The sequence below is a fragment of the Flavobacterium johnsoniae genome, from assembly GCF_030388325.1.
Taxonomy (GTDB): domain Bacteria; phylum Bacteroidota; class Bacteroidia; order Flavobacteriales; family Flavobacteriaceae; genus Flavobacterium; species Flavobacterium johnsoniae_C.
Map to the genome: position 1 here is coordinate 4,325,363 of NZ_CP103794.1, position 57,671 is coordinate 4,383,033.

Annotated in this window: 34 protein-coding genes (2 of these 34 running past the window's edge); 1 reads left to right on the forward strand and 33 read right to left on the reverse strand. The window is 34.0% G+C overall.

Annotated features, from left to right (window positions below; translation table 11 throughout):
- The 29 genes from NYQ10_RS18405 to NYQ10_RS18545 form a co-directional block, all read right to left on the reverse strand.
- Positions 1 to 2,465 carry the 5' portion of an efflux RND transporter permease subunit gene (locus NYQ10_RS18405; RefSeq protein ID WP_289877682.1) on the reverse strand. The gene continues 691 nt to the left of window position 1, outside the view, so the window shows 2,465 of its 3,156 coding nt (coding positions 1–2,465); it begins with the start codon at positions 2,463 to 2,465; its stop codon lies off the left edge, out of view.
- 33 nt (positions 2,466 to 2,498) lie between these two features.
- Positions 2,499 to 3,632: an efflux RND transporter periplasmic adaptor subunit gene (locus NYQ10_RS18410; protein ID WP_289877683.1), complete on the reverse strand. Its 1,134-nt coding sequence runs from the start codon at positions 3,630 to 3,632 to the stop codon at positions 2,499 to 2,501.
- A 445-nt stretch (positions 3,633 to 4,077) separates the two neighbouring features.
- Positions 4,078 to 4,833, reverse strand: coding sequence for a LytR/AlgR family response regulator transcription factor (locus NYQ10_RS18415; protein ID WP_289877684.1), 756 nt, complete (start codon positions 4,831 to 4,833; stop codon positions 4,078 to 4,080).
- 5 nt (positions 4,834 to 4,838) lie between these two features.
- A complete protein-coding gene (locus NYQ10_RS18420) occupies positions 4,839 to 5,621 on the reverse strand; it encodes a sensor histidine kinase (protein WP_289877685.1) in 783 nt (260 codons plus the stop codon).
- Positions 5,622 to 5,966: 345 nt separating this feature from the next.
- Complete coding sequence (locus NYQ10_RS18425; protein WP_289877686.1) at positions 5,967 to 7,013, reverse strand: beta-ketoacyl-ACP synthase III; 1,047 nt, start codon at positions 7,011 to 7,013, stop codon at positions 5,967 to 5,969.
- Between the two features lie 611 nt (positions 7,014 to 7,624).
- The gene (locus NYQ10_RS18430; protein ID WP_289877687.1) at positions 7,625 to 8,458 is read right to left on the reverse strand and encodes a universal stress protein; all 834 of its coding nucleotides are present in this window, start codon (positions 8,456 to 8,458) and stop codon (positions 7,625 to 7,627) included.
- Between the two features lie 124 nt (positions 8,459 to 8,582).
- Positions 8,583 to 9,716 carry an aldose epimerase family protein gene (locus tag NYQ10_RS18435; RefSeq protein WP_289877688.1) on the reverse strand — a complete coding sequence of 378 codons (1,134 nt, stop codon included), beginning with the start codon at positions 9,714 to 9,716 and terminating at the stop codon, positions 8,583 to 8,585.
- Positions 9,717 to 9,746: 30 nt separating this feature from the next.
- The gene (locus tag NYQ10_RS18440; protein WP_289877689.1) at positions 9,747 to 10,889 is read right to left on the reverse strand and encodes a glycoside hydrolase family 76 protein; all 1,143 of its coding nucleotides are present in this window, start codon (positions 10,887 to 10,889) and stop codon (positions 9,747 to 9,749) included.
- A gap of 38 nt (positions 10,890 to 10,927) precedes the next feature.
- Positions 10,928 to 12,253, reverse strand: coding sequence for a sugar porter family MFS transporter (locus tag NYQ10_RS18445; RefSeq protein WP_289877690.1), 1,326 nt, complete (start codon positions 12,251 to 12,253; stop codon positions 10,928 to 10,930).
- A gap of 12 nt (positions 12,254 to 12,265) precedes the next feature.
- Positions 12,266 to 14,965: a glycoside hydrolase family 78 protein gene (locus tag NYQ10_RS18450; protein WP_289877691.1), complete on the reverse strand. Its 2,700-nt coding sequence runs from the start codon at positions 14,963 to 14,965 to the stop codon at positions 12,266 to 12,268.
- A 33-nt stretch (positions 14,966 to 14,998) separates the two neighbouring features.
- A complete protein-coding gene (locus tag NYQ10_RS18455; RefSeq protein WP_289877692.1) occupies positions 14,999 to 16,960 on the reverse strand; it encodes a glycoside hydrolase family 97 protein in 1,962 nt (653 codons plus the stop codon).
- Positions 16,961 to 17,021: 61 nt separating this feature from the next.
- Entirely contained in the window at positions 17,022 to 19,199 is a 2,178-nt protein-coding gene (locus tag NYQ10_RS18460) for a GH92 family glycosyl hydrolase (protein ID WP_289877693.1), read from the reverse strand.
- Between the two features lie 29 nt (positions 19,200 to 19,228).
- Complete coding sequence (locus tag NYQ10_RS18465) at positions 19,229 to 20,662, reverse strand: glycoside hydrolase family 125 protein (protein ID WP_289877694.1); 1,434 nt, start codon at positions 20,660 to 20,662, stop codon at positions 19,229 to 19,231.
- A gap of 48 nt (positions 20,663 to 20,710) precedes the next feature.
- Positions 20,711 to 23,002: a GH92 family glycosyl hydrolase gene (locus NYQ10_RS18470; RefSeq protein WP_289877695.1), complete on the reverse strand. Its 2,292-nt coding sequence runs from the start codon at positions 23,000 to 23,002 to the stop codon at positions 20,711 to 20,713.
- A gap of 7 nt (positions 23,003 to 23,009) precedes the next feature.
- Positions 23,010 to 24,818: a glycoside hydrolase family 2 protein gene (locus NYQ10_RS18475; RefSeq protein ID WP_289877696.1), complete on the reverse strand. Its 1,809-nt coding sequence runs from the start codon at positions 24,816 to 24,818 to the stop codon at positions 23,010 to 23,012.
- A 100-nt stretch (positions 24,819 to 24,918) separates the two neighbouring features.
- Complete coding sequence (locus NYQ10_RS18480) at positions 24,919 to 26,103, reverse strand: glycoside hydrolase family 76 protein (RefSeq protein ID WP_289877697.1); 1,185 nt, start codon at positions 26,101 to 26,103, stop codon at positions 24,919 to 24,921.
- Between the two features lie 61 nt (positions 26,104 to 26,164).
- On the reverse strand, positions 26,165 to 27,292 hold the full coding sequence (locus NYQ10_RS18485; RefSeq protein WP_289877698.1) for a SusE domain-containing protein: 1,128 nt from the start codon (positions 27,290 to 27,292) through the stop codon (positions 26,165 to 26,167).
- Between the two features lie 27 nt (positions 27,293 to 27,319).
- Positions 27,320 to 28,945 (reverse strand): RagB/SusD family nutrient uptake outer membrane protein, encoded by a 1,626-nt coding sequence (locus tag NYQ10_RS18490; protein ID WP_289877699.1) that lies wholly within the window; start codon positions 28,943 to 28,945, stop codon positions 27,320 to 27,322.
- Between the two features lie 11 nt (positions 28,946 to 28,956).
- Positions 28,957 to 32,061 carry a SusC/RagA family TonB-linked outer membrane protein gene (locus NYQ10_RS18495; protein WP_289877700.1) on the reverse strand — a complete coding sequence of 1,035 codons (3,105 nt, stop codon included), beginning with the start codon at positions 32,059 to 32,061 and terminating at the stop codon, positions 28,957 to 28,959.
- A 650-nt stretch (positions 32,062 to 32,711) separates the two neighbouring features.
- A complete protein-coding gene (locus tag NYQ10_RS18500) occupies positions 32,712 to 33,743 on the reverse strand; it encodes a LacI family DNA-binding transcriptional regulator (protein WP_289877701.1) in 1,032 nt (343 codons plus the stop codon).
- Between the two features lie 60 nt (positions 33,744 to 33,803).
- Complete coding sequence (locus NYQ10_RS18505; RefSeq protein ID WP_289877702.1) at positions 33,804 to 34,745, reverse strand: ROK family protein; 942 nt, start codon at positions 34,743 to 34,745, stop codon at positions 33,804 to 33,806.
- Positions 34,746 to 34,981: 236 nt separating this feature from the next.
- Complete coding sequence (locus tag NYQ10_RS18510; protein ID WP_289877703.1) at positions 34,982 to 35,674, reverse strand: SGNH/GDSL hydrolase family protein; 693 nt, start codon at positions 35,672 to 35,674, stop codon at positions 34,982 to 34,984.
- Positions 35,675 to 35,975: 301 nt separating this feature from the next.
- Positions 35,976 to 36,872, reverse strand: coding sequence for a carbohydrate kinase family protein (locus NYQ10_RS18515; protein WP_289877704.1), 897 nt, complete (start codon positions 36,870 to 36,872; stop codon positions 35,976 to 35,978).
- Between the two features lie 38 nt (positions 36,873 to 36,910).
- On the reverse strand, positions 36,911 to 38,602 hold the full coding sequence (locus NYQ10_RS18520) for a RagB/SusD family nutrient uptake outer membrane protein (protein ID WP_289877705.1): 1,692 nt from the start codon (positions 38,600 to 38,602) through the stop codon (positions 36,911 to 36,913).
- A 20-nt stretch (positions 38,603 to 38,622) separates the two neighbouring features.
- Positions 38,623 to 41,727 (reverse strand): SusC/RagA family TonB-linked outer membrane protein, encoded by a 3,105-nt coding sequence (locus tag NYQ10_RS18525; RefSeq protein WP_289877707.1) that lies wholly within the window; start codon positions 41,725 to 41,727, stop codon positions 38,623 to 38,625.
- 3 nt (positions 41,728 to 41,730) lie between these two features.
- On the reverse strand, positions 41,731 to 43,347 hold the full coding sequence (locus NYQ10_RS18530; RefSeq protein WP_289877708.1) for a glycoside hydrolase family 32 protein: 1,617 nt from the start codon (positions 43,345 to 43,347) through the stop codon (positions 41,731 to 41,733).
- Positions 43,348 to 43,506: 159 nt separating this feature from the next.
- Positions 43,507 to 45,120 (reverse strand): glycoside hydrolase family 32 protein, encoded by a 1,614-nt coding sequence (locus NYQ10_RS18535; protein ID WP_289877709.1) that lies wholly within the window; start codon positions 45,118 to 45,120, stop codon positions 43,507 to 43,509.
- Entirely contained in the window at positions 45,083 to 46,441 is a 1,359-nt protein-coding gene (locus tag NYQ10_RS18540) for a sugar porter family MFS transporter (protein ID WP_289877710.1), read from the reverse strand. Before NYQ10_RS18540 ends, NYQ10_RS18535 begins: the two co-directional genes overlap by 38 nt.
- A gap of 228 nt (positions 46,442 to 46,669) precedes the next feature.
- Entirely contained in the window at positions 46,670 to 49,408 is a 2,739-nt protein-coding gene (locus NYQ10_RS18545; protein WP_289877711.1) for a substrate-binding domain-containing protein, read from the reverse strand.
- A gap of 276 nt (positions 49,409 to 49,684) precedes the next feature.
- On the opposite strand from NYQ10_RS18545, the gene NYQ10_RS18550 reads away from it, so the two are divergent.
- On the forward strand, positions 49,685 to 51,085 hold the full coding sequence (locus NYQ10_RS18550) for an alkaline phosphatase (RefSeq protein WP_289877712.1): 1,401 nt from the start codon (positions 49,685 to 49,687) through the stop codon (positions 51,083 to 51,085).
- A gap of 219 nt (positions 51,086 to 51,304) precedes the next feature.
- Here NYQ10_RS18550 and NYQ10_RS18555 read toward each other — a convergent pair whose 3' ends face one another.
- The 4 genes from NYQ10_RS18555 to NYQ10_RS18570 form a co-directional block, all read right to left on the reverse strand.
- A complete protein-coding gene (locus tag NYQ10_RS18555) occupies positions 51,305 to 53,083 on the reverse strand; it encodes a mechanosensitive ion channel family protein (protein WP_289877713.1) in 1,779 nt (592 codons plus the stop codon).
- A 435-nt stretch (positions 53,084 to 53,518) separates the two neighbouring features.
- Positions 53,519 to 55,312, reverse strand: a complete 1,794-nt coding sequence (locus tag NYQ10_RS18560) for an alkaline phosphatase (protein ID WP_289877714.1) — start codon at positions 55,310 to 55,312, stop codon at positions 53,519 to 53,521.
- A 267-nt stretch (positions 55,313 to 55,579) separates the two neighbouring features.
- Positions 55,580 to 57,322 (reverse strand): RagB/SusD family nutrient uptake outer membrane protein, encoded by a 1,743-nt coding sequence (locus NYQ10_RS18565; RefSeq protein ID WP_289877715.1) that lies wholly within the window; start codon positions 57,320 to 57,322, stop codon positions 55,580 to 55,582.
- A 14-nt stretch (positions 57,323 to 57,336) separates the two neighbouring features.
- Positions 57,337 to 57,671, reverse strand: the 3' portion of a protein-coding gene (locus tag NYQ10_RS18570) for a SusC/RagA family TonB-linked outer membrane protein (RefSeq protein ID WP_289877717.1). 2,635 nt of this gene lie beyond the right edge of the window; 335 of the gene's 2,970 nt are visible here — the last part of the coding sequence; the start codon falls outside the window, past its right edge; its stop codon occupies positions 57,337 to 57,339.

Consider the following 57,671-nt stretch of genomic DNA (forward strand, 5'->3'; position numbering starts at 1 on the left):
TTGTAACGATTTACCGATTCTGGTCCATATACTTTATGGAATTTCACAATCGATTTTACTGGAACCATTTGCATCTCAGCATTTCTTACGAAAATTTCATTAAAGGCATCTTCGTCCATTCTAAAAATTCCATCGGCTTTTACATTCACTCTGTAAAATTTACCAAATCTCGAAAAGTCAGCAGATTGATCTCCTGCAAAATACGTTTGGATATTTCCTAAAAGTTCCTTGATATTTACACCCATTTGACGCGCTTTGTCTTCGTCAACTTCTAATTCTAATTGCGGATAATCTGCCCTAAAAGTCGTGTAAGCATATTGTACTCCAGGTTGTTGCATAATCTGAGCGATAACTTTGTCAGACATTGCTTTTAAAGTTTCTGGACTTCTCGCCATTCTATCCTGCAAAACAATTTCTGCACCACTTGTTACACCAAAACCTTCAACTGGAGGCATTCTGAAAACCATAATCTGACCTTCTTTAATTTTAGCCAGTTTTCCGTTTACCTCATTCATAATTTCGTCAATATCCTTAACTGCTCCTCTTTCTTTTTTAGGTTTTAATTTGATAAATCCTAAACCGTAAGCAGGGCTGGCACTATTACTCAAAATATTAAATCCTGTAATACTCGTATTAACATCAATAGCTTCTACAGAACCTAATTCTTTTTCCATTTTTTGAATTACCGCAGTTGTACGATCCAAAGCCGTTCCTGGTGGCATTGATAAACTGTATACCATGAAACCATCATCTTCTAACGGAACGAAACTTTTTGGTGTCGACATCATCATATAAACAGCAATTGCCGTAATTCCGGCAACTAATCCAGCTGCAATCCATTTTCTTCCAATTAAAAAACGAACACCTTTGATATATCTTCCCGTTAAATTTTCGAAACTGCTATTAAATCCAACAAAAAAACGTTCTTTAAAAGTCGTTTTATGTTCGTTATTTCCATGTTTATCTCCGTGATTTTTTAACAAAAGTGCGCATAACGCAGGCGTTAAAGTCAAGGCATTTACAGCCGAAATGATAATCGCAATTGCCAATGTATAAGCGAATTGTTTATAGAAAATTCCTGAAGATCCTGTCATAAATCCAATCGGAATAAAAACCGCAGACATAACCAAAGTAATTGAGATAACTGCTCCGGTAATTTCTGCCATCGCGCTATGTGTAGCTTCTTTAGCTGTAATTTCTGAATCTTCTTCCATTTTACTGTGAACGGCTTCTACAACCACAATCGCATCATCGACCACAATTCCGATTGCTAAAACCAAAGCAAAAAGTGTCAGGATATTAACCGTAAATCCGAAAACCAACAGAAAGAAAAACGTTCCGACAATTGCCACAGGAACCGCAATCGCCGGAATAATCGTCGAGCGAATGTCTTGCAGGAAGATAAATACTACGATAAATACCAGAATAAAAGCTTCAAACAAAGTCGATTTTACCTGTCCTGTCGCTTCATCCAATCTTTCTTTGGTACTCATTACATTAACGTATTTTATACCTGGAGGAAAAGATTTAGATAATCTTTCTACTTCCTTATTGATTCCGATTTCAATATCATTGGCGTTTGAACCCGAAGTTTGTAAAATTGCCATTGTAACGGCATTTTTACTGTTCGATTTATTATCACCGCTGTACGAAATAGAACCAAATTCTACTCGTGCAACGTCTTTTAATCTTAAAACATTGCTTCCGTTATTTTTAACTACAATATTTTCATATTGTTCTGGTTTGTTCTTTTTTCCTTTGTAACGAATTACATATTCTAAAGCCGCTGAAGATTCTTCTCCTAATTTTCCAGGAGCCGATTCTAAACTCTGCTCTGCAATTGCCTGTGTAACATCTGAAGGTACTAAACCAGCATTTGCCATTTTACGCGGATCAAGCCAAACTCGCATCGAATAATCTTTCTGACCAAAAATTTGAACCTGCCCAACACCGGGAACACGTTTCATTTGAGGTACAAGATTTATATTGGCATAATTCTGCAAAAACAACTCGTCATACTTAGCATTATCTTCTGTATATAAATTGAAGATAACAATCATACTATTTTGTTGTTTTGAAGTCGTAAGCCCCATACGAACTACTTCTTGAGGTAATTTTGGAGTTGCCTGCTGTACTCTGTTTTGAACGTTTACAGCAGCCTGATCTGGATCGACTCCTTGCTTAAAAATTACGCTGATAGAAAAAGATCCGTCGTTACTGGCAGTAGATTTTATATACTGCATATTTTCAACTCCGTTAATCTGTTCTTCTAATGGCGTTACCACCGAACGAATAACGGTTTCACTATTTCCTCCAGGATATGAACCACTTACCATAACGGTTGGAGGCGAAATATCTGGGAATCTCGTTACAGATAATCTCGTAAGACCTATAATCCCCAAGATAACCAATACAATGGAAATGACTGTAGCCAAAACTGGCCTGTCTATTATTTTCTTTAACATGGAAAATGTTATTTTTTATATTAAATCAAAAAATTATTTGCTGCTAAGATTTTTTGCAGCCGTTTTTGGAACAACTTCCATACTATCATAAAGTACATCGATAGAATTAAGCGCAACTTTGTCGCCTGATTTCAAACCTGATTTTACGTAATAATTCGCTCCAGAATTTCCTGCAATTTCAATTGGAACCATTGCTACTTTATTGCCTTCTTTCAAAACAAAAACAAAAAATTTATCCTGAATATCTTTTACACTCGCCATCGGAATTGTAATAACAGAAGACAAATTCTTGTTCAATACAATTCTAGCAGAACCTCCAGAACGCAATTCTTTTTTAGGATTTGGAAAAATAGCTTTTAGAGCAATTGTTCCTGTAGCGCGATCTATATTTCCACTGGCAACTTCTAGTTTTCCTTTTTGATCATATTCGCTGTCGTCTGCCATAATCAAACTCACCGATTTATCTGATTTTGAATCTTTTGAAAAAGCCAGATAATCGGCTTCTGTTAGAGAGAAATACACAAACACGTTATTAATTTCTGAAAGCGTTGTTAATGGAACAGCGTCGTTTGGCGTAACTAAATTTCCAATACGATTTGGAATACGGCTAATATAGCCGCTTACAGGAGCTTTAATCAAAGAGAAATCGGCATTTAACTGAGATGATCCTAAAGCGGCTTTAGCCTGTGCTACTTGTGCAGTTGCAGCTTCATAATTTGCTTGTGCAGTTTTTAACTGCATGTCAGAAAAAACTTTTCCTTCAACCAAAGGTTTAATTTTCTCGACTTCTAGTTTTGCATTTGCTTGATTTGCTAATGCATTTTTATAAGCCGCACGACTGTTGTTTACCTGTTCTGCATAAACATCGCCTTTTATTTTAAAAAGAGATTGCCCTTTGCTTACATAATCTCCTTCTTTTACATAAATCGCTTCCAGATAACCTGAAACTTGCGCTTTTATATCAACGTTTACAGTACCTTCAACAGTACCTGGATATTTTTTTTCGATATCTCCAGATGCCGAACTTGTCTGAAGAAAGTCAACTTCTGGTTTAGGAGGTGCCATTTGCGCATCTCCACTCTTTCCGCATGAAGAAAGCGAGAGGATTATTAATAAAACCGCAATCATACCAATTGCTTGATTATTCTTAAAAAACTGTTTTGTCATTTTACTTTTCATTTTAAATGAATTACCTCAAATTTGGCAGCAAAATAACAGCTGAAAAGAGCTTTTTTAAGGAAGAAAGTTACCCAAACGGCATTTTTTGACACTGAAACGGAGGTTTGGAATTATGCCGCTAAGGCGCTAAGGCGCAAAGTTTTTTTAAGAATATGAAAAGGAATCTCGCAAAGATGCAGAGTCGCAAAGTTTTCTTTTTTGCCAAAGATTAAAGAATTTGTTTCTCTCTCAGATTTAGTAGATTTATGACACATTATTTGTCATCCTGGCGAAGGATCACACCAGAAACTCTACAAAGATTTACTGTAGATTGCAGAGCTACTTACGAAGATTTCTCGATCCTCGAAATGACAAATATTATCGCAAAATGTAATAAAAAAAACTTAGCGCCTTAGCGCCTTCGTGGCAAAACAAAAACCTTAGCATCTTAAAATCAGCGATCCATCCACTGTTTAAACAAAGGCGTTTTTTCTCGGCTAATAATTACTTCGCGTTCGGGATCTCGTTTTAATTGGATTTTCAGTTTTGCGTTGAAGTAGTTCGCAATAGATTTGATGCTTTCGGCGCGAATAAAAAATTGGCGATTAGCTCGAAAAAAGATATTCGGATCTAATTCTTGCTCTAATTCTTCCATTGTTTGCGGAATCGAGATAATTACACCCGATTTAAGAAATAAATTACTGGTTTTAAATTCAGAGTAAATAAAGTCAATTTCTGAAACATCAACGCTTTTGTAACCGTCGCGATACGTAACTAAAAAACGCATTCTAAATACTGGTTTCTGAATAAGTTCTTTTAAAATTCCAGTAATATTGGTATAACTAGTTTCGTTTTTATTTAATGATTTAAATTTTGTTAAAGCATGTTCCAATTCGTTTTTTTCGATTGGTTTCATCAAATAATCGATGCTGTTTACCTTAAATGCTCGAATTGCATATTCGTCATAAGCGGTAGTAAAAATTACAGGACAAGAGATATTCACTTCATCAAAAATGGCAAAACTCAATCCGTCAGCCAAACGAATATCCATAGTAATTAAATCTGGAGTAGGATTTGAATTTAACCATGTTACCGTATCTACAACGGTGTCAATAATGCCTAAAATTTCACAATTTGGTTCTAGCTCTTCAAGCAGTCTTTTTAAGCGGCTTGCATTGATACTTTCATCTTCTACAATTAAAATTTTCATAACTCTTAAATTAATGGAAGACGCACCTCATAATAACCGTTTGATTCACTAAAACTCGGCATTTTTTGAGATAAGATTTTATAACGGAATTCAATATTTTTATTTCCAATTCCAGTTGAAATCAGACTTTTTCCAGCAGTTTGCTGCAATTTATTTCTAACAATAATATCACCTGAATCGGATAAAATAGATATTGTAAGCGGATTTGCCAAAGTTGCCGTATTGTGCTTTACAGCATTTTCTACCAGTAATTGCAGTGTTAATGGCGGCAAATGAAGCGAAAATGCAGAAGAATCAATCTCAATTTTCAAATCAATTTTTTCACCAAGGCGTTTCTTCAATAAATAGAAATAAGCGTTTAAAAACTCTATTTCTTCTTTTACCGTGATTGTATCTTTATTCGAATTTGAAATCATATAACGATATACTCTCGTTATATTTTCTAAAAAAGAAGCCGCTTCTTTTTGGTCTTCATAAATCAATTCTGTAAGTGTACTGAAATTGTTGAACACAAAATGCGGATCCAATTGCATTTTTAAAGATTCTAATTTAGAACGCGTAACCGCTTCCTGAAGTTCTGAAGCTTTAATTTTTAATTCGGCAGTTTCAATAGCGTTTAAACGCCATCTGTTTAGCAGAAATATTCCAGTATGAATAGCGCTGATGAAAAGCGAAATAATGGCAGCCATAATTTTAGACTGCCAAATCGTAACCAAGTCATTTTCTTCTAATGCTGTGCAAGGATATAGATAATCCCAAAGCCAAGAAAAAAAGTAGTTTAAGAGCATGTTTCCGGCAATTAGGCAAATAAACTGTGCTATCGCCCTAAAAACCGGATTTTGTTCCCAACTTATGTAATAATTTAATTTCCTGCCTACAAAAAGTGTCAGTTCGGTAAGTATGGCACAATATAGGAGAATGATAAAGATATCGAAGCTTTGATCTAAATCGAGCAAACTTTCTTCTTTAAAATTTCTATACGGATTCAGAAAATAATACGAAGATAAGTACACCAAAAAAACAGCCGGAATTACGATAACTCTGTAATATTTATAGAAAAAATTCTTTCCCGACCTTTTATTTTGGTTTCTTAACCCCATTTATTTATTTTAAATAGAACATTTTGGCATTGCTTAATGCGCTACCAAAACATTCTCTTTTTCTGTATTTGCTATTTTTTGTTCTACAGATTTCTTTTCGCGCATAACTCCCCATTTTAAACAAGTTGCACCCCAAGAAAACCCTGCACCAAAAGTAGTAATCAGTACATTTTGACCTTCTTTAAAATCGTCTTTAAAGTCCCATAAACATAAAGGAACTGTTGCAGATGTTGTATTTCCGTAACGGTCAATATTTACTTTAACTTTATCAAAATCAATATTTAAACTTTCGCTTACAGCGGTAATAATTCTCAGATTTGCTTGATGCGGAACTACCCAGTCAATTTTATCTGATTCTAAACCATTTTTTACCAAAGCATCTTGCGAAACCTGACTCATTGCAGAAACTGCTCTTTTAAATACAAAAGCACCGTCTTGTTTTAAATAATGTGTTCTGTGCAAAAGACTCTGCATAGAAGTTGGATTTCTAGAACCTCCAGCTGGTACAGCAAGAGAAGAAACTCCGCTTCCGTCTGTTTTTAAAATTGTTTTCATTAATCCGTAGTCAGATTCTGTTTTTTCTAATAAAACAGCTCCTGCTCCATCTCCGAAAAGAATACAAGTATTACGGTCTTCATAATCTACGATCGAACTCATTTTATCTGCTCCAACGATGATTAACTTTTTGTAGCGTCCGCTTTCGATCATGTTTGCTCCCATTTCTAGAGCATATAAAAAACCGCTGCAAGCCGCATTCATGTCAATTCCAAAAGCATTTGTAAGTCCGCTTTTTTCGCAGACAATACTTGCCGTTGGTGCTAAAATGTGATCTGGTGTTGCTGTTGCTACAAGCAAAGCTTCAATTTCACCACGATCAACATTATAATTTTCTATAAGATTTTCAATTGCAGCCGCGGCAAGATCAGATGTTGCCGTTTCATCGTCTGCAATTCTACGTTCTCTAATTCCAGTTCTTTTGATGATCCATTCTTCTGATGTATCTACAGTTTCTGAAATCTTTTTATTGGTTAGGATAGATGGCGGTACGAAACCACCTATTGCTGTAATTACTGCGCTCATTTGTTTTTGTTTTTTTTTAAGCTTTGTACTCTTATTACCCAATGCTTAACACTTTCATTATTCTTTTGAAAGTTCTTCGGAATAATAATCAAAAAAATCCCTTAGAACAGACATCGAAAACAATAATAGTTATCGTAAAAAGTTCATTTAATCTTTTGACATTAACCTTTTTGAGAAAAATTTAAAACCTGAACAAACCAAAATATTATAAAAAGTCCCAATTCAAATGAATTAAAAATCTACACAAAGTATTTTCTCGGTATTCCTTGGTATAAACCTTTAATTGATTTTATTTTAAAATCTTATAATGTCTCTTCAGTTTGTAGGTAATTCTCAATTACAGCCGTTATCATTTTAATAAAAAAACAATCTGCATTAAGTTTTAGAGCGTCACAAAATTAATTTAAAAAAATCTGAAACAAGCAGGTAATTATAAATAATTAACAAAACTGCTTAAAATGTTAAACTATAATTTCAATATCCGACAACAAGCATCAAAAAATTATAGAATTCCTAAAATCAAAAATATTTCCTTTATGATTTCTTTTACTAAAACTTCTTCAAAAAAACCTTGTATTTTTTATATCTCTTTTCTAAAATCACGTCAATTTTTAATAATTCGGAAATGACAACAAAGGTATATCCAAACCTGCAGCCAAAATTCTGGTCTTACTTCTATGAACTAGAGAATCCCAAAAACCATACTTTTGAGGCACCATAATTAACAAATCTGCTTCGTAATTTTTAATTTCCTTTCTAATTTCGTCTATAACTGCGTTAGATCTTACTGTTTTATAAAGATATTTGACATCTTCAAACTCTTTTTCAATATTAGAATTCATTAAAATTCTGTGCTGTTCTTCTTTTAAATCATCCAACTTTTCGTCTACACTAAAAAATTCGATTTCAGCGCCAAAATCTCCAAGAGCATTTTTAATCCAGCTGAACCTTTTTATTGCAGAAAAACTCAAACTATCGCATGCATATAATACCTTTTTTATACTTAGAAAACGTGCCTTTTCGGGAACTGCCAATACAGGCACATGCAGGTTTTTTATTGCCGATGTTGTAGAATTTCCTAATAATTCCTGTTCAAAAGAACGTTCTGCCATTCCCATTACTACTACATCTGCTTTTGTATTTTCAATAATTTTAGGAAGTTCATCTTCTAAAAACGAATACGTACAAATCGATTCTGTTTGAATCTTGAACATTTCAGCCGTTTGTTGGGCCAAAACTTCTAATCTTGAAATTGCTTTTTCGATTTGTTTCTGCATGGCATCGGCAGTAATATGCGAATTTGCACTGTGAACGCTCAAGGAAAATGAATTAAATAAAATAAGTTTTGCTCCTGTAGCTTTTGCAAGTCCCGCAGCATATGTAACGGCATTGTTTGCAATCGCTGAAAAATTGGTTGCAGCAATTATAGTAAGTGGTGACGTCATAAAATTGTCATTAAGCATTAATCCAGCAAAATTCCCGAATTAATCGCTAAAAGGCATTTTAAAATCACCGAAGTAACATTATTTACTTCTCAACCGTAAATTATAGTTTCTGAAAAAAAGTGGCTTATTTTCGAACGAGAAATTTATAAATGGTTTGAGAAGTAAAAATTTCATTAGGACGCAAAACTGTATTTGGAAAAGCAGGCGTATTGATCGAGTTTGGATAATGCATTGTTTCTAGGCAAAATGCACCATTTTTTGTGTAAGGAACGTTGTCGCGTCCTTTCACTTTTTCGCTCAGCCAGTTTCCAGAATAAAATACAACACCCGGCTCCGTTGTGTAAACTTCCAATTCACGACCGCTTAAAGGTTCGTAAGCTTTTGCCGCTAAAGCTAATTTACCCGTTTGGTTTCTCAGAACAAATGTGACATCATATCCATTTGTGTATTGCTGAACTTTTTCTATCTCTTTCCCAATCGTTTTAGGAGAAGTAAAATCAAAAGGCGTTTGTTTTACATTCAGGATTTTTCCCGTAGGCAAACTGCCATCTTTAAACTCCAAAAACTGATCGGCAAAAACGGTTAATTCTGTGTTTAATGCTTTCGTTTCTTTTCCGCCTGAAAGATTAAAATAAGTATGATTAGTTAGAACTAATGGCGTTGCTTTATCTGTAGTTGCTTTATAATCAATAACCAAATCATTATTTTTTTTGAGTGTAAACGTTACCGAAACGGACAAATTACCCGGAAAACCTTCCTCTCCGTCTTTGCTTAAATACGTCATTTCGACTGCAGGTTCATTCTTTTTTGAAATTTCTCTGGCTTTCCAAACACGTTTATCAAAACCATTAACACCGCCATGAATATCTGACGAAAGTGTAAATTCTTTTCCATCAAGTGTGAATTTCTTATCTGATATGCGATTCGCAACACGACCAACCGTCGAACCCATCAACGAGTTGTCATTACTTGCATATTGCGAAAGCGAATCGAAACCAAGTACGACACTGCTCATTTTTCCATCTTTATCTGGTACGACAATATTTGTAATTGCCGCTCCATAAGTAATTAATTGAACCTGCATTCCAGTTTTATTCTGTAACGTGTATTGAAAAACATCTTCTCCGCTAACTTGTCCGATCATTTCTTTTTTGATGGATACTTTTTTAGCCGAATTTTTGTTTTGAGCCCATATATTTTCAGTTAAGCTGAATAACATTAAAAATGACAAGCTTATACTTAATTGAAATTTGTTCATGATTTTAAATTTTGTTTTATACTTCTAACATTATTTCAATTTTGACAAATCGTATTGTTCTTCAAGATGTGCAAATCGAGCCAGAATTTCGAGCATTCCGCCATGTTCTACTAAATTGTATTCGACATTATTAGCTTCAAATAATCCTTTTGAATTTTTATTTTCTTTAATAGCATTATCTAAACATTTTTTAAATCCTGAAATGTATTTTAAGTCTTTATTATGTTTTAAAAGATGCATATAACCACGAAGTAAAACAGCATTAAACCAATAACCGTCTCTAAATTTTCCACTTTTATAAAAATACTCTAAAGAACTGTCTGCCATTTTATTTGCCTTTTCAAGATACTTTTTATCTCCCGTCAATTCGAATAAATAAACACTCGACTGCAGCATAGTTCCTGTATTATAAGAGAATACGGTTTCTCCAATAGTTTCATCTTTAACCTTTATATTATCGTAAAATAAACCTGTAGGAGTTTGTAGTTTTTGAGTTGTCCAATCGTAAATCTTAATCGCATTTTCAAGGTATTTTTTGTCCTTTGTGGCTTTGTACATTTTTAAGGCAACAATAATTCCAGGTCCGTTTGAGCACGTATTTTTCGTTTCAAAATCATTTTCTCTCCAATACAATCCGCCTCCAAGCGCATTGTCTGATGCCGTCATCATGAAATCATACATTGACTTTCCTAAATCGAAATAAGATTTCTTGCCCGTTCTTTCGTAAATATCCAAAGCCGTTATTCCAATCCATTGGTTGTCATCATAATATCGCTGACCTTTGCTCAATTTTACAATATACTCACCATAACCCGGTTTAGGTAGCGAAGGATCATAATAAGGCTGCATACTATTGAAAATGCCATCGACTAAGTTCGCCTTTTTGTCTACTTTTTCAATTTCGTTAGAAGCTTCAAACATCGCACAAAGCGCCCACAACCAACTGTATTCTCTTTTATGCCCAAATTTTGTTTCTCTTTTTGCCGGATCTAAATCCACGAAATAATAACCGGAAGCCTTATCATGAAAATTACTTTCAATCGCTACATTCAGACTTTCCATTTCCTTTTTATAAAAATCGTTTTTTGACTTTTCATTTCTTTTTATAAATGAAAAACTCGAGAACAATACTATTGTTGCAAAAAGTAGAATACTTCCTTTTCTTTTATTCATAATCTAATTATTTATATTATATATTTTTTTTAATGGAATTAATCTTGTTTGAATATGGTGCTCTGAAGTTCTTCCAACGATTTTCCTTTTGTCTCAGGCATCATAAAAAGTACAAAAAGCAATTGCAGAACCATCATTAAAGTAAAAATAAGAAAAACAACTCCTGCTCCAATTGTTGAAAATAAAAACGGAATCATAGACGGAATAATTGCGGCCAAAACCCAATGCGTTGATGAACCAAATGCCTGACCGCTTGCTCGCAAATGATTTGGGAAAATTTCTGAAATAAAAACCCAAATTACAGCTCCTTGTCCAATGGCGTGTGAAGCAATAAATAAAAATAAGAAAAGCGGAACTTGTATGCCTTGCCATTTTAAGAAAAAAGCAAGAGATACCAATCCTAAAGAAATAATATAACCAATTGATCCTATAATCATTAAAACTTTTCTTCCTAGAACATCAATTAGAAAAACCCCAATAAGTGTAAATATTAAATTGGTAATTCCGATTCCGACGCTACTCATTAAAGCCGCACTTTCTTCTAATCCTGCTTCGGCAAAAATTCTTGGTGCGTAATATAAAAAGGCATTTATTCCAGAAAACTGATTGAACAAAGCAATTAAAAATGCCAACAAAAGCGGAAATCTATATTTTTTCAGAAAGATGGTTTCTTTTTTTTCCTCTTCATTTTCATTTCCTGAAAAATGCATTTCTTTCATTAAATCTTCAATTTTTGCAGTTGGATCTATTTTCTTTAAAACCGATTCTGCTTCTGCAAATTTGGATTGCGATATTAGCCATCTTGGACTTTCTGGTATTGTAAAAACAATTAATGTGTAAAAAAATGCAGGAAAAGCCATTATTCCAAGCATCCATCGCCAAGCATTTTCTCCGGCATCTTTTAGTAAGTAATTAGAAAGAAAAGCCATTAAAATCCCTAAAACGATATTAAATTGATATAAAGAAACCAATCTGCCTCGATCTTTTGCTGGAGAAATTTCAGAAACATACGCGGGAGCTGCAATAGTCGAAGCGCCAATTCCTAATCCGCCTAGAAAACGGAAAAAAGCAAAAATCCATGGATTGTCTGCTAATGACGAACCAATCGCAGAAGCTAGAAACAAAATTCCTATCCAAATCAATGTTTTCTTTCTACCAAGTTTATTGGTTGGAATTCCTCCAAAAATTGCACCAGCGACAGTTCCCCATAACGCCATTGCCATTACCACAGCACCGTGAAATGCATCTGAACTATGCCATAATTCCTGTAGTTTTTTGTCTGCGCCCGAAATAACTACGGTATCAAAACCAAATAAAAAGCCTGCCAATGCGGCCGTAATTGCCCATAATACTATTTTATTCATAATAATGATTATTTAGTTTTTAATTCTAAATGAATATTTTCCTGATTTTAGCTGAATCACCTGATACAATCCCTCATCACTTATTTTTATATCTTTTGAATTACAAGAAAAAGTGCTGTTTTTTTCTAAATATAAACTAGCATTTGAGTTTGGCGGCACAACTACTTTGTATACTATTTTATTTCTTTTTCGTTTCCAGTTCGAGACAATTTTACCATAAGGCGATTCATGTTCTGATTCAAAATACTCGAGTCCGTTTACAAAATTTGGTTTTAAAATAATGTGCTTAAAACCCGGTGCATTTTCATCTGGAAAAATTCCGCCCAAACCTTTGTACATCCACGCTCCAATTTCTCCAAACATAATATGATTCATTGAAGCATCATTTTTCTCGACGTGCAACGGCCAGTTTTCGTATAAAGTTGTAGCTCCGTTTTTGATCCAATAACCCCAAGACGGAAAATCTTCTTGAGAAGCAATTTTATATGCTGCATAGGCATAACCATTTTCGCTTAAGGCGTTGAGTAAAGCTTTTGTTCCAAGTAAACCAACATCTAAATGGAAATTAGTTTCTTGCACTTTTTTATATAAATTTTCGGCTACTTTTTGTTTGAATTCATCAGGAACCAATCCCCAATACAATGAACCCGATAATTCGGTTTGTGTTCCGCTCGCATACAAGTTTGTTGACGGATTAAAAAACTGCTGATTGAATGCTTTTTTAATCTTTTCTGCTAATTTAAAATAGTGTTCAGCATCATTTGTTTTACCTAATAGTTTGGCCGTTTTAGCCAAAATCAATGCATCTGCATAATAATACATTGTAGAAGTAAGCGGTTTTGAACTTTGAGTTTTAACAGGAACCCAATCGCCTAATCCCCAATCTGTAATACCCGTTGGATATTTCTGATCGATCAAATCCACATACTTTTTTATGTTGGGATACATTATATTGAGCAAACTGCTATCTCCATAAAACTCATATATTTTCCACGGAATAATAGCAATCGAACTTGTCCAGTCAGGACCAGTTGCAAATTCATATCCAAAAGCTCCAGGATTCGGAACAATATTAGAAATTCCGCCGTCTGGCTGTTGCTCATCCTGATGATCTGCAAGCCATTTCTCGTAAATAGTAATGCCGTCAAAATTATATAAACCCGTTTCGACGTTGATTTGTGCATCTCCCGTCCATCCGTTTTTTTCACGTTGCGGACAATCAGTCGGATAACCAAATAAATTGGCTAGATAACTGCTGTTTGTGGCTTCCCAAATTTTATTAAAAACTGGATTTGAAGTTTTAATTTTTCCAACAGCAGGAACGTCGCTATGCATTTCTAGAGCCAAAACAGAATCTTCATCTAATCTAAAAGGCTTACTTGAAGTTACTTCTACAAATTGAAAACCTTTATAATTAAACTTTGGAGAAAAGGTTTCAACGCCATTTCCCTTTGCAATAAAAATATCCGTCTGAAAAGGATCTGAATTATCAGTCGGACGATAATGCAAGTCAATATTAGAAAGATCTAACATTCCGTTTGGATACAAACGTTCTGCGTGTTTTATTCTGAAAATTGTTCCTGCAACTGCATTTTTTATAGAAAAACGAACTGTTCCTGCAATATTTCTAGGAAAAGTAAAAACCGTTAAAGTATCATTTACTCGATTAATTTTAGTTGGTTTTAATTGAGCAGTTACGCGAATAGGATGCAATTGTTGCGAAACCAAATTGGATGATGGCGCTTTTACAACTATTGATTGTTTCCAATTATTATCATCAAAATCGGGTTTATTCCAATTGATTATTTCTCTCTGCGCATCATAATGTTCGCCTGTGTAAATGCTGTTAAAAATTACGGGACTATCTGCTGTTTTCCATGTTTCATCTGTTGTTATCGTTTCGGTTGTATTATCAGAATAAGTAATTCTAATGTTTACCAAACAACGCGGACGATTTCTCCAAATCGCTTTATCAAACTTCCAAACGGCCGTCGATTGATGGTTGTACCAGCCGTTTCCTAACAAAATTCCGAAAGCATTTTTTCCCTTTTGCAATTGTGTTGTTATGTCTAAAGTTGCATATAAGTTTCGGCTGTCAAATTTTGTAATCATTGGATCTAGCAGTCGATTTCCAACTTTTTTTCCATTCACATAAAATTCATACAATCCCGCTGCTGTAACATAGGCACGAGCTGATTTTATAGTTTTTGCTGTAGAAATTTCTTTTCTGAAATAAGGCGCTGGTTTGTAATTCATATCATGAGAATCTGAAATCCAACTTCCCTTGCAATCATTAGATTGCAACATTGCGGTTTCAAAACGTTGAATTTTTGAAACTTGCATTTTCTCATTTTGATCCCAAACTTTTACTCTCCAGAAATAAGTGGTAAAAGATTGAAGAGATTCTCCTCTATATGAAACTAAAATGTCTGATGAAATTACTTTTCCGGTATTCCAAACCGTTGCTTTTTCTTTACTTAAAGCAATTGAATCTGTAGCAATTTCTATTTGATATGCGGTTTGACAACTATTCTTTTTATTCCCCTCTAATTGCCAAGAAAGTCTTGGTTCTCGAACATCAATTCCTAACGGATTTACCAAATGTTCGCATTTAAGATTTACTGGATTTTGCGCATAACCACTGAAACTCATTAACAGAAAAAGTAAAAACAGCTGCTTTATTTTTGCATTATTTTGATTCTGTATAATCATTAGATTTTCTTTTTTTAAGCATTGTCTTTAATTTTAAATTTCTTCTAAAACTGCAGCCCAACCTCCATTTCTAACCATTTTGATTTCGATACTTTCACCCGATTTTATCTCGAAATTCTTTTTTCTGTAATCCATAGCCTGATATCCTGCATTTATTCCGTCTTCGAATGAAGTCACTTTATAGGATTTTCCATTCTTTAAAAAATTAAGATTCAGTTTGAATGTTCGTTCTTTTTCGGCATCGTTTGTAATTCCTCCAATAAACCATTTTGAACCTTTTCTTTTGGCTACAATTGCGTATTGTCCAGTTTTGGCTTCTAAAGCAACTGTTTCATCCCAAGTTGTGGGAACAGAAGTAATGAATTCTGTACATTCTTTTTCACGATAGTAAAGGGTTGGATTATCGGCAAGCATTTGTAAACCGCTTTCGAAAACCACAAAAAGTGCCATTTGATAAGCTCGAGTTCCGATACTTGCAGAATTAGGACGTTCTGATCTGTATACTTCTGGCTGCATGCTGATCATCGCTCCTGGCGTGTAATCCATCGGGCCAACGGCGTTTCGCATAAAAGGAAAATACACACTATTGTCTGGTTTACAGCCGTCCATTTGTTCCATTCCTCTTACACCTTCGTAAGAAAGTAAATTCGGATATTTATATTCTAAACCAGAAGGCTTGAAAGCGCCATGAAAATCTACAAATATTTGATTTTTAGCCGCTTCTTTAACAACTTTTTCATAATAATTAACCATTACCTGATCGCTTCTATCCATAAAATCAATTTTTACACCAGCTATTCCCCAGTCTTTAAAAGTTTTAAAAAGTTCCATGTTTTTGTCGACCGTAAGCCAAGTCAGCCATAAAACAATGCCGACATTTTTTTCTTTTCCATAACGAATAAGTTCATGAACGTCTACGTCTGGATTTGGCGAATATGGATCTGTTGTGCTTTTTGCCCAACCTTCATCCATAATAATATATTTGATTCCGAATTTTGATGCAAAATCAATGTAATATTTGTACGTATTAAGATTGTAACCTGAAACAAAATTAACATCTGGACCATAAGGAGTTGCGCCGTTCCACCATTCCCAACTCGCTTGTCCGGGTTTAATCCATGAAGTATCTTTTATTTCGCTTTTTGGAGCTAATTTTAATGTCATGGTATTCTGAATAAGCTCTTTGTCGTTTTTGGTAATGACAAAATAACGCCAAGGAAAATTTCGTGTTCCAGAAGTTTTGGCAATATAATCTGCTTCTTTTAAAACCTTTAAACTTCTGTCGCCATCGGGTCCGAAATCCAAAGGCGTTTTAGGAAATGTTGATTCTGCGCCTTTTCCAGTTCCTTTTAAAAACATTCCCGGATAATCAGACAAATCAGATTCGCTGATGAGTATTTTATATTGTTTTTTAGAATCAACTAAAATAGGAAGTGTAGACATTTTAGATGAAGAATTCCATTCGCTTGAATTTATATGTGAATATTCTTCTTCGCTTGAGGTTTTAAAATTTCCTGTTTGCTGTAAGTGAATGAAATAATTTGTTGGAAAATTGATTGAGAAATCTTCATTTAAAACTTCAATTTCTCCTTTTTTAGAAGTAATAAATCGATACGCAATTCCTTCGTCAAAAGCTCTAAATTCAACAGAATAATTTCCTTTAAAATTTAAAAGCAAATAATTACAAGAATTAGAAACGGTTGAAAATTTAACTGGAATTACAGGTTTTATCACTTCATTAATTTTTCCTGTTTTGCTGTTTATTAATTTCGGATTTAAGCCTAAATTTTCATTTTTCAAAACTAAACCTAAATGATTTTTTTCAGTTAAAGTTTCATTTCCTTCCGAAACAGCATAATAGATTTTATCTCCTAACTGGATTGAAACTTTCAATTCGCCATTGGGAGAACTAACTTCAAAATTTGTTTTTTGTGAATGAACATTATAACCTTCAAATAACAAAAACAGGAAAACCAATACTTTTATATTTTTCATGTAAAATCGTTTTTATATGAATAACGTCCCACGAAAATGGGACGTTACTTTACAGATTAAATTATTTTGTTTGCAGTTGAATTTCACCACCATTTTTAAATAAATCGTGAGAAATAAAATAACTATTGATTTTAGAACCGTTTACTTTAATAGCTTCTAAATTCCTTTTCCCGTTAGGATTTTTTATCGTTACTTTTTTTCCTTGCGGAGTTGTCCACGAAACGTCTTTAAAAAGAGGAACTGTCACAATATATTCAGGATCTGCTGGCGATAAAGGATATAATCCTAAAGCTCCAAAAACATACCACGAAGACATTTCTCCTGCATCATCCATTCCGCTCATTGCCAGTTTTTCTGGACCGATTCCGTACATAGTATCTAAAATTTCATCGATTACTTTTTGTGATTTTTCAGGTTTATTGATAAAATAATACGAAAACGGTGCTTCATGATCCGGCTGGTTTCCATGACAATATTGCCCGATAAAACCAGAAATATTCCAAGCAATATAATTCGGATTCCAAGGTTTTGTAAAAAATTCATCCAATTTTGCTTCAAACGGTTTGTCGCCACCATATAATTTTACTAATCCCGGCATATCATGCGGAACGAAAAATGAAAGTTGCCATGCATTTGCTTCTCTGTACATATATTCATAATAAGGAAACTCAGGATTAAAAGGTGTAATCCAATTGCCGTTTGCCAATCTTCCTCGCATAAAAGTGGATTCTTTATCAAAAACATTGGCGTAATTTTTAGAACGTTTTGTCAAATCATTATAATGTTCTGTGTCGTTTAATTCTTTCGCCAACAAAGCCAGCGCGTGATCGTCATAAGAATATTCGAGCGTTTTTGTAACTGCTGCATTTGCTACCGTTTCTACTTTAGGATCCTTAATATCTTGTTCTGGCACATAGCCTTTTGCTATATATTCTGAGATATGAGGTCTTGTTCCGCCTTCTTTGTAAGCGTTATTTAATAATAATTCGTATGCTTTTTTGACATCATAATTTCGAATTCCGCGCATATAAGAACCTGCGATAAAAGATGCCGCATGATCGCCGTGAAAGAATGTCGGAATAAAACCTTTAATTTCTCCTTCGTTAATAATAGAACTTATTACATCTGCAGTCACATCTGGAGAAAAAATACTCAATAAAACCAATTTATTTCTGTAATCATCCCATAATGAAGGAAGTGTGTAATAACGATAATTTTTTTTGCGAACTTTTCCAGCTTCGTCTGTAAATTGTCCGTTTACGTCGCTTCTTAAAGCTGGCCATAAAAATGATCTGTACAACATGCTATAAAACATTACATGTTGTTCGTCTGTACCGCCTTTTACTTGAATTTTCGAAAGCAGTTTTTCCCACTCTGAACTTCCTTCTTCGAAAATTTTTGTTAGCGTTTTATCACCAACTTCTGCTTTCAGATTTTCAGTTGCATTTTCAACACTTACAAACGATAAAGCTATTTTTACTGTAACAGGTTTGTTATCGCCATCTTTGATATTTACCAAAGTATAACCGCCACTTTTTGCGATATCTTTAGTATCTAATTTATCAATTGGACTGCTAAAAGTGGCATAAAAATATATTTTCTCGCCACCAGTTCTTTGAAAACCGCTCACTGCATTTGAACCTTCTTGTTTGATTTGCCAATCGTCTACACGATTATTTGCTTTTCCTAAATCAAAAAGCACTTTTCTTCCTTTGTTGTTTTTGAAAGTATATTCATGAATTCCGCAACGTAAGGTTGAAGTCAGTTTTACTTGAACATTATAATCTTTCAAAAACACTTCATAATAAGCTGGACTTGCTTTTTCTTGATTGTGACTGAAAGAAGATTTATACGGAAATGAAGCACCTTCTGAAACTGGCAATAACGGAATGTGGCATAAATTCCAATGTCCTTTGTTGGTGTGCGTAAAGCCTAAAATTTCGGTATCTTCATATTCATAACCTGCACCAGAACGGTATTTCGTCATCGGACTTAGCTGCACCATTGCGTTGGGTACAGAAGAACCCGGAAATACCAAACCTGCCCAAACACGCATATCTTTTGGAGGTGTATATCCAATTATTTTAGTATCTAATAAAGGCGCTGTTCCAATAAACGGATTGACCAAAGCTGTATATTTTCCTTTTGAAAGGCCTCCGCCTGATTTTTGAGCAATAGTTGTCAGGCTCGCCATAGACATTGTTAGTGTCGCGAGTAGTATTTTCTTTCTCAATTTCATAATTTTAAAAAATTAAAATCGGTTAAAAGTTATAACTCCAGTAGTTTAGGATTGGTTTTATAAGTGTCCCATAAAAGCTCTCCGAATAATGTATTGGTCCATGCAAACCAAGATCTCGTGAAATTTTTAGCATCGTCTTTGTGGAAAGATTCATGCATAAAACCGGTGTCTCCGTGAGAGGCTTTTAGCATTCTGATACAATCTTTAATTTCGTTTGCATCTGAAGTTGTATAAGCTCTCATTACTAAAGACATTGGCCAAATCATGTCCATTCCTACGTGTGGGCCTCCAATTCCTTCTGCTACTTTTCCTTTAAAGAAAAAAGGATTATCTTCTGAAAGAACAAATTTTCTGGTGTTTTGATAAATTGGATCTTTAACGTCGATAGCATCCAAATATGGTAAACTCAATAAACTTGGAACGTTAGAATCATCCATCATTAAATGTCCTCCAAATCCGTCTACTTCAAATGCGTAAATGTCACCGTGTTTTGGGTGTTTTACAATGGCATGTTCTTTAATTGCTTTTGAAACTTCGTCTGCTAAGGCTCTTAATTCTTTAGCCGTTGCGTTATCTTTTTTAATAGCTTCTAACATTTCTGCCGCCTGATTCATACTCGCTACAATGAAGAAATTTGAAGGAATTAAGAAAGAAAAAACCGTTGCATCATCGCTTGGTCTAAAAGCAGAACAAACCAAACCAACTGGTTTTACTGGATATCCGTAACCTTTTAAAGGTCTTGTGTCGGTAGCAAATTGTGTTGTTCTCTGGAAAGTGTATGGATTTTTACCATCTTTTTGCTGCTGATCTCTAAAAGTCTTTAAAGTTGTTTTAATCGCTTTTACCCAATTTTCATCAAAAGGAGAAACGTCTTTTGTGTTTTTCCAATAATTATAGGCTAATCTGATTGGATAGCAAAGAGAATCTATTTCATATTTTCTTTCGTGAACACCAGGTTTCATATCGGTGTGATCGCTTGTCCATTCTCCTTTTTTGTTCGGATCGTTGTAAAATGCATTCGCATAAGGATCTTTCAAAATATATTCTGTCTGTCTGTTGATAACACCAGCAATCAGATTTTTTAATTTTTCATCTTTTCCTGCAAAAGCCATATACGGCCAAACTTGCGCAGAACTGTCACGCAGCCACATCGCATCAATATCGCCCGTAATAACATACGTGTCTGGACGTCCGTTTTTTTGTGAATACGTTACAGTCGTATCCAATGTGTTCGGAAAACAGTTGTTAAACAACCATCCTAACTCTTTATCTTTTACATTTTTTTGAAATTCGGCAATTGTTTTTTCAATAAACTCACTTTCAAAATTTCTTTTGTTTTTGGGAACTCTGACAATTGGAAAATCCTTAACAGCAGCTTTTGTTCCAGCCACTATTTCTAGAGGATCAATAAGGGCTAAACTGCTAAATAAAACAGTGTTTTGGATAAATTTTCTTCTTTGCATAATGATATATTTTAAATTTTGAAGGCAAGAACCTCCATTTATTCTTTTTTATTCGTTTGATAAAGAGTATGGAAAATCTTCTTTATTAATTCCTCTTTTCTTATTTGGTTCTGATGACATATCAAAATCTAAAGTTGCGCCTTTCATTAATTCAGAATGGCTTAACCAGTTTTTAGTGTAAACTTTTCCATTCAATTTCATGTTTTGAATGTATCGATTCTGGTCGCTATTTTCTGTAGAATTAATTGTAATTGATTTTCCATTTTCTAATTGAAGCGTTACTTTTTTAAACAATGGCGCGCCAATAACATATTGATCTGAAGCGGGAGTTACAGGGTAAAATCCTAAAGAAGAGAAAACATACCAAGCAGAAGTTTGTCCGTTATCTTCGTCGCCGCAATAACCATCTGGCGTTGCGTGATACATTCTGTTCATGGTTTCTCTTACCCAATATTGCGCTTTCCAAGGTTCTCCTGCATAGTTATACAAATAAATCATGTGCTGAATGGGCTGATTTCCGTGCGCATATTGTCCCATATTGGCAATTTGCATTTCTCTCATTTCGTGAATTACACCGCCTTTAAAATCTTTAGTTGCAAAAACAGGAGGCGATGAGAAAACTTTATCCAATTGAGAAACAAACGTTTCTTTCCCGCCCATTAAATTAACCAAACCTTGTACATCGTGAAAAACAGACCACGAATAATGCCAGCTGTTTCCTTCTGTAAATCCGTTAAACCATTGAAAAGGATCAAAAGGTTCCATAAATTTTCCGTCTTTATTTTTTGGACGCATCAAATTATATTTCGGATCGAAAAGGTTTTTATAGTTTAAACTTCTCTTTTTATATAAATCAATTTCTGATTTTGGTTTGTTTAACGCTTTCGCTAATTGATAAATCGCAAAATCGTCGTAAGCATATTCTAAAGTTCTCGCGGCGCTTTCGTTTACTTCATCATTTGGAACATAACCTAAAGCATTATAAGAATTAGCTGCCGCACGACCCACTGCTTTCATCGGACCTGCATTATTAGCGCCGTGAATCAAAGCTTTATATAAATTTTCTATATCGTAGCTTTTTACTTTTCCGCTTTTTAAATATGCTTCAGAAACGATCGATGCCGAATTATTTCCGACCATAATATCTCGTAATCCTGGACTTGACCATTCTGGAAGCCAGCCGCTTTCGTTAAAAGCATTTGATAAACCTTCCTGCATTTGCGTATTCAATTCTGGATACATTAAATTTAAAAAAGGGTATAAAGCTCTAAAAGTGTCCCAAAAACCAGTATCTGCAAACATATAACCCGAAAGAGTTTTTCCGTTGTACGGACTGTAATGCACTACTTTATTGTTTTTATCGTACTCATAAAATTTTCTCGGAAAAAGTAATGAACGGTACAAACAAGAATAAAAAGTACCAAATTGATCTGAGGTTCCTCCATCTACTTTAATTCTCGATAATTCTTTGTTCCAAATGTTTTTTCCTTTTTCCTTAAGCTGATCGAAATTATTATTGCCAATTTCTTTTAAGTTTAATTCTGCTTGTTCATAACTGATAAAAGAAGATGCCACTTGGGCATTTACTTTTTCGCCAGCTTTTGTTTTAAAACCAATTACAGCACCTGCATGATCGGCTTTCATTTCTAAAGCATTTTCTAAAGCATCTCCGCTGAAAGTAGAATTTACTTGGAAATCTTTATCGAAAATGATGACGAAATAGTTTTTAAAATTCTCTGGAACACCGCCGCTATTTTTGGTTGTGTAGCCGATAATTTTTCTTTCATAAGGAATGATTTTCACATACGAACCTTTATCAAAAGCATCGATTACGACATAAGATTTATCAGTTTCTGGAAACGTAAATCTAAATCTTGCCGCTCTTTCTGTAGGCGTAATTTCAGTTGTAACATTGTGATCTGCGAGATAAACGCTATAATAATATGGCGTAACAGTTTCTGCTTTATGCGAAAACCAGCTTTGTCTATCTTCTTCCTTAAATTTTAATTCGCCCGTAACTGGCATTATAGAAAACTGCCCATAATCATTCATCCAAGGCGATGGCTGATGGGTTTGTTTAAAACCTCTTATTCGGTTTGATTTGTATGTGTAAGCCCAACCGTCACCCATTTTTCCTGTTTGAGGCGTCCAGAAATTCATTCCCCACGGCATTGCGATTGCAGGATAGGTATTTCCGTTTGAAATTCCGTAATCTGAATCAGAACCAATTAAAGGATTTACCCAATCGATAGGTTGTTGCGGCGTTATAACCTGCGGATTTTGTGCACTTAAAAAAGTGAAAGTGAAAAGCGTAAAGACAATGGAGTTTTTAATATTCATCACAACTTTAATTATTAATCGAATTAATTACTTCTTTGTTGATTTTATTTACTTCAGAAAAATTCATTTTATCCACTTTTCGATCGTACGTCATAAAACCATTTACTTCTCCTTCTACATCTGTCGTTTGCGTGTAAACTGCTGCCGAAAATCCAACTTTGGCTTGTTTTATTAATTGATCTGCATATTCTCTATATTTTGCCGTTGTTTCGTCTGTATTTTTAAACTGTGTATAACCCCAATTTTTATCGGCTTGCCAAAGATGCCCGGTAACAGGAAAACCGATTCCGCCATATTCGCCTAAAACCGTAATTCTGCGGGCATCATACAATTTTAATTCTGGTCCCGGATAATGGTGAATATCTAACATATCTCCCGTCTGAAAATGATTTCCTCCGCTTGACGAATTAACCAATCGGCTTGGATCATGATTTTTTGTCCATTCTGTAATTTCGACCGTTTTGAATTGTCCCCAAGCTTCGTTGAACGGAACCCAAACCACAATACTCGGATAAGAATACAAATGATCCATAATTTCTTTCCATTCTTTTTTATAGGTTTCCTCAGATTGAGCTGTTCTTTTCAATTCTGTTCCTTCAAAATATTTATGCATTTGCCAAATCGGACCTTCATCGCCACTCGGCATATCTTGCCAAACCAAAATTCCCATTTTATCGCAATGTGTATACCATCTTGCTGGTTCTACTTTTACGTGTTTGCGAATCATGTTGAAACCTAATTCTTTTGTTCTAACCAAATCGTATTTTAAAGCTTCGTCGGTTGGAGCTGTATACAATCCGTCAGGCCACCAGCCTTGATCTAAAGGACCAAACTGAAAACAATTTTTATTGTTTAATTGAATTCTCACAATACCATTTTGATCTCTTTTTGAAGAAATTTTACGCATTGCGAAATAACTTTTTACTTCGTCTGCTACTTTTCCTCCAGTAAGCAATTTTATTTTTACATCATATAAAAAAGGGGAATCTGGCGACCACAATTTCGGGTTTTTTAAAACAATATCCAATGATTGTCCTGCAACAGCTTTTTCTGATGCAATTGTTTGATTACCATCTAAAACGGTAATTTCGACAATATCGCCAGCGTTTGCGCCTTCTGCCTCTGCTTTTATGTTTATCGTGTTGCGATCAATATCTGGTGTTGTTCTTAAATTTATGAAATGTTTTTTGCTAACAGGTTCTAACCAAACTGTTTGCCAGATACCTGTAACAGGTGTGTACCAGATACTTTCTGGATTTTTAACTTGTTTTCCTCTTGGCTGTGTTCCGTCATTTGTTGGGTCCCAAACTTTTACAACTAATTTTTGAGATTTTCCATTTAAATAAGGCGTGATATTAAAACTAAAAGGAACAAAACCGCCAGTATGCGTTCCGATTTTTATATCATTAATATAAACTTCAGTTTTCCAATCTACGGCACCAAAATGCAGTAAAATATCTTTATTTTTCCATGAATTATCGACTGTAAAATTTGTTTCGTACCAAAGTTCATTTTCTGAGCCAACCGTTTTCATTACACCCGAAAGGCTTGATTCTACAGCAAAAGGAACGAGAATTTTTCCGTCATATCCTTTTGGCGCAGTTTGTCCCGCGGGTTGTATTGCGTAGTTCCATAAACCGTTCAGGTTTTTCCATTGACTTCTTTCCATTATTGGTCTTGGATATTCTGGAAGTGTATTTTTAGGATCTACTTGTTCTGCCCATTTTGTTTTGATTTTATCTCCCTGCGGTTTCCATTGCGCGATGCAGTTTAATCCAAAAAAGAGAAAAAGTATTATGGTGATTTTATTCTTCATTATGATGTTTCTTGAGGTTAAATAGAATAGTATAAAACCTGAAGGCTTTTTATAACCTTCAGGTGTTACAAAAATTACTAACAAATACTACTTAAACTAATTAATTAAAATAACCATCTTTATCCAGCTTGGCTGCTGCTTCTATTAACATAACCCCGCTCAATTGGGTTGTAAGATCTGTGTTTGCTCCTGCTGCAGGTGCTACTTTCCAATTGCTACCTGATAACATTGAAGGTCTTAAAATTCCTTTTTTGTAAAATGTCTGAGCATTAAATTTCATGAAAGCTGCAAATTTTTCTTTATCTGTAGAATTGATTGTTGGATGCTCTGTAAGTTCTACGAAATAACGCACTAAGATACCTTTAAATAATCCGCCATCTCCTTGTCCTTCATCTCTTAAAAGACCTTCTGAAAGCAATTTTGGACTCACCAAAACTGTTCTTCCGCATTTTACAGCATCGTCAAGATATACTTGGTCATTTGTTGCTTTGTACAATCTTAAACCTGCTCCAATCCATGTTCCCATGTTATAGGTAAAAACCCAGTCTTTGTTGGTTGTAATTACTCCGTTTACTTCTGATATATTATCCCAAACAGTTCCAGTAACCGGATCTACAAGATTAGCTTTTTGCCATGCATAGATTTTTTTTGCCCAATCTAAATCATCGGCTTTTTTATCGATTTCATATAATCTCATGGCAAGAATTACCGCTGGACCGTTTGAAACGGCATTCTTCTGTCTTGGCGTATCTTGTTTCCAAGTAATTCCTCCACCAAAAACATCACTCCAGCTTAATTTTATTCTTCCCCATAAATAATCGGCAACATCTTTATATTCTTGATCTTTTGTTGCGTCATAAGCACGAAGGCAAGAATTTGCCAACCAAAGCATATCATCATTAAAAACATTATTATAAGTATTATTTCCGTTTTTAACCTTGATTCCTTGTACCAAAGCTTTCATTCTTGTTTTGTAATTCTCATTTCCAGTTCTTAAAAAACCATCTACCAAAACATCCAAAACGTGTGCATTTGGCCAATAATTAAAAGTGCTTTTTCCTGTATTGTTTTCTATAAAAGTTCCATTAGAACCTAAATAAGTATTGTAAGTTGCTGTTTGCAAAGAATCGGCAGTTTGTGCCCAAGTATATTTAAATTCAGCTCCGCCTGTACTGTTTGGATCACGTAACGGAATCGGATCATCATCGCAAGAAACAGTCAATAACCCCAATCCTATCACGCTTAGCATTACGATACTAAAACGCATTGAAAATAATTTTTTCATAATATATTCATTTAATAAAACGTCTCTCAAAAACATCTTTCAAGAGACGTTTTGGGTTATTTTATAATACTGTAAAACTGTGTGTGTAAGCCGGTGCAGTTGCACTAAAATTGATTTCAGCATTTACATTTTTGTTGTCTACTGCAGAAGCAAATTTGAAACAGTTGTTCCAGAAATCGCTTGTTACAGGAACCATGTACCAGTAAGAAGCGGCAACGTTTGCTCCATCAGGTCTGCTGTTGTCTCCGTTGATACTTCCGTACCATTCTTCAGATGTAGTTGCTCCATTTACAACTGTAAATTTAAATTTGTAACGCTCGTCTCTACCCCAAGATTCTTGTTTAAAGCTGATTGCTTTATTTGCTGCTTTCCAGATACCTCCACCTGCATAAGTGTATTCAAATAAATATTGGCTAAGTGGCGGGAACCATAATTCGATTTTTTTGATTTCTGTCATTTTTGTAGAACCATCACTAAAATCTACTCTAATTTTGTACACTTTGCTTTCTCCAGCAAAAGTTGTTGCTCCGTCTTGTTTTAATTTACCATCTTCGATGTAGAAAACTTCTGGAGTACCATTTTTTCTAGAGATGAATTTGTAAGTTCCTGCTTTAAGTTTTGTATAAATTTCAAATGAAGTTGCGCCTACTTTTTTAAACGCTTGAGCATCTGCAACTGTTTCTCCATTTTCAGAACCTGTACCAGTTATAAATAATTGATCTGGAGTTGGGAAACCGCCTGGTCTTTGCACTTCAAAAATTCCCGAAACTTTAGATTTTTGAACATTGATTCCTTTTGAAGAATAAACAGTCCATTTTAATTTTCCGATAGATTCTGATTGAATTCCTGCTAAAGCTGCAATTTTGTTCAGCTCGGTAAAAGAAAGATTCAACGTTTTTTGGAAACCATTTCCATCTGAAGGAATCGTATAAATTGGTTTAGAAAAATCGCCGCTTTCCTTATCAAAAACAACATCATAAAGTACAACACCGTTATCCTCAGCTTTAGCTCCTTCCCATTCAAAAAGAGCAGAACTTTGTGCTCCTAGATCAAAAAATTTGTTATCTGCTGGTGCGTAAAGTGCATTTACCGTACTCACATTAGTATGACTCATTGAATCGTCATTGTCGCAACCCACCAAGAAGATGGCGCATACTAGTAATAATAATTTTGAATATATATTTTTCATGATTTTATTTATTAGGTTAGTTAGTTTTTACCAATTTGGATTTTGAGATAGATTACTGTTAATCAAACGCTCATCTCTTGGTATTGGCCATAGATAATGTTTTCCTGGATCAAAAGTTCTTAAGTTGACTCTTAAATAACCGTTGTCTACAGAAGACACTCCGAATTTTGCTCCGTGTGCATAACCGTTTAAAACATTTTCAGCAATTTTCCATCTTCTAATATCGAAGATTCTTAAACCTTCCATTCCAAATTCTGTACGACGCTCATTTCTAATTACTTCTCTAAGTCCAGCTTGTCCTAAAGCGCTATTAAATCCTAGAGCAGCTCCATCTGTAAAACCTGCACGAACTCTAATTGCTCGGATTGTCTGATCCCAAACTGAACTTGTCATTTGGTTTAATTCATTTTTAGCTTCTGCATACATCAACAAAATATCTGCATAACGAAACAACATTAAATTTAAACCTGAATTTAAAGAAGTTAAATGCTGTGGATCGTAATATTTGCGTGTGTAATATCCTGTTGGAGTTGCCGATGAACCTTGAACAAATTCGTCTGTAGCATTTCCAACTGAAGAGCCTGGTTTAATGTAAATTGTACGTGAAGATCCGTCTGCTTCTTTCCAAACATACTGATCGTAAACCACTGTACCAGTTAATCTTGGATCTCTGTTTATATACGGATTATTTTCATTATAACCAGAACCAGCTTCGTTGATTTTTTTTCCATTCAACATTAAATAGCTATCTACTAATTCTTGAGTTGGAGCCAAAGCATTTAATCTCGCTCCAGCTGAAAGTGGCGCCATATCAAAAAATTCGCCCCACATTCTAAATTGAGGAACATATTGCAAGCTCAAGATATCTTCGCTATTGTATTCATTTTGCGGAAGAAATAAGCCTTCGTAAGAAGGGAAAAGACTGTACTGACCGTAATTATTTGCGATAAATTGCTCTGTAACTTGTGCAACTCCAGCCCAATCTCCTTCATATAAAAGTACTCTTGCTTTTAATGCAACGGCAGCTCCAACTGTAATTTTGCCTCTATCAGCCTCAGCTTGCTGGTTATTTTTTTGTAAAGCTGGAATAATTGCATCCAATTCGCTTAAGATAAATTGAATTACTTCTGCATGAGAAGTTCTGCTTAAAGTTGTTGATTCTTCTAAAGAAGGATCTTTTTTAAGAAGCGGAATATCTCCAAACCAAGTCGTTAATTGAAAATGCTGAAATGCTCTCAAGAAACGTGTTTCAGCTTTCATTCTTGCAATAATTGTTGCATCTGCATTTGGTACGCGATCGATATTTTCTAAAATCAAATTACACGTTTTTATACCTGCATAACGATTTTTCCATTCGTCTTTAATTCTTCCCAATGACGGATCATACAATCCAGCGCCGATTGAAGCTGCACCGGCGTTGTCTCCTCTACCGTTATAAGCATTATCTGAAAGTGCTTCATTATAAAAGAAATACTGACTGTTTTGCATTTGCGAATAAGCCGTATTTAGAAAAGTCTGCGCTTTATCAACACTTGTCCAATAGGTTGTATCTGTAAATTGGTTTTCAGGTACTTGGTCAAGGTCTTCACAACTTGCCAATAGTAAAAATGCTACTACTGGTATGAATTTTATTTGTTTAAGTATATTTTTCATTTTATTTCTTTTTAAAAGCTAACATCAATACCCATTCCGTAATATACCTGCGATGGATAAGCTCTACCGCTGTTTGCTCCATTCGTTGACATACTATTATTGAACTCAGAAAGCTCTGGATCAACAAACTTAACTTTAGATAATGTCAACAAGTTTTGTCCTGAAACATACACACGGAATTTACTCATACCTAACTTTTTAGCAACATCATCTGATAATGAGTAACCAAACTGTACGTTTTTAAGTCTTGCATAAGCACCATCATACAAATACATATCTGAACCTCTTCTAAAGTTATTTGTATTCGATTGTGTTCCGTTGTTAGCTAGACGAGGATATCTCGCATCTGGATTTTGAGGTGTCCAATAATCCAATTGGTGCGTATACATTGTCATACCATAATTGTAGTGAAAAGGTTCTACCAATTCTCCTCTAATCATCATGGTTCTTTTTCCAACTCCTTGAATGAAAATGCTTAAATCGAAATTTTTGTAATCTACATTGTAAGTTGCTCCGAAAGTGTATCTAGGAAATGGATTTCCGAAAACGAATTTATCATTATCATCAATTTTTCCATCTTTGTTCACATCAACATATCTGTTGTCACCTGGCTGAACTGTAATTCCTTCTGGAACTGCAGCTCCTTGAATTTCTTCAACACTTTGGAAATAACCGTCTCTTTTTAAACCAACATAAGAGTTAAAAGGAAGTCCTTCACGAAGTATAACTTGCAATTCTTCAACTCCAGTTAATCTTTCTTGTCCGTTAAATTCAAGTACTTTATTTTTCGAATCTCCAAAATTTACGGTTAAACTTTGGTTTACAGCTTTACCTTTATGACGGTAAGTTGCGCTTATTTCCCAACCTCTATTTCCAACTTTACCAGAGTTAAAATCAGGAAGATCTGTTCCGTAAACTCCTGGAACTTGAGGCGGAACCAAAATGTCTGAAGTTACTTTATCAAAGAAATCAAATGAGAAACTCAAAGCTCCTTTAAAGAAATCGGCATCTAAACCTACGTTGAAAGTTGCAGCTTTTTCCCATTGAATATCTGGGTTTGCAAAGTTGTAACCTGTTCCGCTTTGTACGTTATTATTAAATCCGTAAGCGTTTTGGAAAGTAAAATAAGTCGTTTGGTATTGATAATTTCCAACGTTTTGGTTTCCAAGAATTCCGTAAGAAGATCTTAATTTAATATTCCCTACATTATCTCTGTAGCTTTCCATAAAATCCTCTTTTGTAAGTCCGTAACCCACAGTTACAGATGGAAAGAATCCCCATCTTACATCGTCTCTAAATTTAGAAGAACCATCATATCTAAAACTGAATTCGGCGAAATATTTATCTTTATAATCATATCCTGCACGACCAAAAAGCGAATTTAAACTGCTTGTTGAAGAAGCTGGATTACCGTTAGGATCAGTTCCGTTAGAAGTGTAAGAGTTTTTTCCAATAACAGTTTCACTTGTTGGAGTTCCTAAATCTGGATCATTAAATTTTGTATATAAAGCTGATCTTCTTTCTGAACGGCTTTCGTTAGAAACACCCACTAAAGCACTTACATTATGATTTCCGAAAGATTTAGTGTATTCTAACATGAACTGCGTATTCAAATCAAGACTTTTTTGGTTTTCTTCGTTTGTATCGCGATCTGCTCCATAAATTCCTTGCGGCAAGAAATTAACTTGCATTGTTCTCGCATACATGTTTCCAGACCATAAACGTCCTCCAAAAACACCTTTAACTTTAAAGTCGCTTGTTAATTTATATTCTGCATTAAAAGCTCCGAAAATATCATCATTATCATATTTTCTAAAACCACCTTTTTCTAAAATTCCTAACGAGTTAAATTGCTGTAAAACATCGTTAGTTAAGAAATTACCCTCTTCATCTTTTTGAGTATAATATAATGGAACTCTGAATGCGTCTACCATTAAAGTACTTGTGCTAGAAGAATGATCTGTAATTTTTTGTTTAGAATAAGCTAATGTAGACGTCAATTTGAATTTACCATATTCATTAGTAAGGTTAATTCTGAAATTGTAGCGCTCCATTCCTTTCTTTGGTCCAACAAAATTACTTTCTTGATCCAAATATCCTAAAGAAACTAAATACGTAGAATTTTCACTCCCTCCCGAAATCGAAAGATTCTGATTTAATTGCAATGCAGGTTTTACAATTTCTTCTGCAAACCATTCTGTATCTCCTTTTGCTTTAAGTTCTGCAATTTTTGCTGCTGTAAAAACTGCTGTAGATTCGCCAGAGTTGTAAGCAGCTTCATTTCTTAACATTGCATTTTCGTAACCGTGAACAGGACGCGTAAAGAATTTAGGCGTATTGTAACCTGCCAAACTGCTATATTGAATAGTCATCGGGTTTCCTTTACTACCTTTTCTAGTTGTAATAAGCACAACTCCGTTACTTGCTCTAGATCCGTAGATGGCAGCACTACCAGCATCTTTTAAAACCGAAACACTTTCTATGTCTGCTGGATTTAAAGCATTAATATCTCCCCCAACTATTCCGTCAATTACGATTAACGGACTATTATTTCCTAATGTACTGATACCTCTTATATTAAGATTCAGTCCGGCACCAGGCTCAGAGTTTGTCTGCTGAATAGTTAAACTAGGCGCTTTTCCTTGCAAAGCCAAAGTAGTATTTACATTTGGTCTACCGTTAAAAGCATCATTATTAACTTGATCTATCGCTCCTACGACTTTCTTTTTTTTCTGCGTACCATAACCTACAACGACAACTTCATCTAAAGCTGATACATCTAAGTCCATGGCCACATTAATAACACTTTTATTATTCACTTTAATATCAACTGGTTTGTAACCAATCATAGTGAATCTTAAAGTTGTACTACCATTTTGTAATGAAATTGTGTAGTGTCCGTCAAAATCTGCGTTAACCGCATTTCTAGGATCACTAACATCCATCACAGTTGCACCTGGGAGAGACAGGTTGTCTGAAAGAGAAGTTATAACCCCGGAAACCTGAGTTTTTTGGTTCTGCGCGGCAAGATGGTTATACCCGCAGCAAAGCAAAGCAATTGTGAGAAAAAAATGCACACGGAGCATTTTTTTCATTCTGCAATTCGAATGTTTCATCATGAAATATTTTGGTTAGTTAGCAATAAATGAATTAATAATAAAAACAAAAGAAGGTTTGGAGAGGAACCTGCTGAAGTAGTAAAACAGCAAATAAAGTTTTTAGATTGATTAAAAGTTCCGGCAATTTTTAATCGTTAAAAAACTAAAGCGGCTATAATAACTTATTAACTCATAGCAAACATACTAAAACGTTTTAGTAAAAAAAAATTTTTTTTACTAAATATAATTTTAATGTTAATTTTTAAAGATATTCACTTATTTTAAAGATTGTATTGAATATAATTCAAATAAAAAGAACGAAAACGTTATAAAACAGCTTTAAAATCAACAGACTTAAATTAAAGTTAAAATCAATTTGCAAGGAATATCAAGATTTTAACACTTAAAAAAGATAAAAGACATTGCTAAAAAGATGAAAGACGATATACAGCCGACGAAAGGGGAAAAATAAAGAAGAAAGAAGCTAGATTTAAGACTTAAAAAAATTAAGAAAAACAAGCTAGATTGAAGGTGAAAATCAAACGAATTTTTATTGTCATCAGAAAGAAAAATTCGAGAATTAAAAACTTATTTATATAAAAAAACTAACCTGAAATCAATCTAAAAGATGAAATCAGGTTAGTTTTTAAATTTTAAAAATCTCTTTACTATTTCTGCTTCGCTAATGAAGACTCACGAATAATCAGTTCTGTCTTTAAAACGATTTTCTGATGCGTTTCAGAAACGTCTTTTTTCTTTAAAAGCGGCAACATTACTTCCATTAATTTTGTACAGATTTCCACTAAAGGCTGCGCAACAGATGTTATGGCTGGATCGTAAATTTTAAACATATCGTTGTCGTCAAAAGCGATCAATCCTAAATCTTTAATCAAGTTTTGATTTGTTTCTTTCAAAACCTCTAATCCACTTTGTGCAAGATAGTTGGTAGAAAAGAAAACTGCATCTAAATCTTTATTTTCCTTAAAAAACTTTCTAATATACTCCTTTCCTTTTCCTTTTATAATTTCATTAAAAGGAATTTGGAGAACATGCGGCTCTAAACCATTTGCTTCTACCGCTTTTTCATATCCGTGCAAACGCCCATACATCTGACTTTGATCGGAAGCCGTACTTACAAAACAAATATTTTTAAACTTATTATCCACCAAATGTTGTGTTGCATCATAAGAAGCTTGTTCATTATCAATTACAACACTATTACAATCTAATCCTTCATAAAATCTATCCAATAAAATGACAGGAATATTGTCTTTAATTAAATTTTCGATCGTTTCTCTAATTCCTGGAGACGGAACGATAATAAATCCGTCAACTTGGCGAAAATTAAATAATGTAATCAGCTCATTGGCTTTTTCGTCATCATTTTCATTGCTGCAAAAAATAACTTTATAGCCTTTTTCATAAGCAATATCTTCAAAAATGCGGGCAAGCTGAGAGAAGAAATTATTCGAAATATCTTCAACCATAAAAACCAATAACTTAGATTTTCCTGTTCTAAGACTTTGTGCTATTTGATTTGGCCTGTAATTAATTAGTTTGGCATAATCTAAAACCTTTTTTGTCAATTCTTTAGAAATGTGTTTTTCTTTTGCCTTACCATTTAACACAAAAGATACTGTTGTTACAGATATCTTCAATTCCTCGGCAATATTTCTAATAGAAACAGGTTTTTTCTTCATTTTTAGATTCTTTTTATTTTAAATCCACAATTTTGTTCAAATATAGTAAAGTATTGTTTATTAGAAATAAGGAAGCTCAGTCTTAATTCGTTCCCAGAAAACTTCATTATATAAATAACTAGAACCTAGAATACTCGTCTGCTCAGTATTTTCAACAATTGAAATATTCAATTCTATATTTTTATTTTTAAGATTTTCCTGCACTTTTGGTAAAAACAAACGATGCGATTTAGCAATATTTCCGCCAATAATAAGCAAATCAACTTCAAAATCAATTATAAACGGAGCTAAAAATTCGCTTAAATTATTTGCAAAATCATCAAAAATTTTGGCAGTCGAGAAGTTCTCAATTCCAGCAATTTCTTTTACTCCATCTGTCAATTTATTCCCAGTACTTTTCTCGTATTCCTTTAAAAACCATCTTGTTGAAAAATAACTATCCGCAATATTATCCTTGAAAGGTTTATCCCATAAACAACCATTATGAGGCACATTATTTCCTTGTGTAAGCGGTAATTTATTATCTAAAAATGCGGCTCCAAAACCAGTTCCTAAAGTGATTGCAATAATTTTACTTTCAGTAGATGAAGTCTCTCTAAGAGACCCTCCAACTCCGAAACAACTCGCATCGTTAAGAAATCTAAAACTAACATTTTTAGTATTCAAATATTTTATAAGTTCTTGAGAAACAGAAACATTATATAACGATTCGTATTTATCATTTCCTTCAAACATTGCAATTCCGCTTTCATATTGAAAAGGTCCCGGCATAGAAAATGCAATTCCAATTTTATCATTTGAGAAATAACCAGAAGTTTTCTCCACAGCTTCAATTGTCTGATTAATTACTTCTGCCCATTTTTTTATAATAACTTCTTTAGAAGCCTTACTATCTACGGCACCGCTAAAATATGTTTGAGGAATTATTACAAAGTCATTACCATCTACGGCAGCACTGCTTATATGGCTTCCGCCAATATCTACACCTATTGTTATTGACATTTCTACTATTTTTTAAATTATTTCTATAATTAATCGCTTAATTATTTTTAATTGTTTAATCTATTCAATTGCAAACGTGGCGTCTTTTTAAAGCTTTATAAATAACATTTCAAACCTAAAAAGAAAGTTTTTTAGCATTTGATACTTTATTGTCAAAAAACAATACTATTTCCGTGAAGTCACTCTGATGAATTAAAGAAAAACTCTCCTTTTTAATTTAAAACAAAAGAATGAAGTCATTTAGATTTAAGCGCTTTTGCAATTATTTTTTCTAAAATTGGCTCCATAACAGCATATCCAGCTTCATTTGGATGAACACCGTCTGTGCACAATTCGTCTTTTAAACCCATTTTATCGTTTACCATTGCCGAATAATAGTCTACGTAAAAGAGTTTGTTTTTTTCTGCGTATGATTTGATGATTTTGTTTAGAGCTACAACCTTTGGAGCTGGCTCTTTCCCTTTTCTCCATTGAAATTCTAATGCAGGCAAAACGGAACAAACGATAACTTTTATGCCATTTTGTTTTGCCAATTCGCACATCGAAAATATATTGCCAGAAGTCGCTTCTACCGAATATGGTCCAGTATTTTCAGCAATATCATTTATTCCTGCCAAAATAACGACAACAGCTGGTTTTAATGCGATTACATCTTGTCTGAAGCGAAGTAACATTTGTGGAGTTGTCTGACCGCTGATTCCTCTGTTGATGTAATTTTTAGAATTAAAAAAATCTGGCCTTTTATTCAACCAGCCTTCTGTAATAGAATTTCCCATAAAAACCACACGGCTGTAATCTTTAGAACTTAAAACGGGAACTTTAGAATTTTGTTCTTTATATCGATTAAGATTTGGCCAATCTTGACTGTAAGTCATCTGCAAAGTGAAAAAAAATAGTAAAGAGTAATAAAGTAAAGTTTTGGTTTTCATGCGCAATTACAACTTGGTTAAATTGAAAATTATCTTTTACTAATTATTCTATTTTATCTTAATTAAATCCGAATGTCATTAAATATTTAGTTATTATTTTTTTGATTAATAATTAAGTATTTAAATTTATTTGATTTATTCAAAATAGAAAGAAAGAGTCGCAAATATACTAAAACGTTTTAGTATACCAAATAAAGTGCATTTTTTTTTCAAGTTTAATTTGAGATAAATTAAAAACCAAAAAGCCTTAAACAATATACTGTTTAAGGCTTTCCACAAAAGAAATATAAGTTTTACACTTTTATTTCACCATTAAATTTTCGATTTTAGAATTCGAAATATCCGGATTTGCTCCTGGAGATTCTGCTACCAAAGCTCCTACCGCACAAGCAAAATCGATGGCATTTTGAGGTTCGTTTCCGTTTAATAATGAAGTAATTAAAGCCGCTAAAAAAGAATCTCCCGCCCCCACGGTATCAGCGACTTTAATTGGATATCCTTCATTTTCATAGATTTTACCTTTCCAAAGCAATAATGCTCCATGCTTTCCTTTGGTAACGCACATAGCCTCGGCTTTGGTTTGTTTTAGAATGAAATGCATATTCTCTTCTAGACTTTCAAATGGTGAATTTAGAGCTGTTGCAATTTCTAATAACTCTTCATCATTAAACTTAATAAAATTGGCAGACTGCATTAACTGATTCAGAATTTCATAAGAATAATGAGGTTTTCTTAAATTGACATCAAAAACTTTGTAAACATTCGTCTCAAGCAGTTCTTCCAAGGCATTTCTCGAAATAGCATCACGGCAAACCAAACTTCCATAAATTAAAACATCTGCTTCTTCGACAAGTTTTCTTGCTGTGTTATTAAGCACAATTTTATCCCACGCTGATGGATAATTGATTTCATAACTTGCAGATCCACGATCGTTTAATGTAACTTGAACCAATCCTGTTGGAAAACCTTCTGCTATAACAATACTATCTGTTTTAAGTCCTAAACTTTTTACTTGATTGATAATTGCTTCTCCGTCTTCATCATTTCCTACACAACTAATCATGGCAACTTCACATCCAAATGTTTTCATTCGCAAAGCCACATTTAATGGAGCTCCACCAATCTTTTTTTCGTTTTCAAAAACATCCCAAAGCACCTCTCCATAAGCTACCGCTTTAAGGCTTTTTCCGTTATTCATTCTAAAATTATTTAATATATTGTTTTTTATTTTTTGCTTTAATAACCTGGATTTTGTTTGTAAAGTCCTTGGCTGAAATTAATTTGTTTTAAAGGAATTGGACAATATTCCTCTTTCTGTGCATCAAAATTAGCATCTTGATAATACGTGCGTTTTGATTTTTCTCCTGCATAAAAAGTGTTTAAAACTTGATCTGTAACGCCCCAACGAACTAAATCGAAGAATCGGCTGCCTTCCATTGCCAATTCTAATCTTCGTTCCCAGCGCATTGCTTTGCGGGCAAAATCTTGTGTCCAATTGCAATTAACTCCGTCAACATAAGTGCTAATTTTAAAGTTGTTTGCGTAAGGAAGTCTGCCTGTACTTTGCGCCGCTCTTTGACGAATTTCATTAATTAAAGGCAAAGCTTCTGCTTTTCTTCCTAATTCAATCAAAGCTTCGGCACGCATTAAAATCACATCGGCATAACGAATCTGAATTCTGTTTTTTGAATTCCCATAAAATGGATCAATGTTTACAAAACAGCTGCAGCTTGGTGCCACATTTTCTTTTAAAGAAGCAAAATAACCGTATGTTCCTGGGGAACGAACCCAAGATTCAACATACACATATTCTGGATCGTATTTATAAGGCAAACCTGGCATTGCAACGGTATGATACAATCTTGGATCTACCGTATTTGCATTTCTGTTTTTATAATCAAAATCTTGATTGTTGTACGTATCAAATTGTGGCAAACCATCGGCTCCAGTTTTAAAAGCATTTACTAAGTTCTGACTTGGTTTATGAAAATCACAACAACCTAAACCTTGAGGTGTTGAAAGAACATCTGAAAAATTCAATCTTCCGTAAAGCGTTCCATCATTATCAGAAAACTGAATCGAGAAAATAGATTCTGGTCCGTTTTCATAAGTTCCTGGTAAAAAGTTATTCGCAAAATCAGGTTCTAAAGTTGCTTTCCCGATTACTTTATCTGTCGCCGCAATTACTTCCTGCAAATGCTGTTGATTGATTCCTGTAACTTTAAAATTATCATCTTGCGTATACGCTTGATACAAACGTGTTTTTGCCAAATATGCATACGCCGCTTTTTGTGTCGCGCGACCAACTTGCGGTTGCGTTTCTGGCAAAGCATCGGCAGCAGCCTGAAAATCTTCTGCAATTCTATTCCAAAGTTCTTCATTTGTAAGCGCTACATTTGAGATAGTTTTGTATTCTTCAACTGGAATATCTTCGGTAATATATGGCACATTTCTAAACATAATTTTCAGCATAAAATAAAAATGCGCTCTTAAAAAACGCATTTCGGCAATACGTGTTTTTTTCAACGGAAAATCGGCTTCTGAGATTTGTTCCAAAGCTTTTAAGGCTTTATTAGCTCTTCCAACTCCAACATAACTATTGTACCAAAAAGTGTCTAATTCTCCAAAATCAGGTCTAATGTTATTCGAAACTTCAAAAAAGTGAAAAACCTGAATATCATTTGTACCGCTTCCGCCTTTGTACGCATCATCGGAACGAACGTTTCCAAAAGGCCACAAACTGTATGGCGAATCATAATGATCGTTTCCTAATTGCGCATAAGCTGCATTCATAAATCCTTCAATTGTTTCTGGCGTTACGATATCATCTTCTGATAAAACACCTCGCGGATTATTTTCTAAAAAATCGGAACAGGAAGCGAATAAAACCATCACTAAAAATCCTGATATATATAGTATTTTTTTCATGTCAATTTAATATTTGTCTTTTATAAAGTAAAATTAAGACCAGCAGTAAAAGTCGTTGGCTGCGGATATCCAAATCCAGCATTTTCTGGATCAACTCCTGTGAAATTTTTTGAGTCTAAAATCAGTAAGTTTTGTCCGCTGATATAAACTCTAAAACTTTCCATATTTATTTTCTTTAGAAAATCTTTTGGAAGATTATAACCCAATTGCAGAACTCTTAATTTTAGATAACTTCCGTTCTCTACATAATAAGTTGAAAATCTGTTTTCTGCATTTCTATCAACAGTTGTCAAAGCAGGAATTGTAGAATTCGGATTGTCTACCGACCAAGCATTTAACAATCGAGTTCCTTTGTTTGAGCCAACATCATCGACACTCCAAAAATCGGTTTGATATTTTGTATTATTGATTACGTCGACATTTCCTGTTCCTTCCCAGAAAGTAGTAAAATCGAAGTTTTTATAAGACAGATTTAAATTGATTCCGTATTGAAAACCAGGATTCGGATTTCCAATCCAAGTACGATCTTTGTCTGTAATTTGCCCGTCTCCATTAAGATCAACATAACGAATTCTTCCTAAACCTTTTCCTTCCTGAATTGGCGAATTAGTAACCTGATCTTGCGTTGTAAACAAACCATCTGTTACATAACCATACATAGAATTGATTGGTCTTCCTAAAATATTATCATTTAATCCGTCGCCGCCGTAATTGTTTTTGACCTCGTCTGGCAATTGCGTAATCTTGTTTTTATTGGCAGCGATGTTTCCTGAAATTTCATATTTCAATCCGAACGATGTTTCATCTTGATATCCCAAAGAAACCTCCCAACCTTTATTTTCCATAGAAGCTCCATTTACCCAGCGATTTCCACCTTCTCCAATAACTCCTAAATAAGCTGGAAGAACCAAAATATCTTCTGTTTTTTTGATGTAATAATCAATCGATCCGCTTAATTTTTGTTTTAAGAAACCGAAGTCTAAACCAACGTTTGTCTGCGTTGTAGTTTCCCATTTTAAATCGTCATTTCCTGACTGCGTTGCGATAAATCCAGATGGAAGCAAGCCATTTCCGTTTCCTGCAAGATCATAAGCCGTTCCGTAAGAAGTTGCCCAAGTCGGACTTCCGCCAGCATAAGTTGCTAAATAAAGTGAATAAACAGCTGTATTACTAATTTCTTGATTTCCTGTTTGTCCCCAACCTGCTCTCAATTTTAAATCGGAAATTGCCGTTATTTTATCTTTTATGAAACTCTCGTTGCTAATTCTCCATCCTCCAGAAACCGCTGGAAAAGTACCAAACTGATTGTTTTTACCAAATCGAGAAGAACCGTCACGGCGAATAGTTGCCGAAAGCAAATAGCGATTATCAAATTCGTAATCTGCTTTTCCGAAATAAGAAAGCAAAGAATATACGGTTGAAGTTCCGCTTGTAAAAGATTCTCCAGTTCCTGCATCAGGATACATATAATCTGGCGTTTCAATCAAAAAGTCATTTTTACGTAAAGTCGTTGTATCGTAAGTGTCTTTGTACATTTCGTTTCCAGCCATTAAATTCAAATTGCTTTTTCCGAAGTTTAAACTGTAAATTGCTGTGTTTGTCCAAGTCCATTTATCGCTTACAGATTGATCAATTGTTACAGAAGTTTGATCATTTTGTAAATAACCTGATTTATAGCTTCTTTGTAAAGTGCGTTTTTTATAGGAGCCATAATCAATACCGAAACTACTTTTAAGATGTAGATTTTTAACGATTTCTAAATCGGCATAAACATTCCCGAAAAGGCGTAAATAATCGTATTTATTATCTTTATTATATTCTAAAAGACGAACAGGATTTTGTCTGTCGTTCATTCCGCCAACTGGTCCTCCCCATCCTATTCCATCAACCGTTCTGATTGGAATAATTGGCAATGCGCGCAATGCAGGATCTAAAACTCCTGGATCTGTAACTTCATTTGTTCTATTTAAAGTGAAGTTCTCGCCAATTACTAATTTCCCATCAAAGTATTTGTATGAACCATTCATTCTAGCAGAAATTCTTTCAAAATCTGTTGTTTTTACGACACCTTCATTTCCATAATAACCTAAAGAGAAAACATAACTTCCTTTGTCTGAAGCATTAGAAACAGATAAATCATAAGAATTGGCAACTCCAGTTTGAGAAACCGCGTCGTACCAATTTGTATCTGCCGATTTCAAAGTTTGTTCTGCATCTAAATATTCTGGAATAATCACTCTATTTAATTGTGCTTTTCCGTTAACATTTGCCCAATCAAACTGATAACGAACGTTATTAGTATTTGGATCTAAACCATCATTAATATTAGCTTGCCATAATGCTTGTCCAAATTGGTTGGCATTCATAACACTCAATTTATTAGAATAGCTTGAAAGCGAAGTGTAAGTGCTGAAATTAATTCTCATTTTACCTTCTTTCCCTTTTTTTGTCGTTACAATAATAACTCCATTTGAAGCTCTAGAACCGTAAATACTCGCAGACGAAGCATCTTTTAAAACCTGAATCGATTCAATATCATTCGGGTTTAATTCGTGTAATCCTGATTTAGTTGGCATTCCATCAATTACATAAAGCGGATCTGTATTGTTTAATGTTCCAACTCCACGAATTACAACTTTTGTATTCGCACCACTTGGAGAACCATCAGAAGAAACTTTTACCCCCGCAATTCTTCCTTGCAAAGCTTTAATTGGGTTGGGTTCCGGCTGTTTCATAAGTTCTTTAACACTGACAACGGCAACAGCTCCTGTAATGTCGGTTTTCTTTTGTTTAGAATACCCCGTAACAACCACTTCATTCAATTGATTATTATCGAGTTTTAAAGTCACATTGATTGTTGTCTGTCCGTTTACCGGAATAGATTGTGGAGCATATCCTATAAAAGAAACTACAATTGTAGCATTTGAGGCAATGTTTTGGAAAGAAAAATTTCCGTCAAAATCGGTAGCTGTACTTATATTTGTTCCCGAAATAGTTACAGTCGCGCCAGGCAACGGCATTCCGTCATCTGACGCAATTACCGTTCCTTTAACTTGATTTTCCTGAGCTGAAAGAATCAAGACTGGAAAAAAGAAAAATAGAAAATAAATGATTTTACTTTTCATAAATTACTGGTTTTGGTTTATATTTAATTGGTTAATTACGAGGTTAGAAATTTCAATTCCTTGGTTTGAAGAAGCTGAAATGGAGTTAAATGGCTGGTTTAGGAAAAAGATTTCGGTCATTACTTTTTCGCCATTGTTGTAAAATATTTCTATTGAAGTTTTATCGAGAACAATTTTAAAATTTGCCTCTTTCTGATTTTTGTCCAATTTTGCTTTGTGAACGATTGAAGCAAATTTTTCTGAAAAGTCAATTTTTCCAGCTTTTGTTCGATCAACAAATAAGTAGTTTTCTGTATTATTTAATCCGAAAGTTAAAGACTCTCCAATTGCATTTGAAAGTGTAAAAGTGTAAGTATCTTGCTTTAATTTTTTTAAATCGAAAGAGATAATTGCCTGTCTTAAATCTATTTTTCCAGATTCAAAAAGTGGTGTTTTACCTTTTACTTTCAGGCTTTTTTTCTCAATAGATCTAGAAACATATTTATCTAATTCTTTTACAGGATTGCTAATTAAACTATATTCATTTCCTTTTTTAATTAATTGCATTTCACGTGGCGTTGTCATGCTGCTTCTCCATGCATTTGTTGGAACGCTTCCGCCATAATCTAAACTTACCATCCAACCGATGAACAATCGTCGCGCGTCTGAAGTTGGAATATTATTCCACGTTACGCCTGCATAATTGTCTTTTCCGTAATCAATCCAAACCGCTTTTTCTCTTTTTATTCTTTGTTCGAAATTGGCATCAACAATAAAATTCGTTCCATCAAAATCACCTACATAATATTGAGTTCCAGAACCACCGTTGGCTGCTCCTTGTCCTAAACTTTGCAATAAAACCCATTTCTTTTCATTAGTTCCTTCAACTTTTATTTGAAAGAAATCTGGGCATTCCCAAACGCTTTCGTGCGCGCCTAAATCTTTGCCGAAATCCGATAAAAATTTCCAGTTTTTTAAATCTTTAGAACCATAAAAATGATCTCTATCTGAAGCCGCTACAACCATTATCCATTGTTTATGAACTTCGTCCCAAGAAACTTTTGGATCGCGAAAATCTCTAATTCCTGGATTTTTTACGACTGGATTTCCTTCATCAAATTTTTTATACGTAAATCCGCCATCGGTAGAATATGCAATATCTTGACGTTCTGTGTCCAATTTTCCATCTTTGTCTTTTTCCATATCATGCAAAGTGTAAATTGCCACAATTGGCGCTTTTCCATCTTTTCCAAAACCCGAAGTATTTTGTGTATCGACAACGGCGCTTCCAGAGAAAATATATTTTTCTTTATCAGGATAAATGGCAATTGGCTGTTCTTCCCATTTAATCATGTCTTTGCTAATCGCGTGTCCCCAATGCATTGGCCCCCAAACATTTTTTTCTGGATAATGCTGAAAATATAAGTGGTAATAGCCATCGGCATAAAACATTCCGTTTGGATCATTCATCCAGCCTTTTTTGGGCGTAAAATGAAAATTAGGACGATACAATTCTGCTTCTGTAACAGTGGTAGTGGCAACTGATTTGGTTTGCGCTCTTACAGGAGAAAATTCGAAACTTGCTACGAAAAACAATGCAGTAGTATAAAGAGCAAGCGACTGTAATTGAGTTACTTTCATTTGATTTTTTATTGGTTGATAATTAGAAGTTATTGTGAAAATTACATTCTTTTACTTTTCAGAAAAGAGCATAAAAGGTCGGAAAGCATTACACTTTCAAGTGGTTATTGCGACTTGTTTATGATTTTCTAACGAAAAGAAAATAATTAAGATGTTTTTCTAATTCCTTTTCAAAACATCTAATTTTTGAATTACTAAATTATTTAGTTCGATTTTTTCTTTAGAAGAAACTGAAAGCGATGTAAATGGTTTTTCTAAGAAAAAGATTTCCGTCATTACTTTTTCCCCATTATTATAGAATATTTCAATTGAAGTTTTATCTAAAATAATTTTGAAAGTGGCTTCTTTTTGATTTCCACTTAAAAAAGCTTTACTGATCGTAGCCGCGAATTTATCTGAGAAATCATTTTTTCCTGCTTTTGAACGATCAACAAATAAGTAATTTTCTTTGTTGTTTAAACCGAATTTTAAAGATTCTCCATCTGAATTGGAAAGCTCAAACGTGTAATTTTCGGGTTTTAAATTTTTCAAATCTAAACTTACAATGGCTTGCGATAAATCTGCTTTTCCATTTTCGACTAAAGTATAATTCTCTATTCCTTTTAAAGCTTTTGTTCGGATAGTTTCCGTAATATAATAGTCAAGTTCTTTTACTGGATTGCTAACCAAATTGTAATAAGTTCCTTTTTTAACTAATTTCAATTCACGGGCAATTGTGGTGCTGCTTCGCCAAGCCGTTGTTGGAACTTGCTGCGCATATTCCCAATTAGACATCCAACCGATAAACAATCGTCGCCCGTCTGCACTTGGAACATTATTCCACGTAACTCCAGCATAATTATCTTTTCCATAATCTGCCCAAACAGCTTTTTCGTTTTCTAATCTTTTAGCAAAATCAGAATCAAGTTTAAATGTTTTTCCATCAAAATCTCCCACAAAATATTGCACTCCAGAACCTCCGTTTGGTCCGCCCGGATTTAAATTTTGAATTAAAATCCATTTGGTTTCTTTAGTTCCTTCCAATTTTATCGGAAAGAAATCTGGACATTCCCAAACACCGCCGTGAGCGCCAATATTTTTTCCAAACTCAGATAAAAAATCCCAGTTTTTTAGATTAGATGATTTATAAAACTGCGCTCGGTCTTGCGCCGCCAAAACCATAATCCATTGTTTGTGCGTTTCATCCCAAGTTACTTTAGGATCACGAAAATCACGAATTCCAGGATTTTTCACGACAGGATTTCCTTCCTCAAATTTCTGCCATGTAAAACCGTTATCGTTAGAATAAGCAATATCTTGTTGTTCGACATCTATTTTGCCTTCTTTTTCTTTTGTCATATCGTGCAAAGTATAAATCGCGATAATTGGTGCATTGTTTCCAATTTTTAAACCCGATGTATTATTTACATCAACAACAGCACTTCCCGAAAAAATATATTTGTCTTTATTTGGATAAATCGCAATTGGCTGTTCATCCCATTTAATCAAATCTCTACTCGTTGCGTGTCCCCAATGCATTGGTCCCCAAACACTTTTATCTGGATAATATTGATAAAACAAATGGTAATATCCGTTGGCATAAAACATTCCGTTTGGATCATTCATCCATCCTTTTTTTGGTGTAAAATGAAAATTAGGACGGTACATTTTTTCTTCATTTGCATTTGATGGCAAAACCTTAGTCTGTGCCGAAGCTGAAAATGTTGTGCAGCCAGCAATCGACAATACTAAAGCACTATAAAGAGCGAGCGGCAGCTGTTTCGTTGATTTCATTTTTTTTGATATTTTTTTTAGTTAATGTTTCACTTAAAACTTCCAAAGAAATTCCTTTTGTTTCTGGCATTAGAAAAATTACGAATAATAATTGCAAAACCATCATCAAAGTAAAAATCAGGAATACGACTTCTGGACCAATTTCCGAAAATAACATCGGAATTAAGGACGGAATAATTGCTGCCAAAACCCAATGCACTGAGCTTCCAAATGCTTGTCCTGATGCACGAATATGATTCGGGAAAATTTCTGAAATGAAGACCCAAATTACAGCTCCCTGACCAATGGCATGAGAAGCAATGAACAAGAAAAGGAAAATAGGAACTGATAATCCGCCCCAATTGTAATAAAAAGCAGCCGAAACTAAACCTAACGAAATAATATATCCAACTGAACCAATGTACATTAACAACTTCCTTCCTAATTTGTCAATTAATGTTACTCCGATTAAGGTGAAAATAAGATTCGTTACTCCGATTCCGATACTGCTCAATAAAGCGGTATTTTGTCCTAAACCTGCTTCTTCAAAAATTCTTGGCGCATAATAAAGGAATGCATTAATTCCAGAAAACTGGTTGAAAAACGCAATTAAAAAAGCTAAGATTAAAGGAAAACGGTATTTTTTCATGAATATATTTTCGTGTTTTACCACGCCATTTTCACGAGAATCATCCATAAGATCATTGATGTCTGCAGAAGGATCTATTTTGTATAAAACTTTACGAGCTTCTTCGTCTCTATTTTTAGATAATAACCATCTCGGACTTTCTGGAATACCCAAAATAAAAAGTATATAAATAAAAGAAGGAATTGCTTGAACACCAACCATCCATCTCCAAGCATTTTCTCCAATATCTTTTAAAAAGTAGTTTGAAATAAAGGCAATTAAAATTCCCAATACAATATTAAATTGATATAAAGCGACCAATCTTCCGCGTTTGTCTGCGGGAGCAATTTCTGAAACATAGGCCGGTGCTGCAATTGTAGAAGCTCCAACTCCTAAACCTCCAATAAATCTAAAAGCGGCAAATACAAAAGGATCGTTTGCAAAGGCAGCCCCAACAGCAGAAACAAAGTATAAAATACCAATCCAGAACAACGTTTTTTTACGTCCTAATTTATTAGTTGGAATTCCTCCAAAAATGGCACCAACCACAGTTCCCCATAATGCCATTGCCATTACGACTGAACCATGAAAAGCATCTGAAGAATGCCAAAGAAGCTGTAATTGTTTATCAGCTCCAGAAATTACTACGGTATCAAAACCGAAAAGAAAACCTGCCAGTGCAGCAGTAATAGACCAAATCAATATCTTATTCATTGTACATGTATTAAAACTTGTTGCTAAGATATCTGCAAAAAAAACAACTTATTTTTAATGATGTTACAATTTATTTCTACAAATATTAACACATTAATATTTTAAACTCAAAACCTTTATTTACAAGGTTTTACACAACATTAAAAATATTTACGAAAACCTTGTAGTTTCAATTTTGTTACATAAGTTTCAAAAATGTTACCTAAAAAGAAACAGATTTAGAATGCTTTAAATGGATGCTTTGTATTCTTTTGGAGAAATTCCGAATTTATTCTTAAAAGCTGTCGAAAAATAGTTTGGAGTTGAGAACCCAAGTGAGTACGCAATCTCTGAAATATTCATTTCATTTGACTTCAAAAGTTCTGCTGCTTTTTCTAATTTGAGGTTATTAATATGATCGCTGATATTAATTCCGATAATGGCTTTGACTTTTCTGTATAATTGTACTCTCGAAACGCCTAATTTTTCTGCCAATTCTTCAACAGAAAATTTCGGATTTTCGACATTGTTCATAATGATATTATTCATTTTGGTAATGAATGTCTGTTCTTGGTTTCCGAATTTAGATTCTGGTTCTACGCGATAAATATTGTTGGTGTAATAATAACGTAGTTTTTCGCGATTAAATAATAAACTTAAAATGGATTGTTTTAAAATCGAAAGACTAAAAGGTTTGGTCAAATATTGATCTACACCGCTTTGCAATCCCTTTAAAACAGATTCTTTATTGCTTTGAGCTGTTAAAATAATAATCGGAATATGAGACGAACGAAGGTCTTTTTTCAATTCTTTGGTAATTTCGTAACCATCTTTATCTACCAGATTTATATCGCAAATAATAATATCTGGAATAATTTCTAATGCTTTTTCTACGGCATCACTTCCGTCTGAAATATTGACAATATATTCGTTAGATAATTTTGCTTTTAAAAATGTGACTAAATCAATATTATCTTCTATAATTAAAAGCGAATGTTTTTCTGAATCTGAAATTGCATTTAAGTCTTTCAATTCTGATTCTAAATCTAAATTATCGGTTATTAAACTCGGTATATTATTTTGATTTTCAACTTTTTGAATAATTTCTTCAGGCTTAAGATGTTCTTTTCCTTTCCATAAAGTAATGACAAATTCGCTACCTTGTTTTGATTTTAACTCGATAGTTCCTTTATGCAAAAGCACAAATTCTTTTGATAAATGCAAACCAATTCCAGAACTGTTTTTATTGTTGTTTGAAGCTCTAAAAAACGGATTAAAAACATTAGACTGCTCATTTTCGGGAATTCCAATTCCAGAATCTTTAAAGTGAATTTTAACCGAATTATCTGGAGATTCAACAATCGAAATTGTTATTTTACCATTGTCTGGTGTAAATTTAAAAGCGTTGGATAACAGATTGAAATACACTTTATCCATTAATCCGCTGTCTATAAAAAGTTCCAGATTTTTATTTTTGCTAACTAATTGAAAATCGATATTTCTACGGATTGCTTCTCCTCTAAAATTAGCCATAACTTCACTAGTAAAATCGTATATTTTTACGTTTGAAGCTCTTAAAGTAAATTTCTGTTCTTCAATTTTTCTAAAATCTAATAATTGATTTATAAGTCTCAATAAACGATTCGAGTTTTTATGAATTAATTTAACCTCATCAATCAGAGCAGTTCCTTTTATTTTTTCGTTTTCAATCAGAGATTCCACATAACTCATAATCAAAGTTATGGGAGTTTTAAATTCATGCGAAAGTCCCGTAAAAAAACTCAGCTTTGCTTCATTGCTCTTAGACGCAATTGCTGCCATTTCCTGAATTTCACTATTTTGATCTATAACCGTTTGATTAATTCTCTCTAATTGCTTTTTCTTTCGAGAGATCGAAATCGTAGAATAAATACTGTAAATCGTTAAACTTAAGATAATTACTAAAAAGAAACTTAATAAACGAACCAAATTATTCTGCGAAGCATATTCTCTTTCCTGCACTCTTATGGCACCTTGCTGCGATTCGATTATCAATTGCTGCTGATCGACTTTATCCATTTGGTTTTCGATAATTTCAGCATTATTATTATCTATTACAATGGTATTCAGAATATTATTTTTAGAAACAGATTCTTTATTATAAATTTTCAATGCTAATTTTAAAGCTTCATTTCCTCCTGTCGGATACAAAATAGTTCCATCGAGAACACCGCTTTTTACCAATTCGATTCCGCCATTTACACTGTTTAAAGCATCAACACCAATAAATTTAATTTTGTTTTCAAGTCCTAACGTTTTTGCTGTTTCCCAAGCGCTTAAAGCCATTCTATCATTATGAGCAAAAACATATTCGATATCAGGATTTTGCTGAAGAACTGCTTTCAAAGGCGCTTTAACAGATTCTTTCTCCCAATCGCCTTGAATAGTTTTGACAATTGTAAAACGTTTATTTTCATTAATAACTTGATTAAAACCAAGTGTTCTTTCATAAGCTGGAGATGATCCGCTAGCGCCCGTAATTTCTACGATTTTACCAGAACCTTTGCTGTGCGAAATAATATAACGCGCTCCAATTCGTCCAATTTCTATATTATCCGCGCCGAGATATGCGGTGTAATTTTCACCTTCAATTTTTCTGTCTACAACTAAAACGGGAATTCCAGCTTTTATCGATTTTTCGACAACAGCCGTTAAAGGTTTAGATTGAATGGGAGAAACAATTATTACATCAACTTTGTTCGAAATAAAGCGTTCTATATCTTCTATTTGTCTGTTAACATTATTATTAGCGTCTTTAATAGTTAAATCTACTTCTGGTCTTAACGAAGCTTCAATTTTAATAGAACTGTTCATTTGTTTTCGCCAGTCGTCGGTGGTCATTGCCTGCGAAAAACCAACTTTAATTTTGTCTCCCTGTTTTTGTTTGCAAGAAACTAAACTTAATGATACTGCAAAAAACAGTACAATATATTTTATAAATTGATACATGAAGTAATGAGGTTTGGTAAATAGTATAAGTTATGAAAATAGCCTTCTGAACCAACAGCTTGTCTTTATAATTAGGAAGGAATTATATTTGGTTCGACAAACTAAAAGGATATTATTAAAAAGTAAAATTAAACTTTTATTTCATTTACAGAGAATTGAACTTAAATAAAATTCAAAAACATTCTTGTTTACAAAAAATGATGTTTTATTAACGCAACAATGTTTCATTAATTGTATTTTTTAAACTAAATTGCCTAAAATTTAAACTTCGTAAAAATGAATAGACGTAGATTTCTTAAAGGCTCAACTTTATTAAGCGGACTGGCAGTGATGAGCCCTACAGTCATTTTTTCTAATGATTTGGAATCCATTTCAAAAAAAAATAAAAAAGCCAAAAACATTATATTTCTTATTAGCGACGGAATGAGTACGGGAACTTTGCAAATGGCAAACTTATACTCTCAAAACATATTGAACAAAAATGGCAATTGGATGGATCTGTATGCTCAAAATAAAGTTTCCAGAGCGCTTATGGATACGGCTTCGGCAAGTTCAGCAGTTACAGATTCGGCGGCTGCCAGTTCTTCTTTTGGAGGCGGATATCGTGTAAAAAATGGTGTTTTAAATGTTGGTCCAAACGGAGAAAAATACCTTCCGATTTGGCAGAAATTTAAAAATGCAGGTAAAAAAGCGGGCTGTGTAACAACCGTAACAATCACGCATGCAACTCCAGCGGGATTTTGCGTAAACTCGGACAGTAGAAATGCAGAAAACGAAATTGCAGAAACTTATGCGCAATTAGGATTAGACGTTTTGATGGGCGGCGGAGATGAATTTTTCAATCCAGAAAAAAGAAAAGATAAAAAAGATGTTTATAAAATCTATCAAGAAAAAGGTTATCAAATTTTAAAAGATAAATCTGGACTTGAAAACTTAAAAAAAGATACTAAAACTCTTGGTATATTTTCGACTGGAGCTTTGCCGTATTCAATTGATAGAGCTAATATTGCAGAATTACAGCACACTCCAACGCTTGCCGAAATGAGCAAAGCCGCAATTGATCAAATGAAAGATCACAAAGATGGTTTTGTTCTTTTAATTGAAGGCGGAAAAGTGGATTGGGCGGCGCATGCAAATGATATTGCGGCTTTAATTCACGATCAATTGGCATTTGACGAAGCGGTAAAAACGGCTATTGATTTTGCAGAAAGTGATAAAGAAACGCTAGTTATTATTACAACAGATCACGGAAATGCAAATCCGGGACTTATTTATGGTGCAGAAGCGACACAAAAGTTCAATAGCATTGCTGATTATAAATACACAAATGAATATATTCTGAATTCGATTCATAGCGATTTTAATCTACAGCAAATTAAAGATTGGATTTATAAAACCAACAAAATAAGTTTGAGCGATCAAGAAGCGCAGCATTTACTAGATTTTTATTCTGGTTTAGAAAAACTGGAAGATGGTTTGTATAATTATAAAAAACTGCCTTTTAAAGCCTATTCCGAAATACAGAAAAAACACAATAATGTCGGATGGATCAGTATGGATCATTCGGGAGATTATGTAGAATTGGCAGCTTTTGGTCCTGGAAGCGAACTTTTAAAACCTTTCGTAAAAAATACAGATATGCATTATTTAATGCTGGAAGCGGCAATGGCTGTTTAATTTTATTCCATAAAATTAATATTAATCGATTGGGCACAATCATTTTAAACACATAGAGACATAGTTTTTTTGAAGCTTAAAAAAAGGCGTTTCACTAATTTAAATGCACATAGTAAGCTATGTGTGGAAACTTGTTTCTTTTGATTTCTTTTTTTTACAATAAATTCTATGTTTCTATGTGTTAAATTGTATTTCTTAATTTCACTCAACAGGATAATATTAAACTATAGCATTATTTTCATCAGGATTAAAACTTCCATCATCTGGATATTTGATACTATTTTTTAATTCTTCTACACGTTTCGGGTCAAATTTAGGGACTTGTAATTCGTTGTTTTCTTTCCATTTTTTAACGGTTTCTGAAACCTCAGCCGATTTTTCGCTTGACGGAGGAGTATTTCTCGCAACATAAAGTGTTTGAGATGGATACGCTAAAGAGGTTCCGCTTTTTTCTATAATATCCATCATTCTTAAAAGAAGATCTTCTTGAACTTCTTGCGAAATTTCAAAAGTAGAAGATTCGATATAAGCTGTAATTTCGACTTTTAAAGCATCATTTGTTATTCCCGTAAAACGCACTATCGGATTTAAATTTAGCACAGAAGGATGTGCATACAATAAAGATCGAAGTTCTACCAACAAATAACGCATTTGATCTGGAGTAGTTTCCATTCTAAAATTAAAAATCGGATTAAAGATAAAACGGTCACGATGCGCAAAATTTTCTATTTTACTGGCAGATAATTGTCCGTTTGGAATTGTTACAATGGTTCGCGCAGAAGTACGAAGCATTGTAGAACGCATTCCGATAGATTCTACTGTTCCTTTTATATCATCAACTCGGCAATAATCGCCTACTCGCAACGGTTGATCTGCGATAAGACTGACACTTCCTACGAAATTTTCTATTGTTTTTTGTGCTCCCAACGCTAATGCGATACCTCCAATTCCAAGTGCTGCCAATCCCGCCGTAACGTCTACTCCAATAATTCCGAGTATGGCGATAATTCCAATAAAAACAATGGCAACTTTTGTGGTGCGGCTCAAAAATAAAATGGCAGAAACAGCCGAAATACGTCCTCGTCTGTTCATTCTGCTACGTGTAAACATACTTACAAAATCGGTCAATCTCCAAAGCAAAATTAAAAAGGCTACAATACTAATTGTAATTATAATAATGCTAAAACGCTGGCGCACCACGATAGAAATTCCCATTCGCTGGGTAAATGCCACAAACAAAAGAACCGTCATATACATTTGAACAGGCAATGAAAATGCTTCTATTACTGCTTCTCCTTTTTCGGTTGCCGCTTTCTTCCATATTTTTTGAAGAAGAAAAACAAGTACAAAAATTAGCAATCTTGAAAGCAAATAAGATGCAACGGTCATAATAACAACGACCAGCCAATGTCCGATTGGAACATTTCCTAGTTTTTTTTGTATTAAAACATTGGGTAAAACTCTGTCTAAAAAAGTTTTTTCTCCTTTTAAATCAGCGTCCATAATAGATTCTACCGTTTCAGCAGAAAAAAGCCATAATGCGGGCTGGCTGTCATCTGATTGATTTTCTACATAAAGCTGTATGGCGGTTTTATTAGTCGAAATATTTCCAACATGGTCAACTCCGGTCGCTAAATCATCATCTGTTCTGCCCGTTTCTTTATTGCTAATAATTGAAGATGGAGATAGATTTCCTCCTTGATCTAATAACTGCTGAAACGTTTTTACGATTCTGATTCTTTCTGCTGTTTTACGGTACGAACGTTTACTCAAAACCAAATACTGACTTGCACGCAAGTAGTTTTGATCGCCAATTGCCTTAATAAATCCGTTGACTGTTCCTTGAGGCGTTCTTCTGCCAAGAGAATCTTCTGGAGTTTTGGCTGGTTCTTCTGCGGTAGTTTTTGCCGAACCTAATAACTGGGCTTCTACTGTATTTGAATTTAAAATCAGCAACAGCAATAAAAAAGATGAAAAACGTTTAATACCTAAAATCATGGCTTTGTTTATTTTGGTAATTAAACTACTAAAAATAAGAAATCTAATAGAGAAATAAAATCTTCGACAAGCAAAAAGAGCTATTATTCTTTTAATTGTCATAAAAATGATCATTTTTGAATTCTATTAAATTAATAAAATAGCAACAGAATTTAGTTTTGATCTAATTTACTTTTTTAAAGCTTCGGAGAAGCTAAATATTTATAGTAGATTAATATTTGCTCAATATAAAGCTTCAGCGGAGCGAAATAAACACTTTGTTAAACTTCATATTTCGCTCCGCTGGAGCTCTTTTGTGCTTAATCATAGAATTTCTATAAATATTCCGTCCCGTTGGGGCTGCTTGAAAACAGATATTAACTTAAATTAGAAGCCCGTCATTACCTAAGCAAATAACGGGCTTCATAAACAGATGGGGGCTGTTTTAAATTTGATTTATTTCAGTAATGAAAGTATTTTTGCAAAGACTTCATTATTCTCGTAAACACCTTGAAAATCTTGCGAATGTGGTCCGTAAGAAAAAATAGGAACCATTGTCGCTGTGTGGTCATTTGTTATAAAATCACCTTCGATTTTATGTTTTTTCACATTTCCCTGCGGAATTGCAAATCCAGAAGTTTCATGGTCTGCGGTTACAATTACCAATGTTCCTTCGTTTTTATCTGCAAATTGTAAAGCTTGCGTAATTGCTGTATCAAAATCAATTGTCTCAGAAACGATTCCGCCAACATTGTTAACATGTCCGAAACTATCAATTTGTGCGCCTTCGACCATTAAGAAAAAAGGCTTTTTCTTTTTGTCTAAAAACTCCAAACTGTATTTTGTTGCATCGGCTAATAATTCTCCTCTTCCTTCTAAAACCGACGGAACTCTTCCATCAGAAATAAAAACGCCAACTGCATCGCTGTTTACATTTTCTAATTCTTTAACTGAATTTAATAATTTGAATTTAGAACTTAATGCTGTATTTTTAAAAGTATTTGCTCCGCCTCCAACAAACAAGTTTAATTTGCTTTTCAACAAATCATTGGCGATTATTTCTGTACTTGATCTTTCTTCTGTATGTGCGTAAAAAGCAGCCGGAGTTGCGCCAGTGATTTCATCTGTTGTAATTACACCAGTTGCATATTTTCTTTTTTGCAAAACCTCCATGATATTGGCAATAGGTTTTCTTAAAGTATCTGTTCCGATTGCTCTATTGTTTGTTTTCTGGCCTGTTGCTAAAGCCGTTCCTGCTGCGGCAGAATCTGTTGTAAAATCATCTGCAGATTGTGTTTTTATAAAACCAACGCTTTTTAATTGTGTTACAGATAAAGCTCCGTTATTCGCCAAAACCGCAGAAGATATTTGCGACAAACCATTTCCATCTCCAATTAAAAGAATAACATTTTTTACAGGAAGTTCTTTTTGATCTGTTTTATAAGTTGGTTTATAGACTTTTGAAGAATTACTTGCCGTAATTAATCTTTTTGGCAAAGCCTGAATATATTGAACACAATTGTATGGCGAATCTGTATTAATGATGTCTACTCCTAATTCTAAAAGTGCTTTCCACGCGCTTTTTGTATCTGGAGCAGCCCAAAAACGAAATGGTTTGTTGGTTTCTTTTGCTTTAGAAATAACCGCGCTTACTTTTTTGTAATCTTCATGCGTCAATCTTCCTAAACCGTTCCAAACAGAATATTTTTTAAAATCAACACTAACCATCGCAACTTTCGTCCAATTTTCTTTTGAAATATTTTTTCCTAGTTCTTGAAAATCAAAAGAAATAAAATCAGGATATTTTACATAGGTTTCGGAATCAGGTCTATTTCCTGATACAATAATTTTAATATTCTTGTTTTTTGTAATGGATTCGTATTTATTTAAAACAGAAACTAATTTAGTAAGCGTTGAAACTGCTTCGGTTTTAATATCAATCAGCAAGAATAATTGTTGTTCTTTTTTGAAGTTCATTTTTAAAGCCGTTTCTAAAGGCTTCAAATACAAATCTTCTAAAGTTCTTGAAGCTGAAATCCCTTGCAGATCATGAGAAACGTATAAATTATTATCCTTTAGGAAAATGTCTGCTTCTATAGAATTTGCTCCATTTGCATATGCATTCCAAAACGGAATAGTTTGATTATAATCGTTATGAGAATGTATTTTAACCTGTTCTTGAGAAAATAGTCGGTTTACCGCGCCAATTAAGGACAGGAAAAGACTAATGAACAAAACTGATGTTTTCATTTTGAAAAAATTAATGACTATTTGGGTAAAAAAAAAGGTAGGTTTGAGGCAAAAAAGGTGAATGATCTAAAAAAATAATTCGTTTATTCTGAAGGGCAAATCAGATTTGAAAACGAAAACTTACTAGACGAACGTGATTTTTTGAAGAAAAAAAATTAAAAAACAGGGGATTTTAAAAGATCTAAAATCTCCCTGTTTTTAACAACTAAGCATAAGAATACTGCTTAAACAATAGCAGTTTTCAAACTAACACAATAAAACAACTTACTAATATCCTTTGTTCTGAACTAAATATCCTGGTGTATTAGATGCTCCGTCAATTGCAACTTGAGGAATTGGGAACAATCTTTTGTTTACATCAGTATCTGTTTTTTCAGTCCATTTATCTTCGAAATGGCTAAAACGAATTTGAGTATTTCTTCTTAAACCTTCCCAGTAAAACTCAAAACCATATTCTCTATACAAAATATTTAAATTGATTGCTGGAAGCGCCGCCGGAATTGGAGCACGAGCCGTTCTCGAAGTTCTAACCGTATTCATATCTGCCAACGCACCAGCTGTATCTCCTTTTCTTAATTTAGCTTCAGCACGCATCATGAAAATTTCAGCATATCTCAATAAAACCATATCTACGCTACTGTAGTAATTTCCGTCTGGAGAAGTGTGGCTAAATTGGTATTTAGAAACTCTGTAACCAGAATAGTGCATACTTCCTTCTTTTGTAAAATCAACTTTAAGTGTCAAGTTAACGTAACCAACATTTTTATCAGGACCATTTCCTTTGATTTGTTTCACTGGATAAATTCTATATCCTGTATCACATTTATAAAATGCTCCATTTGCATCTTTTCTTGCAGCCCATGGAATACCTCTCATAATTCCTCTATCAATTTCAAACTCTTCTGCTTTTACACAGTAGTAGTGATTCTCATCATTTAGAGGAGAAAAACCTGTAAGATCTTTCAAGTTATCTGGTACTTTTGCATTGTTTTTATAAAATCTTGAATCGGCATTTGCAGGATCTACAGATCCGTAAGCATCAACCCAAGTTTGATAAAAATCTGAAGTAATAGCTGGTCCGTCAGTTCCGTCTGCGTTAATAGATTCAGGTCTTGGAAACATTGATCCAGGAATTGACCAATATGCCCAACGGTTGTTTTCGTCTTTTAAAACTCCACGCTGATCTAAAGCAAAAATTACTTCTTTGTTAGAATTATTGTCATCATCAAATAAGTCAAAATATTCTGGTGACAAAGTAAATTTTCCAGAGTTAATAATATTATCTGTGTATTTGATTACTTTATCCATATCTGCTGGCGTAAATGAAGGCGTTCCGTAAGGATCACGATATACAGCCGCATTTAGGTTTAATCTTGCTAGAAGTCCCCAAACGGCAGATTGTGTCATTCTTCCTGGTCCTTTATCTTTATTAATTACATCAGCAACAGATAAAAGTTCCTCTTCTATGTAAGTAACAGCGTCTTGACCTCTAAGGATTTCAGAAGTTGCAGCCGATGATTCTTTTTTGAATACAAGTCCCCAACTATCTAATGTCATCATATTCAAGTAAGCTCTAAGCGCTTTCATTTCGTAAAGTGCTCCTTTTGCTTCTGTATTTCCATCTTCTGCAAGCGGCGTCAAAACTTCAATAGCAGATAAAGTTCTCGAAATATTTTTAGTCAATTCATTCCAAGTACTCGTAACCAAATCGTTTGTTGGTGTAGTGGTGTGCGCGTGTACTGCTAAATATTTACCTCCATCATACCAATCTGTTCCTCCACGGTAAGGTAAAATACCTTCGTCACTTGCAATTAATTGTAAACCAAAATTATTTGTATGTATCCAAGTTGATTTTAATTGTCCATACGCAGGAGCAATTGCTCCGCTGATTGCGTCTGCTTGTCCGCCTCCGTTTAAGGATTCGTCCAGTACTTTTTCTTCTAAGTCTGTACAGCTCCAGTTCAAGAATAGACCTAATCCAAGAGCAGCTATAATTACTTTATTTTTCATTTTTTGTTTTTTTATTAGAATGCTACATTTAAGCCAAATACAATAGTTCTGCTTCTTGGGTAACTGAAATAATCAATTCCAAAAGACTGAATATCGCCAACTGAAGTTCCAGTGTTAATCTCAGGATCGTAACCGCTGTATTTTGTAATTACAAATAAGTTTTGTCCAGTAATTGAAAGACGAATGTTATCCATTACATCTGTAAGTCCGATTAATTTTGGGTTTAAATTATATCCTAGAGTAGCATTGTTTAATCTTAAGAAACTTCCATCTTCTAAATATCTTGTAGAAACTGTGTTAGAGTTTGTAGAAGCCTCGTTCAAATATTGAACAGCTCTATCTGTCGTAT

Excerpts from the sequence above, each read along its gene's own strand:
- NYQ10_RS18410 (WP_289877683.1), bottom strand. The coding sequence starts at position 3,632 with ATGACAAAACAGTTTTTTAAGAATAATCAAGCAATTGGTATGATTGCG.
- NYQ10_RS18415 (WP_289877684.1), bottom strand. The coding sequence starts at position 4,833 with ATGAAAATTTTAATTGTAGAAGATGAAAGTATCAATGCAAGCCGCTTA.
- NYQ10_RS18420 (WP_289877685.1), bottom strand. The coding sequence starts at position 5,621 with ATGCTCTTAAACTACTTTTTTTCTTGGCTTTGGGATTATCTATATCCT.
- NYQ10_RS18425 (WP_289877686.1), bottom strand. The coding sequence starts at position 7,013 with ATGAGCGCAGTAATTACAGCAATAGGTGGTTTCGTACCGCCATCTATC.
- NYQ10_RS18430 (WP_289877687.1), bottom strand. The coding sequence starts at position 8,458 with ATGACGTCACCACTTACTATAATTGCTGCAACCAATTTTTCAGCGATT.
- NYQ10_RS18435 (WP_289877688.1), bottom strand. The coding sequence starts at position 9,716 with ATGAACAAATTTCAATTAAGTATAAGCTTGTCATTTTTAATGTTATTC.
- NYQ10_RS18440 (WP_289877689.1), bottom strand. The coding sequence starts at position 10,889 with ATGAATAAAAGAAAAGGAAGTATTCTACTTTTTGCAACAATAGTATTG.
- NYQ10_RS18445 (WP_289877690.1), bottom strand. The coding sequence starts at position 12,253 with ATGAATAAAATAGTATTATGGGCAATTACGGCCGCATTGGCAGGCTTT.
- NYQ10_RS18450 (WP_289877691.1), bottom strand. The coding sequence starts at position 14,965 with ATGATTATACAGAATCAAAATAATGCAAAAATAAAGCAGCTGTTTTTA.
- NYQ10_RS18455 (WP_289877692.1), bottom strand. The coding sequence starts at position 16,960 with ATGAAAAATATAAAAGTATTGGTTTTCCTGTTTTTGTTATTTGAAGGT.
- NYQ10_RS18460 (WP_289877693.1), bottom strand. The coding sequence starts at position 19,199 with ATGAAATTGAGAAAGAAAATACTACTCGCGACACTAACAATGTCTATG.
- NYQ10_RS18465 (WP_289877694.1), bottom strand. The coding sequence starts at position 20,662 with ATGCAAAGAAGAAAATTTATCCAAAACACTGTTTTATTTAGCAGTTTA.
- NYQ10_RS18470 (WP_289877695.1), bottom strand. The coding sequence starts at position 23,002 with ATGAATATTAAAAACTCCATTGTCTTTACGCTTTTCACTTTCACTTTT.
- NYQ10_RS18475 (WP_289877696.1), bottom strand. The coding sequence starts at position 24,818 with ATGAAGAATAAAATCACCATAATACTTTTTCTCTTTTTTGGATTAAAC.
- NYQ10_RS18480 (WP_289877697.1), bottom strand. The coding sequence starts at position 26,103 with ATGAAAAAATTATTTTCAATGCGTTTTAGTATCGTAATGCTAAGCGTG.
- NYQ10_RS18485 (WP_289877698.1), bottom strand. The coding sequence starts at position 27,292 with ATGAAAAATATATATTCAAAATTATTATTACTAGTATGCGCCATCTTC.
- NYQ10_RS18490 (WP_289877699.1), bottom strand. The coding sequence starts at position 28,945 with ATGAAAAATATACTTAAACAAATAAAATTCATACCAGTAGTAGCATTT.
- NYQ10_RS18495 (WP_289877700.1), bottom strand. The coding sequence starts at position 32,061 with ATGAAACATTCGAATTGCAGAATGAAAAAAATGCTCCGTGTGCATTTT.
- NYQ10_RS18500 (WP_289877701.1), bottom strand. The coding sequence starts at position 33,743 with ATGAAGAAAAAACCTGTTTCTATTAGAAATATTGCCGAGGAATTGAAG.
- NYQ10_RS18505 (WP_289877702.1), bottom strand. The coding sequence starts at position 34,745 with ATGTCAATAACAATAGGTGTAGATATTGGCGGAAGCCATATAAGCAGT.
- NYQ10_RS18510 (WP_289877703.1), bottom strand. The coding sequence starts at position 35,674 with ATGAAAACCAAAACTTTACTTTATTACTCTTTACTATTTTTTTTCACT.
- NYQ10_RS18515 (WP_289877704.1), bottom strand. The coding sequence starts at position 36,872 with ATGAATAACGGAAAAAGCCTTAAAGCGGTAGCTTATGGAGAGGTGCTT.
- NYQ10_RS18520 (WP_289877705.1), bottom strand. The coding sequence starts at position 38,602 with ATGAAAAAAATACTATATATATCAGGATTTTTAGTGATGGTTTTATTC.
- NYQ10_RS18525 (WP_289877707.1), bottom strand. The coding sequence starts at position 41,727 with ATGAAAAGTAAAATCATTTATTTTCTATTTTTCTTTTTTCCAGTCTTG.
- NYQ10_RS18530 (WP_289877708.1), bottom strand. The coding sequence starts at position 43,347 with ATGAAAGTAACTCAATTACAGTCGCTTGCTCTTTATACTACTGCATTG.
- NYQ10_RS18535 (WP_289877709.1), bottom strand. The coding sequence starts at position 45,120 with ATGAAATCAACGAAACAGCTGCCGCTCGCTCTTTATAGTGCTTTAGTA.
- NYQ10_RS18540 (WP_289877710.1), bottom strand. The coding sequence starts at position 46,441 with ATGAATAAGATATTGATTTGGTCTATTACTGCTGCACTGGCAGGTTTT.
- NYQ10_RS18545 (WP_289877711.1), bottom strand. The coding sequence starts at position 49,408 with ATGTATCAATTTATAAAATATATTGTACTGTTTTTTGCAGTATCATTA.
- NYQ10_RS18550 (WP_289877712.1), top strand. The coding sequence starts at position 49,685 with ATGAATAGACGTAGATTTCTTAAAGGCTCAACTTTATTAAGCGGACTG.
- NYQ10_RS18555 (WP_289877713.1), bottom strand. The coding sequence starts at position 53,083 with ATGATTTTAGGTATTAAACGTTTTTCATCTTTTTTATTGCTGTTGCTG.
- NYQ10_RS18560 (WP_289877714.1), bottom strand. The coding sequence starts at position 55,312 with ATGAAAACATCAGTTTTGTTCATTAGTCTTTTCCTGTCCTTAATTGGC.
- NYQ10_RS18565 (WP_289877715.1), bottom strand. The coding sequence starts at position 57,322 with ATGAAAAATAAAGTAATTATAGCTGCTCTTGGATTAGGTCTATTCTTG.